Here is a 57,125-nt window from a genome sequence, read left to right as displayed (position 1 = left end):
TTAGAAAGCGAGTATGAGGAAAATGTGAGGTTATCCTTGAGTCGATCTGCTAAACCTCACTGAGCATCACAAGTTCCTCAACTTTTGAGCCTAATTTCAAGGTAGAGCAGCACAGTTTGAGTGGAGTAGTGCTAACTCGCTGGCAGATTTTAGGAATTGTCCAATGCGGAACATGAATCACAACTTTGCCACGGTAGATGGTAAAATAGCCACAACTTCTGGTTTTGTCACAATGAAAAGTAAAATTGGTGCTCAACGCATTGTCGATATGTTAAGTGGAGAACAGCTACCACGAATTTGCTAGACAGTTACAGTTGTATTCTGTTGAGCCATGCTAAGTCTTGTGGGTTTCTTGACTAAGTAGTCCAACTCCTAGGGCTACCAAAATCACGCCTAAAATTTGTCTACCTTGGAGAGCTTCTTGGATAACCACCCAAGCTAAAATTGCTGTTGCAGTGGGATTGCTAATCGCAACAATTGAGGCGATCGCGGCATTGGCTAAATGAATGCCAAAATTATATAAAAGTTGTCCTGTCAGTGTAAGTATAGCTGCAATTAAGCTGACAATCCATAATATTGACCAGACATTAGCAACATCGATATTGACAAGTAACAAACTCAGACTTGAAAACACCAAAATAACTGTGCAACTAATCACAGTAAAAGGAACAGGATGAATTTCCCGAAAGCAAATTTGTGCCATAATGCCTTGAATAGCATAAGCTACGCCTGCACCTAATGCTGCCCCAATACCAATTAAAGTATCGTTGTCGGCTGTCGCTGTCAGACTCGGTGCAACCAGAAAACTGCCAGTGAAGATAATAATTAAAACTACCCAGCGCAACCACGTGGGGCGATCGCCAAAAATTCGCCAAGCGAGTAACACTGTAATTGCTGGATGAATAAAAAATAACACCGTGGCAACACCAGCAGGAATTTTTGCTAGGGCAATAAACAGAAGCGCTAGAGATAAAAATAGAGAAAAACTACTGATGAAAGATTTAATTAGTAGTGGGTGCTTGTAAGAATAGAGTAATTGTTTTAAGTTCGTCCATGTTGTGGCATGAAGCTTTGGTGCTAGCAAAACGATGAGCGGTAACATAAAAACTGCCCGCAATTGTAAAAGTAATAAAGAGTTACCCAGGGTAGGAGCAACAAATCCACCAAAAGGTATGACACCAAAAACAAGGCTGTTAACAAAAACAATCCGCAACAACACATTTTGGGCAGCAAGACAAATGGAACCTAAAAAAACTAGCGTAAAGCCAAGCATTAATAATTAAAAACAAGGTTTAGAACAAGAGCTAAGTTACTGTACTCACCGCGCCCAGTAGATTGCATATTTTTCTAAAATGACAAAGAAGCCGTAAAGGACTATTCCCAAGACAGCCAAGGCTAAAAGTCCAGCAAAGGCGAGGGGAACATCAAAATTGGAACTAGCAACAACAATGAGATAGCCCATCCCACCGTTGGAGGCGACAGATTCAGCAATGACGGAACCGACAAAGGCAAAAGAAGCAGCAATCTTGAGCGAAGCAAATAGGTATGGTAAAGTGTGGGGCCAGCCGACTTTTTGAAAGACTTCTAGCTGCGATGCACCAAGCGATCGCAAGACATCTTTCATTTCTGGTTCTACTGTATCTAGCCCTAAAGCCACATTAACAGCGATCGGGAAGAAGGCTAGTAAAAAAGCAGTTAGAGTAGCAGGAATTTCATTAGCACCAAACCAAACAGCTAATAGAGGAACTAAGGCAACTTTGGGAATTGTGTTAAAACCTACCAAAATTGGATAAAGCGTTAGATAAGCAATTCGCGAGTAACCAATTAAAAATCCCAGGAAGACGCCAGTTGCGATCGCAATCAAAAAACCAGTGGTTGTGGTGACGAGTGTCCGCCATGCATTTGCCAAAATTTGCGGACTGTAATTAAGCGCAGCTTGATAAATACTACTAGGTGAAGGTAGATTGAACTGCGGAATCTGAAAAATACGAACTACCACTTCCCAAACGACAAATAATAAAATAGTCGCTAGAAATGGTAATAAAAAGCTTGCGAATTTTGAGTGAAAGAAATTATTCAATTGAGAACGCTTCATTTTGATACTTATCCTCGACGAATATGCCTGCGGATATCTGAAAATAGGTGATTAAAATCATCTGTTAAACACATTTCTAAAGTTCTTGGTCGAGGTAAATTGATTTTTAGTTGATAGATAATTGAACTAGGACGAGGACTCATGACATACACTGTGTCTGAAAGAAAGACTGCTTCGCGTAAATCGTGAGTAATCAGCATTCCCACACATTGAACTCGCATCCACAAATTTTGCAGCATCACCCACATTTCTTCGCGAGTAAAGGCATCAAGTGCAGCAAAAGGTTCGTCTAATAAGAGAATCTCTGGCTGATGAATTAAAGCACGACACAAAGATGCACGTTGACGCATACCTCCGGAAAGTTGCCAAGGAAGTTGTTGTTGAAAATCTTGTAAACCAACTGTTGTCAAGAGTTCTTGTGCCATACGTTTATATTCTGGCAATCTTTTTTTATACTCTCGCTTATAAGGTTGGACAACTTCTAGGGGAAGTAGAACATTTTTTAAGGTATTACGCCAAGGTAATAAAACAGGGTTTTGAAAGGCAATTCCTACATTTTTGAGGGGTTTAGTAATTTTATTGTTTTGCAGTCTAATTTCTCCAATTGAAGTAGGATTTAAACCGGAAACCATTTTGAGAAGTGACGTTTTACCACATCCACTAGGACCTACAACAGAAACAAACTCACCTTGATTAATTGAGAAGGAGACATCTTCTATAATTCTTCTCGGTTTACCATCAACAACGTACTCTAACCCAACGCGATCAAATTCTAAAAAATTATTAGTTCTAAATGTTGTTGAATCAATTGAAGTTCTTAATCTTTCATTTTGTACCATGATTTAAATTTGATTGACATTAACTAAATTGCTTAGAAAACACTAATAATTGAGCTTATTGCTTTATTTTTGCTAATTTTAATAAGTCTATAAATTGCAATAAGATAGTAACTCTGCCAAAAAATCAAAACTTTTTAATTTAAACTAATTGCAAATCAGTACTCTTCATTAAAGATCTATAAGGATCGCAAGTTTGTATCAGCAAATACAATTACGGCAACGTATTTTATGATTGAGTTTGAAAAAATATGATATTAAGTAGTGAATGGTACTTTCTGTTGACAAAGAGAACATTCTTCTGGAGGAATTGCATCCATATTTTGTAATGAAATTAAAACTTCAGTACGACAGGATAAATCAACATTAAATAGTCCTTTGGTAGCCACTAATCCAACACCTACAGGTTCAGCATTGGCTTGATGCACGATCGCTAGCAATTGTTTTGCAGTACCTCCGGTTGTCGTGATGTCATCGACAACTAAAACACGCGCACTAACAGGAAAAGTAAAACCTTCAATTAAGGTGTATTTACCAGATTTCTCACGGGCGATCGCTACTTCTACTCCTAAATGTTTGGCAACTTCAAACGCCAAAATACTACCAGCTTCGTTAGCACCCAAAACGTAATCAATTTTCTCGTTAGCAAAGCGGTGTGCCAATTCACTAAAAATAATTTCAGCAGCTTGCGGATAGCGTAGCAGTTTAATACAACGAAAAAACCGAGTTGCATGAAGTCCACTAGCAAGTTGAAAGTGACCTTGTTGCAATGCTTCTGTCTTTTCAATGAGTTGGGCGATCGCTTGTTCTGACATTGGTAAAAGGTGAGAATAACAAGACGCTTAGCGACTAAAGTCAAGGATGTTGGGCGGAGGTGTCCTCCGCCCTTTATCATCCGTGCAGCTAAAAAACTAAGTCCACCTCCGTGGACTCATAAAATCAGGTTTGTGTAAACTTAGCACTTGATCCTGCATTGTACCTGCAACAAGTTTGCCAGATTTGAAAACAGCTAACCGTGTTGCTTGATGTAGAATTGCTTCAGGAATTGAGTAAGCATCAAAAACAACTAAATCTGCTAAATTTCCTACATTAATTCCGTAAGGCAACCGTAACATCTTGGCGGCATTATTAGAAATTGTTTGCCATAGTCGTTCTAAGTCTCGATTTGCCATATATCCTGTCAACTGTGCTAGCAAAAATAAAGCTTTAAGTAAATCTGCATCGCCATAACGGATGAAGGGATCGCGCAAGTTATCTGTGCCACAAACAACATTGAGTCCTGCTTCTAGAAGTTCTGCAACTCGTGTTAATTTAATTCGTGTTGGTAGCACGGTAACTGAGATTTCTGCTTGTTTTAATAGTTCAATTGCAACTTGTGCTTGACTATCTGAAACATGAATTAGTGAAGCAATATGTGAAACCGCAACTCGCCCTTGATAGTGATGTTCAATCGTTTTCTGTGCTACGTAGGGAAGTGTAAATGCTTCAGCACTATCCCAGTTATCGAGGTGTAAATCTAAGTCACAGTTATACCGCAATGCTAAATCAAACAACGCATCAACTTGAGCTTCGGGATTCGATGACCATAAACCCTGATTGACGTTACCACCAATAACTTTAATACCATGTTGCAGTGCTTGTTCAACATAAGTTGATGCACCCGACTCTAGGGTTTCTGGAATTGCAAACCATCCTTCTTGAGGAAAAGCAACCAATTGAATATCGATTTGATCGCTAAGCGATCGCTGTACATCTAATAAGCCCTCTACTGCCCTTAATTCTACAAAAGCATCAGCTTCGACATTTGTGCGAATAGCTGTTGTTCCTGCTGCTATACTCCATTGCAAAGCTTGTGTTGCACGTTGTTTGATATCTGCAATGGTAAATTGAGATTTTAAGTGTCGTACTGCTTGAATTGCTGAAGCTAGTCCGCTTTGAGCAAAGACATCTCCTAAAGACTCTGCTGTGAAAGCTTTATCGATGTGCGTGTGTGCATCAACTAGTCCTGGAGTTAGTAGTTTACCATCGAGATGCCAAACGTGTTGTGCATTGAGGCGATCGCCTTCCACAATCTCAACAATTTTACCCTCTGCTACGCCAACACACCATCGCCCCTCACGATCTGGCAAAGTTACATTAGTAAACGCATAATCTAGATCTGCCACGCATATATCCTCAAATTGCCCGCTGTTCTTGTGGTGGTAAGAAACCATCATTAAACACTTCTTCTGCTGTCGGAACTTGAGCCAAACCAAAGCCTTCTGCAACTTGTTCTAGGGTTCTTTGCAATCGTGCTTGATCGACACCACCCAAACCGTTTTGTTCTACTTCAGGGCTAACATAGAGCGAATCTAAGGCAATTTGCAGGCGTTCTCGTTCTTGTGCTTGATCCATCAATCCATCTTCGCTGAGATTCATTACTGCAGCTAAACCTTCATCAGGATTTCTAATCGTATCTTGCAAACCTCGGAGATACGCACTAACAAATCCTCGCACTAATTCTGGATTTTGTTCTAGAAAAGATTCGCGGACAATCAACGCATTACCATAAAGATCTAAACCATGATCGGCATACAAAAAAGTATTGAGGCGATCGGGACCATAACCTAGCTTATTTAAAGGCGGCAAACTCGAAATATTAAAACAGGAAATTGCATCAAATTCTCCTTGAACCAAAAGTGCTTCGCGTAGTCTTGGTTCAACATTGTTCCAAGTGACAGAATCGGGATTAACTCCTGTTACTTGAGCAAACACAGGCCAAAGTCGCCTTGCTGCATCACCCGCAGGGGCTGCTAAGCGCTTACCTTCAAGTTGTTGGGGAGAGGAAATTCCAGCACTATCAACAGCGACAATTGCAAACGGCGAACGGTTGTACTTTATTGCCACAGCAACCAATTTATCGTTTGGGTTCTTTTGGTTGAACTCCATCATGGAGTACATATCACCTTCTCCGATGTCATAGACACCGCTGGCAATTTTGTTAATAGAATCCGCCGATCCATAACCTCGATCAAATCTGACTGCAATCCCCTCTTGGGCAAAATATTCCTTCTCGATTGCTATTGCTAATGGTGCATCAACAGCTTGGAATAGCCAAGATAAGGTAAAGCTAACTTCTTTGAGTTCTTGATTTGCAGTATTTGTGGTGGTTTGGGCTGTGGTTGGCGATCGCGAAATTGTTTGATTAGCACAACTGCTTAGCAATACGGCTGATCCTGCAACTAATGCGAGTGAAACCACTCTTGTCCAAATCTTCGGCATGACTGTTCTGCTCATAAGCATTTTGACTTTAGGACTTGAGATTGTGAAGTGAATCTTGCAACGTAACGGCAGCAGTTATTGATTACAAAGAATTTTTGGTTCAAACTGTAACGAGAAATAATCGATCATATATGATATATAAAACCTGGGTGTTCACAATTTAACTGTAAGCATCGCTACAAACACTGCCGATGAGGAGCAAAGCACCTTGACTGCAAAGCTGCACTTTCCTGCAATGACAGGACTTTCACGTACAACTCAAGCTAGTGTTACAGATTATTTAAGAAAAGCAATTCTTTCTGGCGAGTTGCCAGCGGGGACTCGTCTTGTGCAAGCAGAAATCGCTGAGGCACTTAATGTGAGTGTGACACCAATTCGCGAAGCACTCCGCGAACTGAGTACTCAAGGGTTAGTAAACTTAGATGCCTTTCGTGGTGCTGTCGTTCACACGCCGACGCTTGCAGAATTAGAAGAAATTTTTGAGATTCGTGCTGTGCTATTACCTTTAAGTATTCAAAAAGGAGTTTATGGCATTACCACGCAAGAGATCGAGCAAGCCGAACTATTATTAGTACAAATGGAAGCAGAGGGCGATCGCCCGCGCTGGGTAGAACTGAATCGACAATTTCACAGTTTGTTGTATCAAGCCGATCGCAGTTCGCATTTAAAAAACCTACTGCAACGTTTATCAGATATTGCCTCAATTTATATCAACTTATCTTTTGTAGAAAAACCGCTACAAAAAGAATTATCAGAAAAAGAACACCGCGAACTTTTAGAAGCATATCGTTGCCAAGATGCAGTACGAGCAACACAAGTGACTCTGAATCACATTAATTCAACATTGGAAGCTGCAAGAAGAGTTTTGCAAAAAAGTAACAAGACTTAAGTATCAAGTTTAGGTAGGCAAGATGCCTACTCCGCATCTAAATTTTGAATTTAGTTAACTTACCATTAATCAATTGCTGTAGATGAATTATGGACAATGCCAATTTCCAACAACAATACATGGATGTTGGTGTCTTTCGATTACCAATGTCTGCACCTGAAGATGTTAGCGGATTACAACATCTTTTAGAAACACAGCAGATTCAAGCTGAAGAGATTGTAGCAATCATTGCCCAAACCGAAGGAACCGGATACGCACGCGGTTATGCATCTTTGTGTATGCAACTGTTGCTTTCACAGTACCTCAACATTTCTGTGGAAGATGTCTTTAAACGGATTCCCATGATGATGATTGGGTTATGTGGTGGTTTGATGAGTCCCCATTACACAGTATTTACTCGCAAGACGGTTGCTGCACCATCAACATCTTCTCAAGAAAAACGATTAGCGGTTGGTATTGCCGATACTCGCGTGTTACTACCCGAAGAATATGGCACAATGACGCAAGTTAAGTTAGTTACCCAAGCCGTAGAAGCTGCGATCGCTCAAGCGGGAATTAGTACTTTAGATGACGTTCATTGCGTTGAAATTAAATGTCCAGCGATGACTCCGGTACGGCTGCAAGATGCCCAACGGCGTGGAGTAAATGTTGTTAGTTCTAGTCTCAATCAAGCAAGTTCAATGGCAAAAGGCGCGTGTGCGTTGGGCGTTGGTTTGGCTTTAAAAGAAGTTTCTGAAGAAAAGCTTGGCGATCGCACAATTAACTCTAATCATGCACTATACACAAATCGCGGTTCAGTTTCAGCAGGGGGAGAACAATCGGCGTGTCGCGTTTTAGTGATGGGTAACTCGGAGTTTTCTGTGAGTCGCTATCGCGTAGGGCATGGCGTGATGCAAGATCAGTTAGATACGGCGGGAGTTTACGTAGCATTAAAGTCAGCAGGGTTAGATTGTCATATACCGTTAACGACAGATCAGCAGAATAAGATTGTGCAAGTCTTTGTTAATTGTGGTGCAGATGCTGTCACTGCAATTTGCAATCGCCGTCATACAATGCACAGTGATTTCTTATCAGGTTACGCAGGAATTATGGCAAAAGCTGTTGCGAATGCGATCGTTGCTTCAGTTGTGGGCGATACCATGATTTTGGCTTCGGCGGGAAACGAACACCAAGGGGCGCGAGGGAGTAATTTAGTGGCAACGATTGTTGAAGTGGAGAAGTAAAAATATGTATTTGCGTCAAACACGGGAGTTAACTCATCAGGGTGCGATGGTGGTGTTGCAAGGGGCGATCGCTAAAGCCGAGGAGATGGGTGTACCGCAATGTATTGCCATTGTGGATACAGGAGGAAATTTATTGGCGTTTGTGCGGATGGATGGGGCGAAGATTTTGAGTCAAATTTCTGCAACACAAAAAGCAGTGACAGCGGTTTCCTCACGTGTTCCTACAGGAGGCGTCGCGCAGGATGTTGAACTGAAACTTGCGTTGGCAACTGAAGGAAAACTGACAAATTTAAAAGGTGGAGTACCTATTACAATTGACGATCAAATTGTCGGAGCAATTGGTGTTGGTTCAGGAACAGGACAACAGGATCTTGAAGTGGCTTTAGCTGGTATCGCTGCACTACAAGCAGTTGTATAAAAACATGAAAGTAGAAGTTTATAAAATTCCGCAGAATAGTCCTGATGACTTATCGCAATTGGATGCATTGATTCAAAGCGGCAAGATTGATCCGCATAAGATTGTAGCAATTCTTGGTAAAACTGAAGGTAACGGTTGCGTTAATGATTTTACACGCGGGTTTGCAGTACAAACTCTAAAAACTTACTTGCAAAGCAAGACAAATCTTGAAGCACAACGAATTGTTTATGTGATGTCAGGTGGTACTGAGGGGGTTTTGAGTCCGCATCTCAATATCTTTACGCGAGACGATCGCGAAGAACCGCAACGCTGGGGACTAGTGATTGGAATTAGCCGTACAAGGGACTTTTTACCAACAGAGATTGGGACTCTAGTAATGGTTCAGGAAGTTGCTAAGGGTGTAGAAGCAGCGATCGCAGATGCAGAATTAAATAAATCGGATGTTCATTTTGTGCAAATTAAATGCCCACTGATTTCTTCAACGCAACTGCAAGATAAGTCTCAAGTCAAAGCAAGTAATAGCTATCAATCAATGGCATATTCGCGCGGGGCGTCTGCATTAGGTGTTGCTGTAGCACTAGGAGAAGTTGCCTTTGAACAATTAACTGCTACTGATATTTGTGCCAACTATTCGTTATATTCTAGAGTTGCTTCTACTTCTGCGGGTGTGGAGTTACGCAACTGTGAAATTTTAGTCCTAGGTAACTCGCCTCATTCAACAAGTAACTTTGTCATTGGTCACAGTGTAATGCAACACGCTTTGGATCGCGAGGCAATTTGTCAAGCAGTTAAAAATACTAACCAACCTATCGAACATATTGTCAATATCTTTGCCAAAGCTGAAGCTGATCCTTCTGGATTCATTTTAGGACGCAGGCATACAATGTTAGACGATTCGGATATTAACCATACTCGCATGGCAAGATCTGTCGTTGGTGCTGTTGCAGCTTCTGTAGTCCAAGATCCTATGGTTTATGTTTCCGGTGGTAGCGAACATCAAGGTCCTCCAGGAGGTGGTCCTGTCGCAGCGATCGCCCAAATTATTGAACACAAAAGCTAACAACAAGTTGCAAGTCATATAGCAGAGGTCAGGGGTCAGAGATCAGGGATCAGGGTTAAAAGTTAGTTGAAGCAGCGGAAAGTTGCGTGCGGAGGTTTCCTCCGTTGAGCAAACTTTACAAGACAATCGTTCTGAGTTTCGATAATGTCCTAATTATATTGACCGTTGCTATATTTTAAATAATTGCGTCTGGATCTACACCAAGTCGTCTTAATTCTGCTGCTAAGCGATCGGCGCGTTGCGCTTCTTGCTGTGCCCGTTGTGCCTCTTGCTGTGCTTGTTCTTGTGCTATTTGCACCATCTCCTCATCTGTTGGTAATAGCACTCCTTCTATTGTTGACCATCGCAACCAAACTGCTTCTACTCCTTTAAATTTACCTTGCCAGCGTACGAGTGCTAATCCTAAATGTTGACTAATTAAGCGTCCTTGTTCATCGAGTGGCAATGGCGTATAAATTCCATCGTGTAGTCCAAACCCAGCAAACTCTTTTGAGTCAAATGGATCGTACCAAACATATTCGGGTACGCGCAGTTGATTTTGATAGATCAGTTTCTTTGTAGTTTTGTCTTGTTCGGCAGTACTTTCTGATAATAGTTCAATCACCATGTCAGGTCCTTTGCCTTCTTCCCACACAACCCAACTTTTACGTTCCCGTACTGGTACATCTAAAACCACAAAAACATCAGGTCCGCGATAATCTTGGTTGCGAACTTGGTTAGGGCTGAAGTAAACAAACATATTACCGCCCACATAACCACCACCTTCACGTTGCGTTACCCACGGATAAAGTGAATCGACTAGCAAATCCATTTGCATTTTGTGCCGTTGAGTTTCCATCGGAATGCCATCATCAGAAGGTAAGGAGTCTTGCGCTGGGGAAAATGCTGATTTAGTTTGATACATAGAAATAACCTCCAACAATAAGTTGCTAGTTGTTAGTCACTAGTGACTAGCTACTTTAATCGTAAGTAATTCACTCTTATTTGATAAACCTAGTGGTTTACCAAAGGAACTTTGCCTAGTTGCCCTGCTCGAATTTCGGATAGAGATGCTCTAACCTAATTCGCGCATCTGCACTCGAAAATCTCCAGTTGACTGTGGCTTTTTGGGCATTGCGTTCATCCTGCCAAGCCTTCACTTCTTCAACCAATTCTGCTTGAGTTGCGATACGCCGATTGAGACACTGCCTCGACAACACAGAGAACTCACTTTCAACTTGATTGAGCCAACTGGCATGTTTTGGCGTGTAATGAAATTCCAGTTTCTTCAGGATACGATTGGCTTCTTGTGGCTCAAACGTCTCATACAATGCCGCTGGATGATGGATGTTGAGATTGTCTACAACCAGGCGAATACAATCGGCATCAGGACGGTAAACATCGACCAGCATCTTCATCTGATGGGCAAAGTCAGCTTTGGTGCGCTGTTGGGTGACGACCATCCATCGTTCTGCGGCTAACGGTTCAAAGCAGGCAAACAAGTTGACAACCCCATTGCGTTTGTACTCATAATCGTACCGTTCTGGTTGACCGGGCTGTGCAGGGATGGGAACCCGAACTTCGCCAATCAAAGGACAAGGACGTTCGTCAAAGCAAATCACTGGGCGTTTGGGGTTATACACCTCGCCGTACAAGTCCAGTAAGTCCTCCATCCGCCATACATATTTGGCATCCACTTCAGGAATGCACCACTGCTGTTTCAGCCACGGTTTAACGTCGTTTTTTTCAGGGTCTGGCGCACGGTTTCATCGGAAATTGACTCCACTACTTGCAGTTCAACCAGGCGGTCGGCTAACAACTGCATTGTCCACTCAGCCCGCCCATCCGGTGCATCTGAGCAAGCGGTCGCAATCAGCAGTGCTTCTGCTTTGGCATCGAGCTTACGAGGTTTAGGAGGATGGGGGCGATCATTGAGAGCTTCCTCTAATGTGGCTGAGTGGACAAACTTCTCACGGGTTCGCTCTACCGTTGAAAGATTCACCCCTAAGTTGTCCGCGACTTCTCGGTCGGTTTTACCCTGATGAACCTGCAATAGAATACGGGCACGGGTGAGTTTGCGGGCTGAATGTTTTCCAGTTCTCAAAAGGGTTTCCAACGCTTGAACTTCAGCGTCGCTTAGATCGACAATGTAACGCTTCTGACTCATAACTATTCCCAGTGTTTGAGTCAGCTTATCAGTAATGACAGAACTAGGCAAAGTTGGTTTGGCAGACTACTAGTGTGCTGTTGGCAAAAAAAGTTGCAATTGTGGCAGAAATGGGAATAGAGGTAGTGTTTCAATACTCAATGGTTTAACCCTGTTCTATCTTTTTGCTTGATATATGAGCGTACCTTTGTACGCTTTTCCCTGTTTTTAAGTTAGTTGCATATGTTAGTTACCAAGCAACCTGTTTCGCGGCGCATTTGGTATTCTGTTTTGCTAATAGTCAGTTTATCTTCAGTAGTAAATACTATATATGGTTATTGAATATTTTAATGCAGGCGCAGCGGCTGAGATCTATCGTCGTGCGCGCGATCGCGGTCGTCAATTACCACCAGGGCTTGACTATGTAGATAGTTGGGTAGATCTTAATTACTTTAGATGCTTTCAACTTATGCGTACTGATGATCCCTCCTTGTTTGATATCTGGATTCAAGCTTGGAGCGATCTTGGTCATTTTGAGATTATCCCAGTACGTACTTCAGCTGAAGCTGCACAACATATTGCAGATCAGCTTTACGTATAAGATTTTTCAGATGCGTGACTTGGTGAACTTGTTTAAGTGAACGTGTCGGTTGAGCTACAGATAAACAGATGGCTACAAGTTAAACAAGATTTAACAGCTGATACGCTTGATAAATCTCAAATCAGAGTTCAATTGCATTGTCGTAGGATTATATCGTCAAGGTGGTATTAAACCACATTTATGTAGTTGAGTAGTAAGCTGACTTCGATTATCCGTTGCTGCGTTGCCGCAAGGTTGCTTGGTGGGGCAATGTAGAAACAAAGCTTAATTCTTACAGCAAATAAGCGAAACTGCACTACTCTTGCTTAGCAATGTGAATGAGTAGTCAGGATGAAGATAGTTCAAGAGATTTCTCTGATTAGTGTTGGAAGTTTTGAAGAATCAAGCGATTGGTCTATTATTCGGGCTGAAGTCCGTGAGGCGATTTCCCTTATTGTTCATCCCCCTGGCGCATCCAACTTTACTATCAACCCAGCAAAACATGGTAATGGCGTCAAGCCAATTAAAGAAGCTTGCATGATTGCTTTGAAGGATAGATTTGGATGGAGGCTAGAAACTTCGATTAACTACGCAACTCGATCTCCAGGAAAGGTGGATGCAACAAAAGTTCTTGACAGCTATCTTTTTGCTCTTGAGTGGGAGACGGGAAATATCTCCTCAAGTCATCGAGCAATCAATAAGATGGTTCTTGGATTGTTACGGGGTGTGTTTCTAGGTGCTGTTCTAATACTCCCAAGTAGAAAGCTTTATCCTTATCTAACTGATCGGATTGGCAACTATGAAGAGCTACCATATTTTGATGTTTGGCGGGCAGTTCGGCTCCAAGAGGGGTTTCTTGCAGTTTTTGTGATTGAGCACGATCAAGTAGATAGCAATGTACCAATGATTGCCAAAGGAACCGATGGTCGCGCATTGGTCTAAATTTTGGAAAAAAGCTATGTAGAGTAAGGAATTGGTAGTTGTAATGCAGTTGATTTGCGCTGCTTCAATTTTTTATTTCCCCTTGCTGATTCCCATTGCTCAACGAGTCCGTTAGCTAAACTGGTCAATCGTTGTATTGCTGGCTCTGTATCGCCAATTTCTGAACCAATCCAGTAACGATGTAGTTTTTATGCTGCATAGAATGTAGTGCCAGAACCCCCGAATGGATCAACCACAACTTGACCTGGGTTAGATGCCATAGCGACGATCCGTTCTAGCATGATTGGAGCAAGTTCGTTAGGAACTCGCTTTTTATGTTGATGATGGCGAACGGGTGGAATATCAGTCCACATTTCCTCCGCCAATGTCCATAAGGTTTCATTCGAGTCAGTTTCAGAAGCATCTTCCCAAACATCTTCTGATATATCCCAAACATCCATCAAATTGATACCGTTTTTATTAAGTCTTTTGCGATGTCCACCATAATCACGAATTTCTCCACCACAGTGCCGACAAACTTGAATAGGTGTATAGACTTTATTAAAAACTGCTGGTTCCCCTTTCGTGTAATATATTAGCCCGTAGTGAGCAGGAGACATCTTTTTCCCTCTAGGAAAAGCCTTTGGCATCCTACAAGCAATCCAATGTCGAAACCACATTCCTTTCTGATTGAGGTATGCACCGTACTCTATGCACCATTTGGGTAGGTTGAATACAAACAAACTTCCACCTTCTTTTAGCACTCGAATACTCTGTTCAAGCCACTGCTGCGACCAATCTAAATACTTATCGACCTCCATCTGATCGTTGACACCTTTACCGTATTCTTTTTTGAGGTTAAAGGGTGGATCGGCAAATATGAGATCTACAGACTCACTAGGCAACGCTGTCAGAAGTTTCAGACAATCTCCCTGATAGAGAATGCCATATTCACTTCTGTAAACCTGTTGCAATTCTTGTTGAGTTGCAATATCAGGTGCGATCGCTTCAAACGGGGGCATTGACTTAACCTTTAGTACATAGGTATGACTTGAGCTTACAAACTCTATTAACAATTGTCAATAGAGTGTTGAGAAGTTGTACTCCGTGGTTGATAAGGTTTTCCAGTAGGTTGATTCATATATCTCTTTAACTCAGCGGCTTCTATATAGTAATAACGCCCAAGTTTACAAGCTACAATCTGACCATTCTTAATTAGGTCGTGAACTCGCTGGCGAGTTACATCAAGCAGCTTTGCAGTTTGAGCGACAGAGAGTAATTCAGGGCTATCGTTTGAACTGGAGTTTGTCATACAATGCTGGTGCTTCAGTCATTTAGCCAGGTGTTCGCAGTGCATTCCTAAAGGTAACTTAGCACAACGATTTACAACGCGATCGCTCTCGGTAACATTGATTTTGATAACATCCCATGAACGCCTTTTTGTGGCAAGTTCACTACTTGCGTAATACGAAAATTTACGGCTAAACTACACAACACATAAGCTTCTTCGGCACTCAATTCTACATAGTGTTCGAGAAAATTCATCATTTGTTGCAACGCCATTTCAAAGGCTGCATCTAAAGTTTGTCCAAAACCCATTGTGATGATATCGGTGGGCGTTTCTGCTATAGGAGTTGTTAATTTAAGATCTTTATGTAGTTGAATTTTAATTCTGCCATTCATTGATGTTTCAATCGCAGTCAAATCAACTTCACCATCACCTTGTGCAGAGTGTCCGTCACCAATTGAAAATAATGCACCAGGAACAAAAACAGGTAAAAATATCCGCGATCCTACTTGCAGTTCTTTGTTATCAATATTTCCTCCATAATTGCCAGGTGGAACTGAAGAACGGTTCTCAGGAGTGGCAACACCAAGAATGCCAAAGAAGGGTTTTAATGGAATTTGTATCTTACTATTAGGTGGAAATTCTGCAATTTGTTTTTCTAAATCTAGTGAAATAAAACGTAGCTTGTGTTCAGAAAAATGTTTGTGTAAAGCTCCTTTTTCAGGGTAAATTGCATTAAATCCAATAGGTAAGCGTGGATAAATTTCCTCTATATTAACTTCTATGACATCTCCAGGTACAGCATCTTTGATATAAATTGGTCCTGTGAGTAAATGAGGTCCTGAACTAATTTTTTGTTCTGAAGGAAGATATTGACAAATCTCTAGAAATTCAGGCGTAAGAAATTCTGGTGGTGCTTTGTCGTAAATATAAAATCCGGTATATGTCTCTACATCAATAGTGTCACCTGGATTAATTGTTAAAACAGGTTTCAATTGATGGGAAAAGCCGCCTAGATGTACTGTTTGACAATTGGCTTTAAGAATATGATGCGTCATGCGATCGCAATGTAGACCACAATCAAAGATTTTAACCTGTTGAGTTTAATTCAGTAGTTATTTATGAATTTGTAATATTTTATACAGACAAGTAACAAAATATAACGTGGAAAAGGTAAGTTTTACCAAAAACACACAGACCCTATATAAGTAGGTGGACATAATTAAATCTGACACTTGCTGAGTTCTGTAATCTGTAATGAGTAGTGGAAAGTTACTAAATAGTCTTACCAATTACCAGTTACCAGTTACCAATGACCAATCTTTTAATTACGTTTATTTTCACCCACTTACTTGTAATGCAATGTCAACAGCCGCTAACAAAACAGAGAAAAAACCACAGTAATGTTGTCTAAATTACATATGGCTGGAAGGAACTCAGATAGTATGTGGGCTACTTAAGTATTTTTATACAGGTGTGAGGAATAATGGTGAAAGTTGCAACTGCCTGGAAAGGTAGTTTAATTGCTGCGACAACTTTTTGGTGCTTATTATTTGAAGTTACATTTATACCATTATCAAAAGCGTGGGGATCGCCGACAGATGCGATCGCAACGACAGCTTTAACAACATCAAACTTAGTTGCAACAAATAACAACACAATGTCACAGGTGACATCGGTATCGCAGTTATCCGATGTGCAACCTACCGATTGGGCATTTCAAGCTTTACAATCACTTGTAGAACGCTATGGCTGTATTGCTGGTTATCCTGATAGTACTTATCGAGGTAATCGTGCCTTAACTCGTTATGAATTTGCAGCAGGTTTGAATGCGTGTTTAGATCGCGTTAATGAACTAATTACCGCAGCAACCACGAATCAAGTAACCCAGGAAGATGTCGAGACGCTACAAAGACTAGGGACAGAATTTGCAGCAGAACTTGCAACTTTACGCGGGCGTGTTGATACTTTAGAAGCGCAAGTTGCAGAACTTGAAGCGAATCAATTTTCGACAACGACTAAACTAACTGGTAATGTTTTTGTCAATCTTACTGGTGCTTTTGCTGATGGGACGATTTTAGCGGAAGGAGAGACGGCATTTAGAACTCAGCCAAGAACTGCAACACCACTATTGCGGGAAATTGATGAAGATCCGAATATTACTCTCAGTAATTTAGTTTGGCTGAATTTCAACACATCTTTTACGGGTAGAGACTCATTAGTTGTGCAACTCGGTGCAGGTAATGGTAACTCTCCAGCCAATCAATTTGTCTCAGCAGGTTTATATAATACTTGGGGCGTTCCTTTTACCGATCAAACAACGGCACCTGGAGGTGCAGCAGGCGCAAATGACGTTGTTGTGCGCGAATTGTTTTATAGCTTTCCTGTAACAGACAATCTTCAAGCTGTTGTTGGTTCGCGGATTAACTGGTATCGCTATTTTGATGCTAACCGCTTTACGTTCTTTTTAACAGGTGCAGGTAGTTTTAACTCTAGTGGAAGTACGCTGTTAAACACAATTGATCGTGGTTCGGGCTTAGTACTTTTGTGGGAAATTAACGATCAATTCAAGCTCAATGTTGGCTATTTGGGTGAAAACACAGAATTTCTCCCTAATACAGTTTTTAACTCTTCCAGCAATCCTAGCCAAGGTTTATTTGATCCTACTAATACAATCACCGCTGAACTCACTTTTTCTCCGAGCGATCGCTTTAATGTCAGATTACTCTACAATCGTTCTAATACGAGAGCTGTCGGTGGGCAAATCGGCGGTGCAATCGGCGAACCAATTTATGGCTTTGCTGATGATGGTTTTGATGGTCCTGTTGATAATTCCACAGCAGACGTCTTCAGTGTTAACTTTGATTGGCTAATAGCAGATGGCTTCGGTATTTTTGGGCGCTATGGCTACGGTAGTACCAATTTGTTTCCATTAACTCCAGGTTTACCTAGCGGAGAAGTTAATGCCCAATCACTACAACTCGGCGTTGCATTTCCTGACTTAATCAAGGAAGGCGCACTATTTACAGTATCTTATTTACTTCCCTTCTCAATTCTGGATGGACGTGATTTTCTCGCATCTGGTGGTGGAGATGGTGGAGTACAGTACGAGTTTGAAGCAACTTATTTCTATCCGCTAACAAACAACATTGCGCTTGTTCCAGCATTTTATGTCATTGGCAATCCTAATAATTTCAGCAATAATCCGACAGTTTATATAGGTAACTTACGCGCCCAGTTTAGCTTTTAAGCTACCAAATTTAGGTGTCGAATGACTTCTGCAACAGACCAAGCTTGAGCGATCGCACCTCTGGAAGTATGGGGTGGATCGCCATCAAAAATTTCTGAAATAGAACCAAGACAAGCCTGCGCTTGCAAATGTTCGAGTAAAGGTTGCCAATCGAAGGGAACAGGTTCTGAATGATAACGTTGCCAAGCACGAATATATGCACCAATGAGCCACGTCCACACTGTCCCTTGATGATAAGCGCGATCGCGCTGCTGCACATCTCCTGTACACTGACCAATATATTGCGAATCTTCTGGCGCTAAACTCCGCAATCCGTAAGGCGTGAGCAGTTTTTGTCGGGCGACTTCTAAAACTTGATGTCCTTGATGTGTAGGAAAAGCACAATGTTGGTATGAAAGCGCTAAAACAGCATTAGGACGAATTTGCGAATTTAGGCGATCGTCAGGTTCAATGGTGTCGTATAGATAGCTTTTTGTCGGATTCCAAAACTTCTGCATTGAGTCTTTTACTTGTTGGGCTTGTTGTTGATAACGCCGTGCTTGATTCATTAAACGAGATTTTGCTCCTTCTTTTTGGCTTAAGCGTTCTGCCCAAGTACTCGCCCAACATAACGCAGAGTACCACAAAGCATTAATTTCGACAGGCTTACCGCGACGCGGTGTTACAGGTTGTCCGTGAACTACTGCATCCATCCATGTTAGGGCAACATCAGGTGCATCCCAACTAACAAGTCCATCTGTAGCATCTACTTGGATATTAAACTTTGTCCCAGCCGTAAAGGCTTTGTAAATTTGCTGGAATATAGGATATTCCTCAACCAAAAAATCCCAATCTTGGGTAGCTTCTAAGTAAAGTCCTAAAGTCTCAATCCATAATAATGCAGCATCAATGCTGTTGTAGGAAGGTTCAGCACCTTTATCAGGAAATGTATTAGGAATCAAACCGTTGCGACAATAACGACCAAAAGTTTGCAACAGTCCTTTGGCTAAATCAAAGCGCTGTGTTGTCAGGGCTAATCCTGGTAGCGCAATCAGTGTGTCACGTCCCCAATCATTAAACCAGTGATAACCTGCAATAACTGTGGGTCCTGCAATTGAAGCACGGTGTACGATAAATTGATCGCTAGCGCGGAGTAATTGTCGTTGTCGTTGATGAGATGAAGTGTGTTCAAAATTGAAAACTTGAACAAGCCGATTTTGTTCTGCTTGCACAGCATCGGTAAACTCAACATTTTGCAGTGCAGATAAAGTAGTATTGTGACCTACTCTTGCTTCTAAGGTAATACAACTTCCTGTTTCTAAGGCAATTGTTAAATAACCAGGACTATACAAGTCTTCGCGATCGCCTAATCCTCTATTTGTCTCTTCTGGTAAACGATAGTTCCAATACCAGACAGGATCGTATTGATATTTTCCCTCTGTCCAGCGTAGTTGCCAAGGTGTTCCTATCCATCCAGGGCGTTGCGCTTGCAAAATAATCTGCTGTGGTTCAACAATCTGCGAAAAGTGTAAATTAGGATCAGCTTGCTGTTGATGATGAAAATCGCGATCTGCAATCATGAAACGCAACCGCAAAATTCCTTTCACGTCTCCTGTATAGCAATACTGGATTAAAACGCGACTTGTATTGTCTTGTGCTACATTACTCTGTGCCGCGTGTGGCATAATAATTCGTCTAGCTAGCCGCCAATTGTCTTCTTGCCAAACCCAAGTAGGAACTGGTTCTATGGCAAAGTTCTCTAGCAACTGAAAGCCTTCTGGTTCAATAATGTTGTTGCCCCAATAATTTGTTCCCAAAGCAACAACTTTGTGCGCGACTTCTAAACTTGCCTCAATGTGCGACAGTAGTAACGTCCGCTGACTGGGTGGATCTAATGCTGCAATGAGCCAACCGTGATATGTTCGCGTGCGGGCGTTGGAAACAGTACCACTCGCAAAACTCCCTAGTCCATTCGTCAGCAGCCACTCGCGATTGTCTAAATTCTTCATTTGCTACTCAAAATCGTTATGAGTATGATATATTTGTAACAGTTCGACATAATTAAGATGTGTATGAGTCAGTTTTAGAACAAGACTAGCTCATAGCCATTTATGAAGTAGACGCATCAAGGAGAAATAGTTTAATGCCTCTAAGTTACGCAGCAGATGGATGCCTCAGAGTTGGTCAAACTGCTCCAGATTTTACAGCAACAGCTGTAGTCGATCAGGAATTTAAGACAATCAAACTCTCTGACTATCGGGGCAAGTACGTCATTCTATTTTTCTATCCTCTAGACTTTACCTTTGTTTGTCCAACTGAGATTACAGCATTTAGCGATCGCTTTGACGAGTTCAAAGCAATCAACACCGAAATTTTAGGTGTTTCTGTTGATAGCGAATTTTCTCACTTAGCTTGGATTCAATCTGATCGCAAGTCTGGTGGAGTTGGCGATCTCAATTATCCTCTTGTTTCGGATATCAAGAAAGAAATTAGCGCTGCATACAACGTTCTCGATCCAGAAGCAGGCGTTGCGCTACGTGGCTTGTTCATCATCGACAAAGACGGTGTCATTCAGCACTCGACAATTAACAACTTATCCTTTGGTCGCAACGTAGACGAGGCACTACGCACACTCAAAGCAATTCAGTACGTACAAGATCACCCTGATGAAGTATGTCCTGCTGGTTGGCAACCTGGAGATAGTACTATGACTCCAGATCCTGTCAAGTCAAAAGTTTACTTTGCTTCTGTGTAAATCATAAAGAGTTTTGTGTCACGAATCGTGCAAAACTCGTGAAATGGAAGATAATAACCCAACACATCTTAAGAAGAGTCAAAATAGAAGTGTGTTGGGTTTTTCCATCAATGCAATGTTAATATCAAACAGTTTTAAAATAAGAAATAGCTAAATTTAGCATAGTGTTTCTGATTTCCCTAAGAAAAGAAAAGAGAGAAAAAATATGCTAACCTCAACAAATTTTAGTGGCTTATTAAATGAGCGCTTTTTTCAAAACTTGTTACCTATTCCAGCCGAAGATGCCTTAGTTTTGGGTAAAACGACACCAAACTTTGCGCTACCAGATATTACTAATGGTCGGCTAGTTAAATTATCAGATTATCAAGGACAGCCTGTTTTATTAGCTTTTACGCGAATTTTTACAGAAAATCAATATTGCCCTTTTTGCTATCCGCATATCATCGATTTAAACGAGAAATACGAGCAATTTACAAGTCGTGGGATAGAAGTTCTCATGATTTCGAGTACCGATGAGCGTCAAAGTCAAATTGTTGTCAAAGATTTAGGAATCAAACTACCATTACTCAGCGATCCTAGTTGTCAGGTATTTCGTAACTATAAAGTAGGGCAAGCATTAGGTGCACCTTTACCAGCACAGTTTGTGTTAGATAAACAGGGCAAACTGCAATACAGACATTTGTTCTCTTTCTTCTCGCATAATGCAAGCATTGAAACACTTTTAGCACAGCTCGAGAAGATAAAGCATAACGATTAAAATCGCGGCTTAACAAACTAAGTCCACCTCCGTGGACTAATAATACCAAAGTGTGCTGAAACCTGTCTTCACAGGTTTTGTTTTAGAGCTGCGGTTGAAACCGAATCAGCTATTTAAAGTTTCACCTGCTGAAAGTGACTGCGAGGATTGAAGCTACGGTTATCGCGAATTTTCTCGTAGTACTCGCGTTCAATTGGAGTTAGTTCTTTAGGAGATGCGATCGCAATTTTCACGAGTTGATCGCTGCGCCCACCTTTCGGTAACGTCCACCCTTTGCCGCGTAGTCGTAGAGTTTGACCTGAGCGAATACCTGCAGGTATATTCATTTTGACACTACCGTCTGGTGTTGGTACTTCAATGACAGCACCCAATACTGCTTCATCAGGAGTAATCGGCACTTCACACACCAAATTGTCTCCCTCAAACTGGAAGAAGGAGTGTGGTAAAAGTTCGACTTTCAAATATAAGTCGCCGCGCTGCTGGTTGTAGGGGCTAGTTTTTCCTTTACCACGCACGCGAATTTTGCTCCCAGATTTAGCCCCAGGAGGAATGCGCACTTCAATTGTTTCATTACCTAAGCTAATTCGCTTCTGCACGCCATTAAATGCTTCTGCAAAACTTAACTTAATTGAGGCTTCTGTATCTAGAGAAGCACTCGGAGTTGCGGTGTCAAAGTTGGAAAAATCACCAAAGCCATCAAAGCCACTGAAACCAGTCGATCTTGGGGTAGTGCGATAAGTATAAGTCTGGCTACCAGTACTACTACGACTAGCACCACTGCGCCCAAACCCACCCAAAAGATCGTTTAAAAATTCATCAAAAGAGCCATATTTACCAAAATCGAATTCTTCAAACCCGACGTTGGTACCACCTCCTGATGGCCATCCTTGTCCAGCTTGTTTCCAGTATTGCCCAAAAGAGTCATATTTTCTACGCTTTTCAGCATCAGATAGAACTTCGTAGGCTTCGTTAACTTCTTTAAATTTTGCTTCGGCTTGTTTGTTTCCAGGGTTAACGTCTGGGTGATATTTTCTTGCCAGTCGGCGAAAAGCTTGTTTAATTTCATCATTTGTGGCAGTCTTACTGACTCCCAAAATACTATAGTAATCTTTGAAGTCGGTTGCAGCCATCCACTAATCTCCTTAAAACAAATTGACTTTATTATTTTATGTATGTTTTTTGAAAAACTGACTGGAGCAGCGATCGCAGTCTTATATCAAGAATGAATACCCTTCTTAAATTAGAGTAATTTTGAACTTAATGTGTGTTCTAGAATTGCACCAGCGCTTTAAACAAATTCTCCTCTGCACCTAAAACACCTCTGCTGCCTTGCTTCGCTACACGTAGTAACCCTAGAGCAATACAGTATCACTCCTACACCCTCAGCTTAGCTTTCGATGACGACGAGTGCCAAGGTAGTTACGTTCGGTTGTTTGTCAAAGCCACTGCGTAATAACCGTACTTAAATTCAAAATAACGGTTAAGTTCTTTCTCTAACACCCTGACCTCTGAACCGTAGGTCTGCGCAAGCGTCCTCCGATCCCTGATCCCTACTATAGTGAATCAAGCAATCTAAATCTTCTGTTAGTGTTGGTGGAGCATCTCGCAGTTGACGATGCATTCGCAGCACAACTTCTTCTGGTACAGTGCGCTTACGTCTTTTATTGCGTGCTAAACACAGCCAAATCGGGGTATCAACCCATACGCCAGTAATGTAATTAAAGCCAATAGCACGGGCAAGAGCAATCACTTCGCGTCGCTGGCGACGTTGAGCATTTGTAGCATCATAAATTGCTTCAGAGGCGATTCCTTGAGAAATTTGTAGTACAGCTTGTTGAAACTGAATTTGTACTTGACGCCAAATTATTAACCAAGATCCTTGAATACTTTCACTGCCAAACAACTGTTGACGCAGCACATCAGTAGAAATCAGCCGCCGACGGGGATCTTCCGCCAGCAGCTGACGCGCTAGTGTTGATTTACCACTACCTGGTAATCCAATCAACAAAATCAATCTAGCCATTTTTGAGGAACCTGAGAACAAGACAATTCGAGTAAAAAAGTGATGAATATAGCACTCATCACTAGCCACTAGCCACTAACTACTAAATCACCGTGCCATCAGGAATAACTGCATTTTTCAGAACAACAGTAATCCCACTGCGAATATAAAATCCTTGTTCTTCGCGTTCTGCTTCTTCTACACGGTCTTTGTTGATGATGCGGACATCACAACCGATACGAGCATTTTTATCGACGATCGCTCGTCGAATTGTTGTATTTGCACCAATTCCTAAAGGAATATTGCCATCATTGCAATCTGATTGTCTTTCGGCAAATGGTTGATAATAGTCTGCCCCCATAATGAGCGAGTCTTCGATTGTGCAACCAGCTTCAATTCGTGCGCGTACACCTAAAATTGAATGGTGAATTTGGCAATTTTTTAAAATACAGCCATCCCCTACAATTGATTCGGTGACTTGGCAGTTTAAGAGCTTACTAGGTGGCAAATAACGTGCTCGCGAGTAAATCGGAGCATTTTCATCATAAAAACTAAATGCGGGCTGGGGCTGCTGCGTTAAAGCCAAATTAGCATCATAAAACGCTTCAATAGTTCCAATGTCTTCCCAGTAACCATCAAATAAGTAAGCTTGGACATTGTAATCTTGAGCAGAAGCAGGGATAATTTCTTTGCCAAAATCCGTTTGTTCTTGAGATTCTTTCAAGAGTTTAATGAGAACGTCTTTTTTAAAAACGTAAATCCCCATCGACGCAATATATGGCTTTTGTTGCGCCTGATCTGCTGTCAAGCCCAAAATACTAGTATCAACTTGCATCTGACGCAATGCTTCACCTTTGGGTTTTTCGCTGAAATCTACGACTCGTCCAGAATCATTGATTTTCATTAACCCAAAATCAGAGGCGCGGCGCTCATCCATTGGTACAACCGAAAGCGTAATATCGGCATTGGTATCGCGATGTCTTTCGACGAATAAGCGATAATCCATACGGTAAAGATGATCGCCAGATAGAATGAGGTATTCATCAACATCCCACTCTTCCAATAACCAAATATATTGGCGGACTGCATCGGCTGTCCCTTGGAACCAGTTAGGGTTTTCTGGGGTTTGTTGGGCTGCTAAGACTTCTACAAAACCTTCGGTAAATCCCGAAAAGCTGTATGCACGAGCGATATGACGATTAAGTGATGCTGAGTTAAATTGTGTCAGAACGTAGATTTTAAATATTTCTGAATTAATACAGTTACTGACAGGAATATCAATTAAGCGATACTTCCCTGCCAATGGTACTGCTGGCTTGGCGCGTAGCTTCGTCAGCGGATAAAGCCGCGTACCTGCACCGCCCCCTAAAATAATCGCTAGTACTTTTTTCACGAAAAATCCTCCCAACTGCCATTCGATTCCCAAGTACAGTGTATGACTGTGCGGGACAGCTGGTAAGGGGGAAATCAAGAAAGCTAGGTAAAAGATGCGGAATGATTTTCTGTCAAGCTTACTACGCTACTTTTGGCGAATATTCAAAGTCTCACTAAAAACCCAATCAAGCTAATAATGCCTTGAATCAAATTCTGAGTATCTACGGCTTGTTGAACTTTTTGACGGATGCTCTGCATTTGCTGAAGACATAAATTATTACATAACCCTATATCTTGCAATCCGAGACGCATTCTTGAAACTAAGAACGCTTCATCTAGTTCATTTTTTAGTAGATTGTTGCAATAACAATCAAGAGTTTTGGTTTCTAATTAAGAGGTTTGGTGATTACCTAATTTTTAGGAGCCAACTAAAACAGAGTGAATTGTTGCTGATTCTTGAAATTTTTTCGTTTCGTTATATTCTCTGATTGGAGATGAGTAAATTCCAGAAAATTGTTGATTTGAAACAGTGGGTCTAAACAACAGATTCTGAGCAGGTTGATTAGCAAATCTTACGTATTCCCTAGATTCATTTTGGGTGTTATATGACACAGTTGCATCTCCGTAGACTGCTTCTGCTTGTTTCAGTGATGTCCCTGAGCCAACTCCTTCTGTAGTTCGGACATCGGGATTATCGGTCAACAATAGTTCGATTGAGTCTGAATCAGAAAAGGTTGTTCCGGCAGGATAAAGAATGTAGTATTGCACCTTTCCAAACTTGCTCACTGCGATCGCATCGAAGTCTACTATAAAAGGTGACTCTACCTTAAATTCGGCATCTGAACCTAACACCTGCTTCAGTTGCCCAAAAGTCATACCTAATTTAGCAAGTCCAATACCCGTTGCTGAAATTATCAAGGCTTCAGAGGTCGAAGGAGAAATTTGAGATGTGGTGTGGCTGATACTATGCTGATTCCTTGGCTCAGAAGTTACTGTGGGAGATGAAAAAGGTAGTGTTTCCGTATTTGATGTCATAGGTTGCGGAGTACAGCTCATGAGCGCTATAGAAAAAATAGAGAGAAAAAATTTAGCTTTCATGGTTTGGTACTTCTCGATTAAACTTTTAAAATTAATTAGAATTAATAAAAGATGAAATTATAAATTGCCAAATTGAGTATGCAGCATCGCTTTTCCAAAAAAACTGTATCTTAAAGTACATTAGTTAAGTTATAACGGGTTTACTCAACAATCCCTAACTTTATCTGCATAAATTCTTTACATTCAACCCCAGGTTAGAACCAGAAATCTGCAAGTATTTGTACTCTGTCTATGAAGGACTAGGGAGTATTTATGCTGATTCAAACCCCAGATTGGGTCAAGCACGCTGTTTTTTATCAAATTTTTCCAGATCGTTTTGCTCAAAGCAAGGAACCACACAAGCGATTATTGAAAAACGCCTCGTGGCAAGATTGGCATGAGATGCCGACACTCCAAGGCTACAAAGGTGGCGATTTGTGGGGTGTGACTGAACAGCTAGACTACTTGCAGAATTTGGGGATTACTGCCATTTACTTCACCCCCATCTTTCAATCAGCAAGTAACCATCGCTATCATACGCACGATTATTATCAAGTCGATCCTTTATTAGGAGGAAACAGCGCATTTAAAGAACTGTTAGATGCTTGTCACGATCGCAATATGAAAGTTGTTTTGGATGGAGTCTTTAACCATTCAAGTCGCGGCTTTTTCTTTTTCCACGATGTCTTAGAGAATGGTCAACATTCCCCTTGGGTCGATTGGTTTAAAATCCAAGATTGGCCCTTATATCCTTATGATGAGAATTTTCCAGCAAACTATGGTTGTTGGGCAGGAATTCGGGCGCTACCAGAATTTAATCATGATAACCCAGAAGTGCGCGAGTACATTATGGAAATTGCGGAATATTGGATTAAATTTGGGATCGATGGTTGGCGTTTGGATGTGCCGTTTGAGGTGAAAACTCCTGGTTTTTGGCAAGAGTTTCGCGATCGCGTTAAAGCACTCAACCCTGAAGCTTATATTGTTGGCGAAGTTTGGGGAGATTCGCGTCAGTGGCTCGATGGCACGCAGTTTGATGGCGTGATGAATTACTTATTCGCTGGACCAACGATCGCTTTTGCCGCAGGCGATCGCATTGTTCCTCAACAAGTTAAAGGTCCTTCATACGAAGCTTATCCATCACTATCTGCGCCTGAGTACGCAGAGAAAATGCAGCAACTTTTGCAACTATACCCGTGGGAAATTCAACTGACACAGTTAAATCTACTTGCTAGTCACGATACGGCAAGGTTGATGTCAATTGCTGATGGCGATCTTTCTAGTGTCAAACTAGCAACGCTACTTCTTTTAACTTTTCCTGGTGCGCCTAGTATCTATTACGGCGATGAAGTTGGCTTACCTGGAGGTTTAGATCCTGATTCTCGTCGTGGTTTTCCTCTGGAAGCCCACTGGGAACGCGACATTTTAGAATGCCACCGTCAACTCATTGCACTACGACAAGCTCATCCAGCGTTACGCGTAGGAACATACCGAGTTCTCTATGCAGATGCTGCTGTTTATGTTTTTGCACGAATCTTGGACGATGAAGAAGTTGTTGTTGCTGTTAATACTGGTACTTCATCAGCAAGTGTAGCTGTACCCGCACATGATTTGAAATCTCAACCAAACGAAGTTTTATATGGAGATAGCATTGCTCAATGGCATAGTGCAGGTGAATCGATTCAGATCAAGTTAAGCTTACCTGAGCGCTCTGGGTGTATCCTTGGTGGAGCTTAGCTCAGTATAGATAGAAAAGGGTTTGGCAATGCCAAACCCCAACATCTAGAGATGATTCTTAGGCTTACGAAATAGAATTGCCAGCTTGGGTTAACATTTGACCGAGCTGCTGTGCTTTTGTACCAGCTTCTCCACCAGCACTTGCAGCAGCTTCAGCTGTCTTGCTACCAACTTGCTTTAAAGCTTGCGCAATACCAGAAGCATTACCACTAGATAATTGGCTTTTTAATTCACCCAAAGCGCTAGCAATTTCAGGTGCAGCGTCTTTTAATTGTGCTTCCCAGCTTTCAATGTTAGCCAAAGCAGCTTCAGCAGGGATAGAGGTTAAACCACCCTGTAAAGCTGAAATGGTGGTATCTAGGTCTGCTTGTGCCATGATGTTTACCCAAAGTTGTTTCCTTAATCCATTGTAAAGAAATCTTGTATTTTGTAAAGAGGAATTAAGTTAAGTTAAGTTTAAGTAAATATTTTTAATTTTATTTTCATAACAGATAAATAGTTTAATAGTAAAAATTCTTATTAACTTGCAACTACAACTGCTAGAAGAAGGACTTTTAAAAGTGTCAATTTGATAAAGTGAGCAAATTTCATCTACAATCTGCTCACAAAAGTGTATCTAAATTTGCAATTTCCGGCTGTTTACTAGAACACAATAGCCGCCATCCCAACTCGTATTACTCAGCAGCAACTAAACCTGGTACGAGTACTGCGTCAATGACATGAATCACACCGTTGTCTGCCAAAATATCAGATTGCAAAACGTTAGCATCATTAATTTTAATCTTTCCACCAGAGGATTCGATTCCAACTACAGAGCCTTCAACTGTTTCGGCTTCCTCAATTTGCATTAAATCTTCAGCTCTCACATCTCCAAAGGCAACGTGATAAGTTAATATCCGCTTTAACTTGTGATTTTCTTGCAGTAATGCTTCAAGCGATACCCCTTCTGGTAGCTTGTTAAATGCTTCGTCTGTAGGTGCAAAGACAGTATAAGGACCAGGACTTTTCAAAATATCAACTAAGTCTGTAGCTTTGATCGCTTCTACCAAAGTGTTGAAAGTACCGGCATTAACTGCAGTATCTATAATGTCTGCCATGATTGCAACCGTGATAGTGTTAAAATTCATTAATAAAATGAAAACGTTTGCTTAGCATCTATCAACAGAAAGGTTGTAGTATAAAGTGATGAGACTGTAACTCTAAACGTGCTGATAAACTAGGAGAGATCCCCAGCACAAAATACTATGCTCAAGCGTTCTAAGTTCGAGACGACCCAAACTCAAATTATGCATCGGGCAGAAGAATTAATCGGTGCAGCTTCAAATCGTTACCGGATCACAGTACAAGTAGCTAACCGTGCTAAGCGCCGTCGTTATGAAGATTTCGATAATATAGACGATCCGATGATGAAGCCAGTCATTCGGGCAATTATTGAAATGTCTGATGAGTTAACTCAACCAGAAATTATTGGGGAGTAATGAGTAAGCTGTGAAACGCAAGCGATCGCTAATATTCATCACTGCACTTGGAGTTGTGTGTCTAATCGTTTTAGGTTCAGGACAACACAACGCAAATCAACTTGCATTGCAACAACCAGCGATCGCTCAAAGTGTCCGTATAAGTGATGTTTGGCAACAAGTTTATCAACAGCTACCCGACTTACCACTAGAAAACCAGTACATTAGCCGACAAACTGGAAAAGTCGCTCCAGAAAACACGTTGGTATGGCGCTTAATTAGCTACCATACTTACGTCAAAGGACGTCCGCCAAACTATCGACTCGATTGGAAGTTGACTTTGGCTGATTATCTCGGTGCAAACGAATGGATTCAGGAAGAAAGTTATCCAGGAAACGATACATTGCGACAAAATCCCCTAGCAGGCGATCGCACTGCAATTGAACGCCTCAACCGCGATCAACGAAATGCACTAGTGCAAGCGCTTGTGAATGTTTTTAGTGGCGATTCGGCTACAGCAACTCCTGCAACATCAAGCCCTGAGACACAACAAGAACTACCGCCCCAGCCAGGAGGCGCAAGACTACTAATGCCATAATCAAGTTATATGGAGCGTGTTGTCAAAAGTGGGACTGATTGGCGCGTTGGTTGGAACCCTAGTGCTACACAATATCAAGCTTTAGTTGGTACAGATGACTGGGCAATTGAACTGACATCTGCTGAATTTAATGATTTTTGTCGATTATCACTACAGTTAGCAGAATCAATCGCTCAAATTGCACATGAACTAATGGACGAAGAAAAGATTAGTTGTGAAGCTGAGAGTGATTTACTGTGGATGGAAGTAACAGGCTATCCTCATGCTTACAGTTTACGCTTTATTCTGCATACAGGACGAGGGGTAGAAGGCAGTTGGACACCTCAAGCTGTTCCTAGTTTAATTCAAGCAGTCCAAATGATTCAGGTTTTCTAATTTGGTAACTGGTAACTGGTCATGGGTAATTGAAAAGAATATTATCCACAGTTCCCATTACCAATTACCAATTACCGATTACCCATTACCGATTACCTAAATCTTTTAATTATTGCTCAACTGTGCTAACATTAATATTCTTGACGGGGCGTAGCGCAGCTTGGTAGCGCGCCACTTTGGGGTAGTGGAGGTCGTGGGTTCGAATCCCGCCGCTCCGATTGACTAAAAACCCTTCCTACACAACATATGGTAATGTTCTAGACTTGTTGTTTTTGAGTGTTTCGTGTTTGAATCGAAGCATCAACCACGAAACACTCAACGATGGTTCTGGAACCGATTCATTGTCCAGGCTGTAATGATGCAATTGCAGTCATCAAGCACGGTAAGACACCTGATGGGAAGCGCTACCTTTGCCAAAATCCCAACTGCGATCGCCGCACCTTTGTTCGGGACTATGCTTACCAAGGTTACTTACCTCAAGTCAAGGCACAAATCAGTGATCTGGCAATCAATGGCAGTGGGATTAGGGATACTGCACGAGTCTTGAAAATCAGTCCGACAACTGTGATTGAGGAATTAAAAAAAAGCATCGACACCTCAAAGCAGTGAATGAAGCACGTCTTGCCCAACTCAACCTAAGCCAGAGCGCAATTGAGATTTGCCGGGTGGAACCTGAAGCCGAACTCGATCTCCATGTGGAGTTTTGTGCAATCGAAGCAGCAACAAAGATGGCTTTGGCATGCAATTGACCACAATAGTGGTGTCGTGTTGGCATATGTACTAGCGCCACGTCACGACGAAGCGTTTGTGAAGTTGAAAGCCTTGTTAGAACCGTTTGAAATTACCCATTTTTATAGTGATGGTTGGGGTGCTTATGAACGTCATCTCGATACTGCTATTCACATGATTGGCAAGCGTAATACTCAGAACATTGAACGCAAACATTTAACTCTACGCACTCGAATTAAACGGCTCGCTCGTAAAACGATTTGCTTTTCTAAATCTGAACAGATGCACAATATCGTCATTGGACTGTTCATTAATCGTGAGGAATTTGGTTTAGTGATTTAGAGCCGACCAACAAGTTTAGAACATTACCCCGTCTAAGTGACTCACAAGTAGCAACCGTTTCTCTGATTATAAGAGCTACCAAAGAAGCTGGCTTGATCAAGGCTGACGAATCCGAATCAACCTCTACCCGCTATGCTCGCTATCTCCCTTTTTGGGCATAAAAGTGTTTTAACGCAAACCGATATTGGTCACTCCAAAATCCTCAAGCCCCTGTAAAACCAACAAAAAAGTGTTTTAACGCAAACCGATATTGGTCACTCCAAAATCCTCAAACCCTTATGAAAAGCACAGAAAAGTGTTTTAACGCAAACCGATATTGGTCACTCCAAAATCCTCAAACCCTTATGAAAAGCACAGAAAAGTGTTTTAACACAAATCGAGATGAACGAAGCCGAAAACCGAGCTAAATTATTTGATCCTTCACTTCTTCGCCGCAAGCTGGGCAATCATCGAAGACAGTTGCATTCGTTGCGAGGTCATCGCCCTTGATTGCTTGATTAGCAACGACAAATGCGCCCAATTAGAATTCACCGATTGGTAAAGATTGTAAGCGATCGCTCTGGAAAGATAGTTGGATAAAGTGCGTTCGCCCAGCTACTTGTCAGATTCAACTATTGTTTCTTTGTCTCTTTATTGATTAACATCAAGCGCCAAGCAATCGTAACTGTGAATCTGCGGATTTATTTTTTTACACAGATATAAATATCGTTAGATACTCTGGGGCGCTGCCTGTCTTCGGTTTTTATACTCGAACCATAAAATATTATGGCATCAAATAGGCGATCGCGCAAGCTATTTTTGATGCCCTCCTAGGATGTGGCGGAGTGTAGCAAATCGCGTGGGCAAGAAGAGTACAGAGCCAAAGCTGAGTAAAAGCACGGTAGGGTTAGGTTTTAAGGAGAAATTGTGGGCGGCGGCGGATAAATTGCGCGGTCACATGGACGCAGGGGAGTATAAGCACGTTGCCCTTGGTCTAATTTTCCTCAAGTACATATCGGATGCCTTTGCGGAACAATACGAAAAAATAGCTGCCGATCCCTTAGCCGATCCTGAAGATCGCGACGAATACACGGCTGATAATATTTTTTGGGTTCCTGCTGTGGCGCGTTGGTCGCACTTACAAAATAATGCCAAACAGCCCACTATTGGGAAGTTAATCGACGACGCGATGGTGGAAATCGAAAAGGAGAATCCATCGCTCAAAGGCGTACTACCCAAAGACTATGCCCGTCCTGCACTTGATAAGCAACTATTGGGAGAGTTAATCGATTTAATTGGCACGATTGGGCTAGGAGATAGTGCAAGTCGCACAAAAGATATACTCGGCGGGGTTTACGAATATTTCTTAGGTCAGTTTGCCAGTGCTGAAGGTAAGCGAGGCGGACAGTTTTACACTCCCCGTTGTGTCGTCTCACTGATGACAGAAATGATTGAGCCTTATAAGGGGCGCGTTTACGATCCGTGCTGCGGTTCGGGTGGGATGTTCGTGCAGTCGGAAAAGTTCGTGCAGGCGCATGGCGGACGGATTGGCAACTTGGCGATTTACGGGCAAGAGTCGAACCCGACAACATGGAAGCTATGCAAGATGAATTTGGCGATTCGAGGGATTGATGGCAATCTCGGTTCCCAAAATGCCGATAGTTTCCATAACGACTTGCACAAGGATTTGAAGGCTGATTTTATTATGGCTAATCCCCCATTCAATATGAGTGATTGGGGAGGCGATCGCCTGTTGGAAGACGGGCGCTGGAAATACAATACTCCACCTGTAGGTAATGCGAACTATGCCTGGGTGCAGCACATGATCCACCACTTAGCCCCCAATGGTATTGCGGCTTTTGTGTTGGCGAATGGATCGATGAGTTCTAATTCTTCAGGGGAAGGCGAGATCCGTAAAGCGATCGCTCAAGCGGATTTAGTTGATTGCATGGTGGCGTTGCCAGGGAATTTATTTTACAACACAGCAATTCCTGCTTGCCTTTGGTTTTTGGCACGGAATAAGAGAAACAGTAAATATCGCGATCGCAAAGGAGAAACGCTGTTTGTTGATGCGCGAAAAATGGGGGTACTGCTTGACCGAGTACATCGGGAATTGACAGAGGAAGACATCGCCAAGATTGCCCAAACTTACAACGCTTGGCGGGGAGATAAGGGCGCGGGTGAGTACGCAGATATTCCTGGTTTTTGTAAGAGTGCAAAGCTTGATGAAATTGCCGCTCACGGTTATGTGCTTACTCCAGGGCGATATGTGGGAGCGGAGGAAGTCGAAGATGACGGCGAGGTATTTGAGGAGAAGGTGCGGCTGCTGGCGGCGAAGTTGGAGGAGCAGTTTCAGGAGTCAGCACGTTTGGAGCAGAAGATTCGAGAGAATCTATGGGGGTTAGGGCATGGGTTTTAGCTGGGAAGAAAAGCCTATAGGCGAGATTGCAGATGTGGTTGGTGGTGGAACACCAGATACAAGTAATCCTGAATTTTGGGAAGGGAATATTCCTTGGATCACTCCCAAAGATTTATCGGCACATCAAGAAAAGTACATTTCACGGGGCGAGCGCAACATCACATCGGCTGGTTTGCAACGTTCTTCGGCAAGACTATTACCTATAAATACGGTACTGCTTTCTAGTCGCGCACCTATTGGATATGTTGCGATTGCCAAAAATCCTGTCACCACTAATCAAGGTTTCAAAAGCTTAGTTTTCAAAGAAGGGTATGTACCAGAGTTTTATTATTACTTCCTAAAAGCAAATGTAGACCTTTTAGAACGTCATGCTAATGGCAGTACGTTCAAAGAAATTTCTGGCTCAATAGTTAAGAACATTAAAGTTCCAGTTCCCCCTCTCCCAGAACAAAAAGCGATCGCTCATATCCTCGGTACTCTTGACGACAAAATCGAGCTAAACCAGCAGATGAACCGGAATTTAGAGGCGATCGCCCAGGCAATCTTCAAATCCTGGTTTACAGACTTCGATCCTGTTCGCGCCAAGATGGAGGGACGACAGCCAGTAAATATGGATGCTGCGACTGCTGCCCTTTTCCCTGATTCGTTTGAAGATTCACCACTAGGGGAAATTCCGAAGGGGTGGAGGATGGGCGAATTTGGAGAAATTGCTCATATTGTCATGGGGCAGTCTCCACCTGGCGAAACATATAACGAACTAGGGGATGGGCTACCCTTTTATCAAGGTGTTCGTGATTTTGGTTTCAGGTTCCCAACTCGTCGCGTTTATTGTAATGCGCCCAAACGCTATGCAGAAAAAGCTGATGTTCTTTTCAGCGTTCGCGCTCCGGTGGGCAACTTAAACATTGCAGTTGAACGCTGTACCATAGGACGTGGGCTGGCTGCTCTTCGTCTTAAAGCTAATCATGGTAGTTTTTTGTACTACTTTCTTAAGGCTACGCAGTCGCAGTGGGAGAAGTTTGAGGCGGAAGGGACTGTTTTTGGTTCTGTTTGCAAAGATGACATTTACTGTTTCAAACTGATTGTTCCAGTTGCCGGAATTATTGAAAAGTTTAATTATTTAGCCCATTCCATTGATGCTCAGATTGAGTCAAACGAACAAGAATCTTTAACTCTCGCCGATATCCGCGATACCCTCCTACCCAAACTAATGTCAGGCGAAATTCGGGTGAAGGAAGCAGAAAATATTCTGGAGGATGTCGCCTAATGCCTCTTACAAACAAGCCGCTTCTAGGACGACTCGAAAAAGTCGATCCTCGCACTTACTGGGAACGGGAAGATATAGATTTTACGCCTTGGCTAGCTTTGACAGAAAACATCCAGATTTTAGGCGACACGATCGCCATTGAACTAGAAGTAGAAGCCCAAGAAAAAGGAGTTGGACTCTTTCGGGCTGACATTCTGTGCAAAGACACAGCTACCGACCATTGGGTATTAATAGAAAACCAACTTGAGCGTACCGACCATATCCATTTAGGACAACTGCTTACTTATGCTGCTGGCTTGAATGCGGTAACGATTGTTTGGGTTGCCAAGCGATTCACTGAAGAACACCGTGCTGCACTCGATTGGTTGAATGAAATCACTGATGAGGAATTTAACTTCTTTGGGTTGGAAATAGAACTTTGGCAAATTGGCGACTCCGCGATCGCTCCTAAGTTCAACATAGTTTGTCAGCCAAACGATTGGAGTAAGCGCATCACAGGCGTAACTAAAATTCTCCAAACATCTAATCCTAGTAAAACTAGACAACTTCAGTATGAATATTGGGCAGCATTCCAAGATTTTGCTTTGACTCACGCTACCTTAATTAAGCCAACAAGACCCCTATACCAACACTGGATGAATATAGCACTAGGGCGGAGTGGCTTTGGTTTATGTGCAGTTGCCATAGTTGCCTCTGCTGTAGATTCTGAAACTCAATCCTACGCCAACAATGAGATTCGGGCTGAAGTTGTCATTTCAAGAGAAGCTAAAGCCTTCTTTGCTTTATTAGAGTCGCAGAAAACCGAAATTGAAGCGGAATTTGGCGAACCTTTGACTTGGTACAACAACCTGGAAGTCAAAAGCTGTCGAGTTTACTTACGCCGTGCAGCCAATTTGAATGCAAAAGACAAATGGGCAGAACAACATCAATGGCTGGTAGAGAAGTTAGATCGGCTCTACAAAGTCTTTTCTCATCGCGTTAAGCAACTGAGCCTTGATAGTGCGATCGCTACAACTATTCCTAGCGAACCGCTCTAGCTGTGACGAGTTTTGCCAACATTAACTTCGATCTTAAATTTATCAATTAATTTGAAATTAACAAAACCATGAGAAGTAATCAATTAAACAGCACTAGAACAATTACAGAAATTAGCGGTAATCCAGGTCAAGTTTGGGGAAATGTTGCGATTCCAGCTAGCGGCAAGACAACTATGAAAATTGTTGGCGATGTACTGCAATCTAATGCTACATCTGCCTACCAGTTAGAGAAAAAAGTAATTTACACTCGCATTCAAAATATCGACTCAGGAGAACTGGTTGAAGGTCGAATGTGGTGGTTACTAACTCTAGGAATATTCACCTTAATCTACATAATTGGCATTGCTTTCATAGTTGCCTTTTTTGTCTACAAACGAAATTGGATTGTTGTTCATACTAATTGTTCAAACCTAATTCTGTTTTATAAAAAGACCGAAAACGCTCAGGACTTTTGTAAAAACGTTCTAGCAATATCGCGACAACTAAATGCGCCCATGCAGCCCCAACAAAACATGGGTAATAGTTCGCAGCCTTCACCTTCAGCAGTCCCATAAGTGAAACCGCACACAAAATACTGGAGATAGTTAGATGAGCGGTGTAACCGAATCGATTGTTGAAGCTGCGACCCTGGAATGGTTTGAAGGATTAGATTACACTACTCTTTCTGCTCTAGATATTGCTCCCAATGAACCAAACGCCGAGCGACAAACCTTCGCAGATGTAATATTAGTAGATCGCCTCAGTTCAGCCCTAGCACAAATCAACCCTACCATTCCCGTCGATGCCTTAGAAGAAGCGCTCCGCAAAGTTGTAAGTGTAGGTTTAGATTCACCCAGCTTGTTTGAAAATAACCGCCGCTTCCATAAATTACTGATCGATGGCGTGCCTGTAGAATACTACGCCGACAACCGGATCGTACACGACCAGGTGAAGTTAATCGACTTTGATAGCAGCGACAACAACGATTGGTTAGCAGCTAACCAATTTACTGTCATCGAAGACAGAAAAAATCGCCGCCCTGATGTTGTGGTTTTTATCAACGGCTTACCCTTGGCAGTTATTGAACTAAAAAACCCAGCAGAAGAAAACGCCACAATCAAGGGAGCATTTAACCAACTGCAAACTTACAAACAAGATATCCCCTGTCTGTTTCCCTACAATGAAGTTTTAGTTATCTCCGACGGACTCACCGCTAGAGTTGGCACGTTAACTGCTGACTGGGAACGATTTATGCCTTGGCGGACGATCGCCGGAAATGAAATCGCTACCAACAATACTCCAGAACTGGAAGTTTTAATCAAAGGTATCTTTGCCAAATCACGATTTTTGGACTTGCTGCGACACTTCATCGTATTTGAAGTAGACGGCGATCGCATTATCAAAAAAATGGCTGGGTATCACCAATTCCACGCCGTCAATACTGCGATCGCTCGTACTGTAGAAGCAGCTTCACCCCAAGGCGATCGGCGCGTTGGTGTAGTCTGGCACACTCAAGGCAGTGGCAAGAGTTTAACAATGGCATTCTACGCCGGAAAGATGATCCAACATCCGGCAATGGCAAATCCTACTCTAGTAATTCTGACCGATCGCAACGACTTAGACGATCAGCTATTTAGTACCTTTGCTGCTTGCGCCGATTTATTGCGTCAAAACCCAGTCCAAGCCGAAAACCGAGAACATTTGCAAGAACTGCTGAGTGTCGCATCAGGAGGTGTTGTATTTGCAACAATTCAGAAATTCAGTACCGAAAACGAAAAGTATCCCCAACTAAGCGATCGCCGCAACATCGTTTTTATTGCTGATGAAGCCCACCGTTCGCAGTACGGGTTAAAAGCTAAAGTAGTCGTTAAACCTACCAAGCAGAAAGGAAAAGTTTACCCCCTAAAACCTCAAACTTCTTTGTTGGCGGCTGAAGCATCCAATCCTTATCAACTTTATAGCGATTCCCTACCAGAATCAGCAGGCGATCGCGCTTACACCTCCTACGGTTTTGCCAAATATCTCCGCGATGCCTTGCCGAATGCCTCATTTATTGGTTTTACTGGTACTCCCGTCGAATCTACAGATAAAAACACTCTTGCCGTCTTTGGCGACTACATCGACATCTACGACATCCAACGCGCTGTAGAAGATGGGGCAACCGTCCGCATTTTCTACGAAGGACGACTCGCCAAACTGGAACTCCAAGAATCAGAGAAACCCACAATCGATACTCAATTTGAAGAAATCACTGAAGGCGAGGAGCTAACAGCAAAAGAGAAATTAAAAAGCAGGTGGGCGCGATTAGAAGCTTTGGTGGGAGCAGAAAAACGCCTTACCCTAGTTGCCAAAGACCTTGTAGAGCATTTCGAGCGCCGCCAAGAGATTATGGACGGTAAGGCAATGATTGTCTGCATGAGCCGCCGGATTTGCGTAGACTTGTACAATGCGATCGTTAAGTTACGCCCCGATTGGCAGCACGCCGACGACGATAAAGGGGCAATTAAAGTCGTGATGACTGGCTCTGCTGCGGATGGCGCACAGTGGCAGCAGCATATCCGCAATAAGCCCAAACGCAAAGAACTTGCCAAACGATTTAAAGATCCCAACGATCCATTTAAGCTAGTCATCGTGCGGGATATGTGGCTGACAGGTTTTGATGCCCCTTGCTTGCATACGATGTATGTAGACAAGCCAATGCAGGGACACGGATTGATGCAAGCGATCGCTAGAGTGAACCGCGTCTTTAAAGATAAACCTGGTGGTTTAGTCGTCGATTATTTAGGTATTGCCGACCAACTCAAGCAAGCATTAGCAGCATACACCGAAGGCGATCGCGGACAGACAGGCATTCCTCAAGAAGCGGCGATCGCCATCATGCAGGAGAAGTACGAAATCGTCACGGATCTATTTCACGGTTTCGATTATTCTCTATTCTTCAATGGCACTCCCACAGAGCGTTTGTCTGTCATGCCCGCAGCACTAAATCACATCCTAGAGCGATCGGATGGGCAGCAGCGATTTATTAAAGCCGTTACCGATCTAGCGAAAGCCTTTGCCTTAGTAGTTCCCCATGAATCAGCCCTAGAGATTCGCGACGAGGTGGGATTTTTTCAAGCACTCAAAGCAGCATTTGCAAAACATACTGTTGTAGGCGGTAAGAGTCAGGAGGATATAGATACTGCAATTCGACAGATTGTATCTAAAGCTGTCGTCTCCGATGAAGTGGTAGACATTTTCGCCTCTGCTGGACTGAAAAACCCCGATATCTCTATCCTCTCAGATGAGTTTCTAGAAGAAGTACGCGGCATTCCTCACCGCAACCTTGCCCTAGAGCTACTGAAAAAACTCCTCAACGATGAAATCAAAACTCGCTCGCGCAAAAACTTAGTCCAATCTCGTTCCTTTTCTCAAATGCTGGAGCAAACCATTCGGCAATATCAAAATCGCTCAATTGAAGCAGCCCAAGTAATCTCAGAACTGATCGACCTTGCTAAAGAGATCCGCGCTGCCCAAAAACGCGGTGAAGATTTGGGATTAACAGAAGACGAACTAGCCTTCTACGATGCCCTAGAGGTTAGTGATAGCGCCGTACAGTTACTAGGGGATGACACGCTACAGGCGATCGCCCGCGAATTAGTCCAAACTATCCGTCGCAACGTCTCTATCGATTGGACGGTCAAAGAGAGCGTCCGCGCCAAGCTGAGGACTTCAGTAAAACGACTTTTGCGTAAATACGACTATCCCCCAGACAAGCAAGAAAAGGCAACAATTACAGTGCTGCAACAGGCGGAATTGCTGTGCAAAGACTGGGCTGCATAAAGGGGGCGATCGCCGATGCCAACCGTCAAGGAACAACAGTTTGGGATTTACCTGGGCGACTTGCAGCGGAGTCTGCTAGGGAGTACCAACGTTTGTTTGAGGAGATTTTGGGGCTGCTGCCATGAGTACCAAAGTGCGCCTATTACTGGATGAGGCACTGACAGATGTTGATGAATGATTGCAGGTTACTCGTAGTGATAGCGAGCTTGAAGAAAATTTATTCGGTCGTGGGTGACTGTATATACAACTCTATGCTCTAAGTCAATGCGGCGCGACCAGGTATCAGCGTCCAGGTACTTAAGTGGTTCTGGCTTCCCAATTCCAGTAAAGGGGTCAAGCAATATAGCCTGAACTAGGTCTAGTACCTTGTACGCCTTTTGAACGTCGTGTTTGTACCACCAGCCGAGGTCTTCCCTAAATTCTTCCTCAAATACTGGGACGCGAACAGTAGTTTTCTGTACCTCTGTTTGAGAGATTTTAGGTGGCTTATTGCTCTTCTTCTTGCTTGACAATCCCCAACTCCTGGCACAATTGGTCAACAGACATTGGCTCTGTTGTACGAGCTTTGGCACGTTCTAAAGCACTTAATAGCCGAGCAGCATTCTTGGGCGAACGTAGCAGATAAGCTGTCTCAAGAAGGCTGGAAAGTTCTTCTTCTGCTATCAGTGCAACATTCCCGCGATCGCGACGCTTAATGACGATTACTTCTTTATCATCAACAACCTGGTCGAGCAGGCTAGCAAGATTGTTGCGAGCTTCTGTGTATGTAGTCTCCGAACTCAGCATAGTAATTATGTACAGCTTTTATGTACATAATTATAGCAATGTCTATTCAACAATAAATTTATTGCTGAGTTTTATCGGACAATGGAATTTGTTAGTCAACAATTTGCCGCATAGCTCCTACTCTTTCTACTCCAGTAATCGATTTTCAGAAATCTTGGAAAAACTTGAATATGTAGAGTTTACTGAAGAAGCAATCGGAAAAATGTTCGTAGGCTGGTATGCGATGGCTGCCTACCTCTATCAAGCCAGAAGCTTGCTCAAAACTAAATCTAGTTGCACTCATTTGAAGAATGGCAACTAGCTCTAGCGCGCGAAGCTTTGGGGTGAGGAAGCGTTAATTACCCTGCTCCGGCTTGTTATTTGCATTTAACCTAGAATCGAAGTTTTTTGGTTGATTCTATGTCTGTTAAGGCGTGTATTTATATTGGCGATCTATATGGTTGCAGCAACGAGCCTTTTGTCTATACCTTTACCCCAAGCACAGCGATCGCGGTTGATGATGAAGTTGCTAGTCTAACTGTAACTGCTCCTGCGGAGGGCGAAGTTTACATCCGCAAAGGTGCTTGGTTGCACTTTGGAGCTAACTATATCGTAGTTGCTAAAGATACTGTAATTACGTCTGTTGCTACAGGCGTAGATATTGAGCCAGCAACAAGTGCGATCGCGGTTTCTGACACTGCTGATACTTGGGGTTTGCAAAGGGTTCTAGCTAGCTATATTCATTCAGATGAATCAAAATTTACTGTAACTACCTCTGATTTGGAGAGTCGGGGGCTTGGCGCAATTATTCACCCAGCATCTCAAAGTAATCAGTCAATTTACACGTTAATTGTGCAGAACAGTCGTCATACCTTTGGACGCGCTCAAGTTGGTTCGCTTTCTTATCGAGACAAGAGCGCCAAGTTTGAAGTATTTTTTCAAGCTCCTTTTGGTAATGCTATTTTGTTTACTGCTCAATCTACATATCGACAAGCACAACTTAATAAGCTTCGTCAGCTAGCTGGATTGCCTGTATTGGTTGCCCAGTAGTAGGGGTTTGAGTAGCAACGGAGAATAAAACAACGTTAAGCCTGAAACTGTCTCATAGCAGGGGCTTTACTAAGTAAACAATTATTAATCGTACAGGCGATCTAAAAATTTCAAGTGCGCTCTCGAAGGCTGAAACCCCACTGCTTGCGTTAACTTAGCTAAAAGTCCTTAGCGTGGTTTTTGTCACACTTGCTACTCAAACGCCTAGTAATTGATTCGGCGCGAGCGCTTCGTTCACGATGGGTTGTCTTGGGGGTATGGCAGTCGGCGGCGGGCGATGGCGATCGCTTCAGTGAGTTTTGCTTGCAGTAATTCTTTGGGCGGTAATACCGTCAGGTACTCGGCGACATGGATGCCGCTAGAATCTAGCTCTAGCAATTCAATCATCTCTTGCTTTTTACCTGCACATAAAATAATTCCCAGTGGCGGCTGTTCATCGCTTTCTTGCTCGTATTTGGCAAGCCAACGCAGGTAAAGCTCCATTTGACCTTTATATTCAGCCTGGAAGCCGCCTAATTTGAGGTCAATCGCTACGAGGCGTTTGAGTTTACGGTTATAAAACAATAAGTCGATATAAAAGTCGTCGTTGTCGATTTGCAGGCGTTTTTGACGCGCGACAAAGGTAAAACCCGCACCGAGTTCTAGCATGAATTGCTCGATTTCCCGCAAGATGGCATCTTCGAGGTCTTTTTCGAGATAGCGATCTCTTAAATCCAGAAAATCCAAGATGTCGGGTAGGAGGGCATACGTCGCCGCATCCCTCCCCCCAAAGAACCGGACTTGACAGTTCATCCATCATCCGGCTCAAGCCTTCGCCCATGCACGTGTCTGTGATTATGGCAGGATTTGTGAATTAGCTCTAAATTGAGCAATCCCTCTCCACCTCCATCTTTAACAGGCTGTTTGTGGTGCGTTTGCAGCACTTCGCCATTAAACAGATGTTCACTGCACACTTCGCATTTCCACCGCTGACTCTGAGCAATGTAATAAAGCTTTGAGCCTGGTGCTAGCAGTACCCTTCCCATCCCAGTTTGGCGTTTTCGCCAGTAATCCGAGAGAGTGGGGTCATCCGGGGAGAACGTGCCTTTAACCCGGATGTGGCGAGTAATCGGAGTGTCATAGACTTGGGTGAGGGCAAAGGTATGCTCCTTCCCGTCCCGCTCCTGAGCTGTCGTTGCAAAGATCCAGCTTTGACCATTAATAGTCTTGAAGTACTTCTTTGCAATCTATCGTTTGCCTTTGTTGCGGTGTCGTCTACATGCCCATTTCCAGAGTGCTTTCCAGATTTGGTATTCCACATAGCTGAACACCCGCTTGCTAGCCACGTATCGGTAGTAGTTGCACCACCCTTTAAGTTTTGGATTTAGGTATCGAATAACATCCACTTGTTTGATGTCTTTGTGACGTTTCAGCCACGTTCTGATGTCGTTGAGGAACGCTAAAACCTTGTCCTTTTGGGGGCGGATAATGCAGTGTCCGTTGAACTGGCGAATCGTAAAGCCCAGAAAATCAAACCCCTTGCTCACTTGAACAATTTGGGTTTTCTCTTCATTGAGTTCGAGTCCTCTGTCTTTCAACCATTCTCGAATGGTCGGAAGAATGGCGCTGATGTCTTCCTGCGTTTCAGCCGTGACGACAAAGTCGTCTGCATAGCGGATATAGCCGTACCGCTGGAGCTTGTGCTTAAATGTCCCTTTTCGTTTAGCGTTAGGTGAGAGTACCCCCGCTTTTACCTTGTGGTAATTGGACAGCATTGCTCCTAGACCGTCTAATGCAATATTCGCCAGTAAGGGCGAGATTACTCCACCTTGCGGCACACCGCTAGGAGTTTCGTGGAAGGTGTTGGACTCGACATACCCTGCTTTCAGCCATTGCTTGATTAAGGCTCTACCTGGAATTTCTCCAATGGCATTGAGGACATAATCATGACTGATGTGGTCGAACGCGCCTTTGATATCCGCATCGAGTACCCATAAGTCATGCCCTTTCCGCAGCCGACTATGGCACTGGGTAATGGCATCATGGACACTTCTGCCGGGTCGAAAGCCAAAGCTGTTTGTCTCAAAGCGAGCCTCCCAGCTTGGTTCTAGGGCATTCTTCACAACTGCCTGTAACACTCGGTCTTGGACTGTGGGGATTCCCAAGGGACGCTGTTTCCCGTTAGCTTTGGGAATATACACCCGTCGGGCAGGTTTAGCTACCCAAGGTGTATACGCCTGCATCTGTTGCCACAGCCACTCCCGTTCCTCGGTGCTACGAAACGTCAGACCGTCAATGCCTGCCGTCCGTTTGCCGGGGTTGATTTGGGTGACTCGTTTAATCGACAGTAGCAAGTTGGCTTGACTGCGAAGCATCAGCTTCATCAGGCTTCTCACCTGATTCCACCGCTGCTGTTGGGTCGCACGATATATTCTTTGTCTCAGGTTCCTGACCCGTTTCTGAGCGAGTTGCCAATTAATAGTTGCCCATCTCAGTTGAGGTTCCTTCGCTCCGATGTCATTGCTGACGCTATCTTTCACGTTGGTTCGGTTCCGTTACATTGGGTTTACCGTGGAAGACTCGCTGGAAGTTTGCCCGCTTTCGCAGTAGGGCAAAGCTTGAACCCCTATCCTGAGCATTACCCCAAGCATTCGCTTTCTCCAGCATCCTTTACCCGCTAGATAATTCCGCTTTCCTTGCGGTTAGCCTACTCCAGCTATCGACCGTCGTTGGAGAATCTATCGGGCTTACCGTGTTCCGTCCGTTCGAGATGCGACCCAGCAAGGTTCCACCTACTACTCCGGTGGGGCTTGTGTCCTTCGTTATCAGTCCCATACAACCTGATAACCGCCCACGTACCTTTTGGTTAGAGTGTCTCAGCCTGATTTCACTCTCTACAAGTATTACGAAGCTTACAGTGATTCGCTTGCGCTAACCTGTCCGGGTCTTCCTCTTGCAGTCTCTACAGAAGGAGGCTTTCTGTAGTGTCCGCTTTCGTGCCTTGCATTCCAGTGGGGTCATTGCTTACTACCACCGTAGGCGGAGTCGGAGACTCTGTTACGTGAGGACAGAGAGAAGGAGTCTCTGGAGAGGTTGCCCTCTCACTCGAAACGGGCGACTTTCACGTCGCACATAGGGGTCTTTGAGCAAAAAATCGGGTGATACCTGTTGAGTTTGGCGCAGCCAGTCCAAATCGTGGCGGATGGTTTCTTCGGGTTTACGTGATAGGGCGGTGCGCTCGAATAGCATGGAGTTGATACGTTCTTGTAGTTGGCGGACGCTCCATTGTTCGAGTTGGGCGATTTCAATGTAAAACTCTCGTTTTAGGGGGTCGTCTATACCTGTTAAAATTCGCAGGTGCGACCAACTCAATTTGGAACACAGTGTGTTCACAATCTCAATGTCAGGAAAAGTCGCGGCAAAGTGGAGGCAATGACGCAGTTGTCTTGCACCCCAGCCCTTGCCATAGGTTTGAGTTAACTGTGTGGATAAAGAAATAATGATTTGTTTGCCATATTCGGCGCGTTGACCGTGTAGGACTTCGGTTTGGATGCGTTTGCCGACTTGCCAATACACTAGGGTGATTTCTGCATTGATAGCAACGGCGGCGCGTTGTTTTGCAGCATCAATAAGTTGATGGATTTCTTGAAATAGTCGAGCGCTTGGTTGGGTTAGATCGCCAGTCATGCTACCAAATGAACTGTGTCTTTTGTAAGTAACTCCAAGGCTAGAATCATTGTCATTACCTACATTTAATCAAATGCGATCTTACACTATCCATCAAATGTTCTGATTTGAAGCTGAGTCGGCGTTTTTTCTCAAAAAGTTGGAGTTAGAGGCGAGTGCAAAGGGCGCAGTTTTTGGCTCAAACAGGTGGAATTTCTGACTCCAAACCAAGATTCGGCACTTGATTTGGTTACTTTGCCCCTAGCGTGTGCTTCCGTCTCACTACCCCATCTATGCGCGATCGCCAACTCTTCATGCAAGTCTTTATCGTCTCTAAACCCTATTTGTTATGCCTACTGCCAGCATAGAGAAGCCACTACCTCAAACTACCATCTCTTATAGATAAGGCTTGGCACAGTCAAGCGCGAGAATATGTCTAACCTAGAGCGTGATTCCCTTGTTTCTAAAATTGAACAGTTAGAACGGCAGCAACAAGTTCTAGCTAAATACATCAATACAACGAAGCACCAATTAGATCGGTTAAGCTCACAATTCAACAATAGACCTGAACTAGAACAGCTAGCCGCGCTCAAGGTTACTTTAGCCCAGCTACATCAGCAACTTGATAACTCTTTAGCTCCATCCTTAGTACCAGTGGAAGTGGTTGACGGCTCGAAACAGGAGAGCCAGCAACAATCAACACAAGTACAATTGAGTCAATATCAGCTAGTGTTTGACAGAGCGGGTAGCCGAGCCGTACTGCTGGAAGCACTAGAGCAAGCCCAAGAGCGGCTAATTATTGTTTGCCCTTGGCTCAACCGCAATAGCATTGACGCTGATTTGATACAGAGGTTTAGGGATTGCCTCGACCGTAGCTGTCGGATTGAAATTGGTTGGGGACATTTGAGCGATCGCAGTCGCATAGGTATCGGCTGGCGGTACAATGCCCTTCCAGACTTAAGACAGATGGAACAGGATTATCCTGGCTTGTTCCGCCTCAAGCTGTTAGGAACTCATGAAAAGTTCTTAGTATGCGATTCTGCCTTTGCTATGTTGGGCAGTCATAATCTGCTGACATCGAGCGCCTCTAATGCTGAACGGGAAGTCGGAATCTGCACGACAGATATTCACATTATCCAGGGCTTAATTAATCGCTTTGATGGTGCAAAGGTGTATTCTGCACAGGCTATGGATGAAAGTATTACAGCAAGTTTGGTGGCTCTTGCAGATGTGGAAGCTCCACTAGACGCGCAAGATATAGGCAAGCAGCCTGATACTATTTTGGTGAATCCTGATGGTCGGGAAACTGATAGAGATACTGATGATTCAGATGAAGATAGTCAGGAAACATTAGTCAATACTGAAGAATTTTTGAGGCGATATAACAATAAAGAACGGGATTTTGCTGGGATTAACTTGAGTGGAGCCAATCTCAATTGTGCTGACCTTAATCGGGCGAAGTTAAATAAAGCAAATCTTAAGGGAGCAAATCTTAGTAAAGCGAACTTAACTAATGCAGAATTAGCAGCAGCAAACCTAGACAATGCCAACATTTCTCAGTCAAATCTCTACCAAACCAATTTAAGCAGGGCAAAGCTAAGAAGAACTAACTTAAGCGGAGCCAAGTTGCATAATGGGACAAACCTAAGTGGAGCTAACCTGAGTGGAGCAAATCTCAGCCGAGCTAGTCTGTCATCATACACAAACCTGAGTGGAGCTAACCTGACTGCGACTAACTTAAGTGGGGCAGATTTAAGAGCAGCAAGACTAATGAACATGGATCTAAGTCATGCTAATCTCAGTCATGCCAATTTGTTAGGGGCAAATCTTGAAGGAGCAAATCTCCAGAATGTCAAGCTGCAAGAAGCGCTCTACAACACAAACACTGTCTTCCCAGATGGTTTTGACCCGATTAAAGCTGGTGCTTATTTGATTACTCATAACGTGTCGCTGCCAAATAAGAACCTAGCTGGTAGTAATCTAATGAGTGCAGAATTAAGTGGAGCCAACTTAAGTAGAGCCAACCTAGTTGGGACTAATTTAAATGGTGCTGCCTTAATCCAAGCAAACCTGAATGGAGCGAATTTAAGTCAATCCAACTTGGATTATACAAACCTTAGTGCGGCAGATTTAAGAGGTGTGAACCTTATGCACACTTCCTTAAAGGGAACAAACCTAGCTGCCGCCGACCTCAGTGGAAGTGATTTGAGGAAGGCAGTGTTTAGTGAAAAGACAAGACTTAGCGGTACAAATCTAAGTGGAGTAAATTTAGCTGGGCAGGACCTTCAGAAATTAAATATGAGTGGAGTCAACTTGACTGGCGCTAATCTCTGCGGGACTTGGCTATGTTTTTCTAATTTTAGTGGCGCAAACTTAACTTCAGCAGACCTTCGCGGAGCGGATCTAGGTGGTACCAATCTAGAAGAAGCCAACTTGAAGGGAGCTAACCTCACTGGAGCCGCACTGGATGGAGCAAAACTAAGCGGCGCTATTATGCCTGATGGCACTGTTCACGATTAGGGCTGTATTGAGCCGAGATGATTGCATGATGCACAACCAAGAGTTACCTTGGCTGATTTAGCCCTCTATCTCTTTCGCTTGCTAGCTTCCTCTACTTTGGAGCAAAGCTAGCGAGGCTGTCATACAGGGCAATTTAAATAATATTGCAGCTAGAAGTGGTTGAGGGGAAACGAGTCGCTTTTCAACCAAATTTGGCAAAATTCTATTAAATTTTGTTCTCAGCCATTCTAAGAAATCCGCCCAAGTGTCTGATTTAGTAGGGACTACCCAGAAGCGGCAATATTTAACCAAGGCGCAAGCGCTAATTTTTGCTGATTGAAATGCCTACACAGTAAACGTTTTGAGCTAGATTGCCCCTGATAGCAGCTTCGTTAGTTTTGCCCCAACTCGGAATTTCTGCCCTCCTAGAATCCTTGCCAAGCAAAGATTATGAGATTTGGGCTAGGGCTAGTTCTGCGCTCGCACTTGACTTAGTGGGTGTGGAGAAAGTCGAAGTTTGATGCCATCTCTACGTCTAGCAAACGATTATTCATTCAATATTCCCAATCTGTGAACCTTATTACATCTCATCCTTTAGCTATCGGTCTAGGGAAGTAGCTGGAAGCCCATCCCCACATGGGTGAAGTGAGCATCTTCAGTAAGAATTGTTGTAATATCTAATTCTCGCATTATGACCATTGAGGTTAGGTCGGTGAAAGAGATCAGAGGCTTGTCGAGAAATCTAGAACGGAGTTTCTCAGTTTGACTAAAGCGTTCTTCGTTGATCCAGACTAGATGAAAGTTGCTGGTTGAAAAAGCTGCTGTCAGCTTCTTCATAGATTGCTCTGCACGAGGTGCAGGAAGCCGCCGAAAGAAGAATGTAAACGTCTCATCTAGGACGTAATCAGTGGTGTAAATCTGTCCGCTTTGGGCGATCGCTTGCTGATAAGTCTGAGTAGCTTGTTGGTGATAGCGATCGCCTTTGTCATGGAGAGTAAGCCAGCCGTTACTGCTTAAGGAATCCATCTAACTATTTCCTCTTGCAATGGGTATTCATGCTAGTTCTTTGGCAAAAATTCTTGAACAGTGAGAATCTCAATGCTCCTCCAGGGGTTTAGCACTAGCAAGTCATCATCTCCGGTCACAATACACTCTGCTTAACCACTGAGTGCTAATTCCAAATATTTGTTATCTTTTGGATCTCGGCATTCATTAATCTGCTCAGTCACGTCAATAAACTGTATAGTTTGGGACAAGTCGATCAGGAATTGGTTTCGTTCTTCTGGCGTGGTGTACCGATTAAATTTGGGTCGAGCAAGTACCTGTTCTAGCTCCAGCCAAATGGACTCCGACACCAACAAGTCTCCTAAATCTTGAATTTTTCTGAGTGCGCGGTCTGGTTTGCTCCCTGGTAGTAACACCGCGCTGATGATGACATTGACATCGCACACAAACCGTCTTTCATTCGTCGTCATTCAAAATTGACTCCAAAATTTCTGGCGTTAAACCCCTTTGAGCGGCTCGTGTGCCAATTTCATCCATTGTCTGTCTGAGTTTGGCAATGGCTTCTTGCTTGCTTGTCATGGAAGGCTTTAGCAAAACTGCGATTCGAGCTTCAATTTGTTCCCGTTCTTCTTCAGTGGCATTGCGGTATGCCTCTGCTACCTCAGAGGGAACTTTGATCGTAATTTCTTCTCTAGTAATCATGATCTATTCGCCTCTATAATTTCTCTTCTTTCATCATGTTACTTTCTCGGCTTATAGTTCCCTCCGAATCGAATCTTTGTGTGTCACTCACTCAGCCACTAGTTACATATTGGTAAACTACCCGCCGCTAAACCCTGCGGGTTCTAGCAGGGGCTTTATCCCAGATTTCGCCACCAACTGGCAACAACGATAGTTGTCGCAACCAATCTGACAAGCAATCCCCGGAATTTCGGGCGTATTTACTGACACCCCAAGAGCAGCAATATTCAAAGCCGCATTCAAATCCGAATCTATATGTTCCAAGCCACACCGCTTACAACTAAACTTTTTCCCGTTCCTCACACCAATGGCGTGACAGCCAGAGCAAGTTTTACTTGTGTAAGCAGGAGGGACTAGAACTATAGGTACTCCAGCGATAGAAGCTTTGTATTGGGTGTACAACCGAAGACTGTAGAAAGCCCAATTGTTAGTCCTTCTACGTTCTGTTTTGTTTCTCGGCTTTTCATTCAAACTTTCTCGAATGTTTGTCAAGTCCTCAAAAGCCAACGCAGCACCCAAGTTTTTAGCGTCACTAACCAGTTCTTTACTAATGTTATGGTTGACCCAACTTTGAAACCGACGTTCTCTGCCAGAGAGCCTTCGCAAAAGTCGCCTAGACGACTGCGTGCGTTTGCGTTGAACGTTGGTACGAACCTTACTGTATCTATCCCTAACTTTTTGCAGTTGACTACCATTCCAAGCTTTCTTGGTGCTGGTAGTAGCAATGTCGCGACGACCAAGGTCAACTCCAATTACCCTTGGAGTTTTACCCGTTGGCTCAGTCGGCAAGTCAACAGCAATGTTGATGTAGTATTCCCCCTGTTTAGTTTTATTCAATGTTGCAGATGTTGGTTGCTGTCCCCGCAGCAGTGCCAATTGGTAATTACCAATCAGCAACTTGAAAGAACGACGACCACACATCAAGGTCACGCCCACAGTCTGCTGTTCTTCGTCATAAAGAAACGTCCTGCTATCCAAGCTTATGGATGTAGGGCGAAACTTGTGGATCTGTTTAACTGCTTTGGCGTTACCCAGAACCCGACGAATAGCTTGGCAGACATGGTTAGCCTTAAGACCAGTTTCTTCCCTAACTTTTTTGTAAACCTTATGGTGCAGCTTAGTCGCATTCCAACATTTTTCAGCCTTAGCAACGAGCAGTATCTGATTGCAAGCGTCAGCAAACCCTTCCAGAGTACGGTCAATCTCACCGCGTAACTCTGGAGGGACTTGAAGCTTGCATTTCACGGATATTGTTTGCATTTAAGGCTGATTATTTCTCATCAGCTTTATCGTATCACAGAGTTAGGTAATTTTAGGTACTCGATGTACCTAAAATTACCCCTCCATTCCTCCCGCCACCAACCGTTCCGGTATGGTGGGGGTCTCCTGGAGAAGTCAAGATGAACAATTAGATCGAGATATAGTATCGTTTGCCCATCTTTTCTCTACGTTCAATCAGTTGGTGATAGCGATCGCCTTTGTCATGGAGAGTAAGCCAGCCCCAAGTATCAACAAAAAGTCTAACCGCCATAGAGTTGATCGTCTAAGTCGGTAGCAAGGGAACCGCGAGCCACTGCGCCGATGAATTCTGCAAGGGGATCGATGATTTGATCGGGTTCGGTATGAAAATTCACTTCTCAAACTAATCTAAGTAGTAGCCGTAGGCGCTTAAGCAGTGCGGGGTCGTTTTTGAGCGTGACTTTCCACTGAGATAGGCTTTTTGCTACGAGTAGGTTTAGATTGTGTCTGGGGCTTTGCCCAGTTACTGCGACGTTGCTTAGAGCGTTTACGATTCGGTTGCTCTACCTCAGACTTTGCTACGGAGCTTGGCTCGTATCCTAGAATAACGTCTTTGGCAAGGGTCTGATTGAGCAATTGTTCGATGTCTTTCAAAAGTGGATATTCATCTTTGCAAACCAGAGAAACTGCTCGTCCTTCCTTGCCAGCGCGACCTGTACGACCAATGCGATGCACGTAGTCTTCTGGTACATTGGGCAGTTCAAAGTTTACTACATGAGGGAGCTGATCGATATCTAGTCCCCGTGATGCTACGTCAGTGGCGACTAATACCCGCACCTTGCCCTGCTTAAAATTGCTTAGAGCTTTCATGCGGGCTGCTTGACTTTTGTTGCCATGAATCGCGGCTGTTTTTAGCCCGTCTTTAGCAAGCTGCTCTGCTAGACGATTAGCACCATGTTTCGTGCGAGTGAAAACCAGCACTTGCTTCCAGTTGTGGAAACTAATCATGTAAGCAAGTAGTTCTCGCTTGCGATCGCGATCGACAAGATGAACGACCTGCTGCACTTGCTCAGAAGCGGTATTGCGGGGGGCAACTTGGATTAGGGTAGGAGACTTTAGCAGGGTGTGAGCAAGCTGCTGAATTGTTTTAGAGAAGGTGGCAGAAAACATCAGCGTTTGCCGAGATGAGGGCAGCTTCGCCAGAATTTTGCGGATGTCATGGATAAAGCCCATATCTAACATCCGATCGCATTCATCTAACACGAGTATTTCTATTCGGGAAAGATCGAGGGTCTTTTGCTCCAAGTGGTCGAGCAAACGACCAGGAGTAGCGATTAAAATATCAACTCCCCGACGCAGCGTTTGAATTTGCGGTCCAATTGCAATGCCACCATAGATTACTGCCGAGCGCAGAGACAGATATTTACCATAGGTTCTGACGCTATCGCTGACCTGGGCTGCTAGTTCGCGGGTGGGGGTGAGGATGAGGGCACGGGGGGCGCGATGTTCCTTACCAGGATGACCGATGTTGAGGCGTTGTAGTAGAGGCAGCGTAAAACCAGCGGTTTTCCCCGTTCCAGTTTGAGCGCTGGCGAAGACATCTTGCCCCTGCAAAATGGCGGGAATTGCTTGCTGTTGAATGGGGGTTGGCTCGGTGTAGTTCTGCTCGACGACAGCACGAAGTAAGTCGCTCGAAAGACCGAGGTTGCGAAATGTCATTAATTTAGTTGCTCCTAGTAATGCCCCCACCCAAATCAAATACCTGGGACCAGTCTAAGAGCAAGAAATGTGTAGTTTAGTTGGACGGCTCGAACAAGCAAGTCCAATGTGCCAGTAACAGACTGAGATGTACTAGCAGACATTTATATTAACACAAATTGTTATAAAGTACCTGGTAAAGGTCAGCGATCGCCACGCTTATCATCCTCACTCAATTCATCGATATTCTTAGCTTAGAGTTCTCCCCGAAAGGCTCTTTGGTGCAGGGAGTTGAAGAGAGCATTTGCAGTGTTAGCTGATTCTTCAAGCTTCTCTTGTTCTTGCCTAACTTGGTTTACAATTTTGTCATAAAGAATCTGTTGTTCAAGTGGAGGTAGGCGAACTTTTAATTTCTTAATAATTCCGAGATTAAGACCAGCCATTATTGCCCCACGATTTTGCAAAGCAATTTGATTTAGAACTGAAGGATCTCTGTGAATTGCGTTTGATATATATTCAGGAAGAGCCTTTGAACGATCTAGCGTAATAGTGGCAAGGTGCTTGGTTGTGATAGCCGGAGGAATGTCTTGAGGAACTACAGCAGAACGTCCAGTTGTTCCCATAATAGTGATAATGACATCACCTGGTTTAACAGTGTATTGCTGTAATTCCTTGTATTTCTCAGGAGTAATAAAACGGCGCTCACTCCATGCAAAGCGATTTTGAACCGCATTATCTATTCCTAAAACTGCAATGCCCTCTTTAACAAACTCTGAATGTCGTAACGTACTTCCAAAAGGACCCATGCCCACTTAGTCAATTCGTTTGTTGTTGTCCTCAAATTTACTGTTGTCGCTTGATTGCAAATATCTGGAAACCCTTGCTGAAGCTGAAAAAGAGCAATCCTAATACTAAGCCAATAGCTAATAGAGGCACAAAAATTGCTAAGCCTGATAATGCAAACGCACCAATTGACTCGATTGTGGTGATAATACTGTTACCTAGTCCTACAGTTAATGCAGTTGAAGATAACCGTGTAAAGCTTGTTAATGCTTGAATAACTCCTGCTGAACCACCGCCTGCAAGAATTGCCATTGTCCATTTAAGTAAAGGATCGGTATCTGGAAACAAAGCCGCAGCAATCCAAGTACCAAATGCGATCGCAGTAGGAGTTGCAACTGTATCTAATAAATTATCCACCCAAGGAATGTAATAAGCGGCAATCTCAATTATTGTTGCTATGCCAAAGGCATAAAGTGCCGGATACGTTCCCATCCACTCAAAGCCTGATGATAGCGGTAGATGTCCATAAATTGCCGCAACACTCATCACAAGTGGTGGCACAAAAATCCGAAAACCACAAGCCGCACTCAAAGCGATGCCAATAACTATACTTTCTAAGGTATCCATAGCTAAATTAAATATTGCGCCCTTCTAGACTTATTTTAGTCAGTACGAACTAAACATATGGCTCAAGTTATTATTGTTGGGGCTGGTCCTGCGGGTGCAACACTAGCACTACTATTAGTAAAACGCGGTATCCGTGTCACGTTAATTGAAGCATCACGAAACTTTCGCCGTACTTTTCGGGGTGAAGGCTTAATGCCAAGTGGTTTGGATGCATTAGAACAAATGGAGTTGTTGCCAATTTTAGAACGCATCCCGCATCAGCCTTTAGATGCTTGGGAGGTGATTATCAATAAGCGATCGCTTTTTCGCGTGGATGAACCTCTTGAACCTGGTGGTAAACCTTGCACGTTGGTTTCTCAGCCTGCTTTTTTAGAAGCATTAATCGACGCAGCGAGTCATTACTCTGAGTTTGAGTTTATCCAAGGTACTGCAGTACAAGATTTATTGTGGGATCAGCGAGTTGTCGGTGTCAAGCTGAGTGATGGACGTAATCTGAATGCAGATTTAGTCATTGGTACAGATGGGCGTAATTCTATAGTACGGCAACGCGCCCAGTTAGCTTTAGAGCAACAATCTCACAGTTTTGATATCCTCTGGTTTAAATTAGCCGATAGTCCGCAATTTAGGTCAGAAAACATTTTTTACTCAATTGTTTACGATCGCTATGCCTTTGGATTATTTCGTAGTTCTGAAGGAAATTTACACTTAGGTTGGACACTTCCTAAAAATTTCCCGCAAGATTGGCAGCAAGTTGATAATTGGGCTGAAATATTTGCAGATGCATCGCCATCGTGGTTAGCAGAACATTTTCGCACTTTTGCAGATACAATTGAGCGACCTGTTTTATTATCTGTTGTTGTAGGGCAATGTCCGCGTTGGTATCAACCAGGCGTACTTTTATTAGGCGATGCTGCACATCCGATGTCGCCTATCCGTGCTCAAGGTATTAATATGGCATTGCGAGATGCGATCGCGGCGACAAATTATTTAGTTCCTTGCTTGTCTCAAAGTGCAACTGCAGACATTGATACAGTATTACCGCAAATTCAGTCTCAACGAGAACCTGAGATTATTAAAGCACAGCGACTACAAAGCCAAGAAGCGGCACAGGCTGAACTTTTGGAAAAAAGTGCAATTCTTCGTTGGGGTGCAAGTGTTTTAGCACCTCTGATTCGCACCCCTGTAAAATTATCTTGGCTGCATCGACAGCGCGAGTTACGACAAGGAGTAATCCCACTCAGACTTATAGTATAAACAAAGTACCCTATCGTGGAATTACTGCCAAAAGCTTTATTTGAGTGTACAAAGTTACATGCTTGGATAGCCTCAAAAGGGGTTGTAGGTTATCTGTGATTCATACTACAAGCAGTCTATTCTTCAATTGCTTAACTCTTTCTGCAGAACAATGTATTCAAGTCATATGTATTGTTTATATAGAGAAAATCACTGCTTTTGTTGCGATCTAGAGTAGAAGCAAAATTTGGAGGAAACACTTTGTTGCACGATCAAGATTTACCTACACACATTGAAGGAGACACTCTATCGATATCTCCACCATTACTTGCTAACCAGGAACCACCAGAAATTGCCCGCCAAATTGCAGCGTTACCATCACAGTTGCAAAGTCAAACCTTTTACTTACTACCCAGAAGCCAAGCGATCGCAGTTTATCAACTTTTGGATAGTAATTTACAGCAACAACTGCAAGCAGATTTTCAAAACCAAAACGACAACAACCTTGTCAACAACCTTTCGCTGGAAGAAAAAAAACAGTTATTTCAGTTTTTATATACACCAACCACTAATGAAATTGAAGATTCAGAAGAAGACAGTAATTACTTCCCTAGCAATCCCTTTTCTGTGACTCGCAGAAGAATCGGCTGGTTGTTTGTTCTTCTGATCACAAATACAATCACTGCGGCTGTGATTGAGAGTCAAGAAGATGTTTTACAAAAAGTCGTTGTTTTAGCTATCTTTATTCCTCTACTTCTTGCTAGCGGCGGTAATGTTAGTATTCAAGCTGCAACGGTAGTTGTGCGCGGGCTAAACTCTGATGTTCCCACCCAAAAGCGGTTACTTCCTGTATTGGGTAGAGAGGCGATCGCTGGAATCTTGCTTGGGGCTATGATGGGACTAATTGTTGTCGGAGAAGCTTTACTATTACAAAACAACTCTACTGTAGCAATAGTGGTAGGAGTAAGCCTATTTACTATTTCTATTATTGGCACAGTCTCTGGTGCTGTTTTACCATTTCTGTTTCAATTTCTTGGTTTCGATCCTGCTTTGATGTCAGCACCTCTAAGCGCCACAATTGTTGATGTTTTGGGTATTTTAATTTACCTTTATACTGCCAGATTTTTCTTACAAGTTTAGTAGAAATATTAATTTCTATGCAGTTACTTTGATTAAATTTTCTATTAAGATCTTACTGCCAATAGCAATCAAAATTCCTCCACCAACAATTTCAATTTTGTTCTGGAAAAAGTTACCAAACTTATTGCCGATAAAAACACCAAAAAATGTTAACCAAAAGGTAATAAATCCGATTGCAGTAATAATAGTAAAGATTGAATCTTTGAGTAATGCAAAACCTAAACCGACTGCTAAAGCATCAATGCTGGTACCAATAGCTAATGCTAATAAGGTAGAATTACATAAGGGGTTGAAATCTTTTTCTTCACCTTCTTGACACGATTCATAGATCATTTTGATGCCAAGTAAACAAAGAATACTAAAAGCTACCCAATGACTAATAGCTGCTAGGAGAGTTCTTAAACTAATTCCTGCTACCCATCCAACTAAGGGCATGATAGCTTGAAAACCGCCAAAGAATATAGCAATCTTCAAAGCTTTACTAACTTTGACGTACTTAATTTTTAAACCACTAGCAACTGAAACTGCGAAGGCATCTGCTGCTAATCCCAATGCTAAAATCAGAGTAGCCGTTGGTTGCATTAACTTTATAAATTCAATTTATTCTTCTATTGTTTTACCTGATTTTTCAACAAAATTCTATAGGTTTCTTTCATATTCAGTTCATGGTTAATTCATACTTTTCTCATAATTAGAATTTGAGTACTAAATAAAGTTCATTATTTAAGTTTACTTATTAAATGTATAAGCAAAAAAAATGTATTTATGCTATTGAGACTAAAATTTAGTACTGTAAGAGGTTGTTCATATCGTAAATCATCTCCTCGCTCCCTTAAACTATGACAAAATCCTTACTAGTAATTACATCAGCCTGCACACCAGTCAGAATAGTGAGTAGCTCATTGCTCTTATTTAACTGAATCGCGGATGTACCGTTGTCGTTTAGAGTAACCATTCCATGACTACCCTGCGTGAAACTCTTGATGGCTAAGGCATTACCATCTGGGTCACTATCATTGATCAATACAGGCACATTCACGGCTGTATTTTGTTGGGTGGTTGCTGTAAC

56 protein-coding genes, 1 tRNA gene and 5 pseudogenes (1 of these 62 cut by a window edge) are annotated in these 57,125 nt (G+C 43.0%); 28 read left to right on the top strand and 34 right to left on the bottom strand.

Features of this window, described 5'->3' with window-relative positions; translation table 11 throughout:
- Positions 1–163 precede the first annotated feature (163 nt).
- On the top strand, positions 164–304 hold the full coding sequence (locus tag CSQ79_RS27955) for a hypothetical protein (protein ID WP_289501243.1): 141 nt from the start codon (positions 164–166) through the stop codon (positions 302–304).
- A gap of 30 nt (positions 305–334) precedes the next feature.
- Here CSQ79_RS27955 and CSQ79_RS17000 read toward each other — a convergent pair whose 3' ends face one another.
- The 6 genes from CSQ79_RS17000 to CSQ79_RS16975 all read right to left on the bottom strand — a co-directional run bounded on the left by CSQ79_RS17000 (position 335) and on the right by CSQ79_RS16975 (position 6,192).
- Positions 335–1,273 carry a DMT family transporter gene (locus CSQ79_RS17000; protein ID WP_099702350.1) on the bottom strand — a complete coding sequence of 313 codons (939 nt, stop codon included), beginning with the start codon at positions 1,271–1,273 and terminating at the stop codon, positions 335–337.
- 45 nt (positions 1,274–1,318) lie between these two features.
- The gene (locus CSQ79_RS16995; RefSeq protein WP_099702349.1) at positions 1,319–2,095 is read right to left on the bottom strand and encodes an ABC transporter permease; all 777 of its coding nucleotides are present in this window, start codon (positions 2,093–2,095) and stop codon (positions 1,319–1,321) included.
- An 8-nt stretch (positions 2,096–2,103) separates the two neighbouring features.
- On the bottom strand, positions 2,104–2,934 hold the full coding sequence (locus CSQ79_RS16990) for an ABC transporter ATP-binding protein (RefSeq protein WP_289501242.1): 831 nt from the start codon (positions 2,932–2,934) through the stop codon (positions 2,104–2,106).
- Between the two features lie 254 nt (positions 2,935–3,188).
- Positions 3,189–3,746: an orotate phosphoribosyltransferase gene (locus CSQ79_RS16985; RefSeq protein WP_099702348.1), complete on the bottom strand. Its 558-nt coding sequence runs from the start codon at positions 3,744–3,746 to the stop codon at positions 3,189–3,191.
- 96 nt (positions 3,747–3,842) lie between these two features.
- Positions 3,843–5,096 (bottom strand): amidohydrolase family protein, encoded by a 1,254-nt coding sequence (locus CSQ79_RS16980; protein WP_289501241.1) that lies wholly within the window; start codon positions 5,094–5,096, stop codon positions 3,843–3,845.
- Between the two features lie 10 nt (positions 5,097–5,106).
- Positions 5,107–6,192, bottom strand: coding sequence for an ABC transporter substrate-binding protein (locus tag CSQ79_RS16975; protein ID WP_099702346.1), 1,086 nt, complete (start codon positions 6,190–6,192; stop codon positions 5,107–5,109).
- Between the two features lie 208 nt (positions 6,193–6,400).
- Between CSQ79_RS16975 and CSQ79_RS16970 the strand changes: the two genes are divergently transcribed.
- The 4 genes from CSQ79_RS16970 to atzD all read left to right on the top strand — a co-directional run bounded on the left by CSQ79_RS16970 (position 6,401) and on the right by atzD (position 9,782).
- Positions 6,401–7,081 (top strand): GntR family transcriptional regulator, encoded by a 681-nt coding sequence (locus CSQ79_RS16970; RefSeq protein WP_099702345.1) that lies wholly within the window; start codon positions 6,401–6,403, stop codon positions 7,079–7,081.
- A gap of 89 nt (positions 7,082–7,170) precedes the next feature.
- Positions 7,171–8,304 (top strand): ring-opening amidohydrolase, encoded by a 1,134-nt coding sequence (locus tag CSQ79_RS16965; RefSeq protein WP_289501240.1) that lies wholly within the window; start codon positions 7,171–7,173, stop codon positions 8,302–8,304.
- Between the two features lie 4 nt (positions 8,305–8,308).
- Positions 8,309–8,722: a GlcG/HbpS family heme-binding protein gene (locus tag CSQ79_RS16960; protein WP_099702344.1), complete on the top strand. Its 414-nt coding sequence runs from the start codon at positions 8,309–8,311 to the stop codon at positions 8,720–8,722.
- Positions 8,723–8,726: 4 nt separating this feature from the next.
- Entirely contained in the window at positions 8,727–9,782 is a 1,056-nt protein-coding gene (gene atzD / locus CSQ79_RS16955) for a cyanuric acid amidohydrolase (protein WP_099702343.1), read from the top strand.
- Between the two features lie 175 nt (positions 9,783–9,957).
- Here the strand turns inward: atzD and CSQ79_RS16950 are convergent, their stop codons facing one another.
- Complete coding sequence (locus tag CSQ79_RS16950) at positions 9,958–10,686, bottom strand: Uma2 family endonuclease (RefSeq protein WP_099702342.1); 729 nt, start codon at positions 10,684–10,686, stop codon at positions 9,958–9,960.
- A 115-nt stretch (positions 10,687–10,801) separates the two neighbouring features.
- Positions 10,802–11,928 (bottom strand): IS630 family transposase gene (locus tag CSQ79_RS16945; protein WP_099702341.1). Its coding sequence is split into 2 segments (ribosomal slippage): positions 10,802–11,508 and positions 11,508–11,928, totalling 1,128 coding nucleotides; the frame shifts between segments, so codons are not numbered across the junction.
- Between the two features lie 310 nt (positions 11,929–12,238).
- Here CSQ79_RS16945 and CSQ79_RS16940 point away from each other — a divergent pair.
- Positions 12,239–12,508 (top strand): DUF3303 domain-containing protein, encoded by a 270-nt coding sequence (locus CSQ79_RS16940; RefSeq protein ID WP_289501239.1) that lies wholly within the window; start codon positions 12,239–12,241, stop codon positions 12,506–12,508.
- Between the two features lie 330 nt (positions 12,509–12,838).
- Positions 12,839–13,429 carry a PDDEXK family nuclease gene (locus CSQ79_RS16935; protein ID WP_099702339.1) on the top strand — a complete coding sequence of 197 codons (591 nt, stop codon included), beginning with the start codon at positions 12,839–12,841 and terminating at the stop codon, positions 13,427–13,429.
- A gap of 14 nt (positions 13,430–13,443) precedes the next feature.
- Here CSQ79_RS16935 and CSQ79_RS16930 read toward each other — a convergent pair.
- From CSQ79_RS16930 to CSQ79_RS16920, 3 genes and pseudogenes are all read right to left on the bottom strand, one after another.
- Positions 13,444–14,430: pseudogene (locus tag CSQ79_RS16930) on the bottom strand (DNA-methyltransferase).
- A 47-nt stretch (positions 14,431–14,477) separates the two neighbouring features.
- Positions 14,478–14,720, bottom strand: a complete 243-nt coding sequence (locus CSQ79_RS16925) for a helix-turn-helix domain-containing protein (protein WP_099702338.1) — start codon at positions 14,718–14,720, stop codon at positions 14,478–14,480.
- A 71-nt stretch (positions 14,721–14,791) separates the two neighbouring features.
- The gene (locus tag CSQ79_RS16920) at positions 14,792–15,754 is read right to left on the bottom strand and encodes an acetamidase/formamidase family protein (protein WP_099702337.1); all 963 of its coding nucleotides are present in this window, start codon (positions 15,752–15,754) and stop codon (positions 14,792–14,794) included.
- 428 nt (positions 15,755–16,182) lie between these two features.
- Between CSQ79_RS16920 and CSQ79_RS16915 the strand changes: the two genes are divergently transcribed.
- Complete coding sequence (locus tag CSQ79_RS16915; protein ID WP_099702336.1) at positions 16,183–17,946, top strand: iron uptake porin; 1,764 nt, start codon at positions 16,183–16,185, stop codon at positions 17,944–17,946.
- On the opposite strand, the gene CSQ79_RS16910 is transcribed toward CSQ79_RS16915, so the two are convergent.
- Positions 17,943–19,934: an amylo-alpha-1,6-glucosidase gene (locus CSQ79_RS16910; RefSeq protein WP_099702335.1), complete on the bottom strand. Its 1,992-nt coding sequence runs from the start codon at positions 19,932–19,934 to the stop codon at positions 17,943–17,945. The two genes, CSQ79_RS16915 and CSQ79_RS16910, sit on opposite strands and share 4 nt — an antisense overlap.
- Before the next feature lie 134 nt (positions 19,935–20,068).
- Here CSQ79_RS16910 and CSQ79_RS16905 point away from each other — a divergent pair, with 134 nt between their 5' ends.
- Both CSQ79_RS16905 and CSQ79_RS16900 read left to right on the top strand, forming a co-directional pair.
- Positions 20,069–20,680, top strand: coding sequence for a peroxiredoxin (locus tag CSQ79_RS16905; RefSeq protein ID WP_099702334.1), 612 nt, complete (start codon positions 20,069–20,071; stop codon positions 20,678–20,680).
- Positions 20,681–20,885: 205 nt separating this feature from the next.
- A complete protein-coding gene (locus CSQ79_RS16900; RefSeq protein ID WP_099702333.1) occupies positions 20,886–21,437 on the top strand; it encodes a peroxiredoxin family protein in 552 nt (183 codons plus the stop codon).
- Positions 21,438–21,550: 113 nt separating this feature from the next.
- On the opposite strand, the gene CSQ79_RS16895 is transcribed toward CSQ79_RS16900, so the two are convergent.
- The 4 genes from CSQ79_RS16895 to CSQ79_RS16880 all read right to left on the bottom strand — a co-directional run bounded on the left by CSQ79_RS16895 (position 21,551) and on the right by CSQ79_RS16880 (position 25,848).
- On the bottom strand, positions 21,551–22,567 hold the full coding sequence (locus CSQ79_RS16895) for a DnaJ C-terminal domain-containing protein (RefSeq protein WP_099702332.1): 1,017 nt from the start codon (positions 22,565–22,567) through the stop codon (positions 21,551–21,553).
- A 350-nt stretch (positions 22,568–22,917) separates the two neighbouring features.
- Positions 22,918–23,460: an AAA family ATPase gene (locus tag CSQ79_RS16890; protein WP_099702331.1), complete on the bottom strand. Its 543-nt coding sequence runs from the start codon at positions 23,458–23,460 to the stop codon at positions 22,918–22,920.
- A gap of 82 nt (positions 23,461–23,542) precedes the next feature.
- Entirely contained in the window at positions 23,543–24,832 is a 1,290-nt protein-coding gene (locus tag CSQ79_RS16885) for a glucose-1-phosphate adenylyltransferase (protein ID WP_099702330.1), read from the bottom strand.
- Positions 24,833–25,230: 398 nt separating this feature from the next.
- Positions 25,231–25,848: a hypothetical protein gene (locus CSQ79_RS16880; RefSeq protein WP_289501237.1), complete on the bottom strand. Its 618-nt coding sequence runs from the start codon at positions 25,846–25,848 to the stop codon at positions 25,231–25,233.
- Between the two features lie 315 nt (positions 25,849–26,163).
- Between CSQ79_RS16880 and CSQ79_RS16875 the strand changes: the two genes are divergently transcribed.
- Positions 26,164–27,627: a glycoside hydrolase family 13 protein gene (locus CSQ79_RS16875; protein ID WP_099702328.1), complete on the top strand. Its 1,464-nt coding sequence runs from the start codon at positions 26,164–26,166 to the stop codon at positions 27,625–27,627.
- Positions 27,628–27,691: 64 nt separating this feature from the next.
- On the opposite strand, the gene CSQ79_RS16870 is transcribed toward CSQ79_RS16875, so the two are convergent.
- Together CSQ79_RS16870 and CSQ79_RS16865 are read right to left on the bottom strand one after the other, a co-directional pair.
- Entirely contained in the window at positions 27,692–28,003 is a 312-nt protein-coding gene (locus CSQ79_RS16870; protein WP_099702327.1) for a hypothetical protein, read from the bottom strand.
- 298 nt (positions 28,004–28,301) lie between these two features.
- Positions 28,302–28,724, bottom strand: a complete 423-nt coding sequence (locus CSQ79_RS16865) for a fasciclin domain-containing protein (RefSeq protein ID WP_099702433.1) — start codon at positions 28,722–28,724, stop codon at positions 28,302–28,304.
- Between the two features lie 147 nt (positions 28,725–28,871).
- Between CSQ79_RS16865 and CSQ79_RS16860 the strand changes: the two genes are divergently transcribed.
- The 12 genes and pseudogenes from CSQ79_RS16860 to CSQ79_RS27940 all read left to right on the top strand — a co-directional run bounded on the left by CSQ79_RS16860 (position 28,872) and on the right by CSQ79_RS27940 (position 39,756).
- Entirely contained in the window at positions 28,872–29,105 is a 234-nt protein-coding gene (locus CSQ79_RS16860) for a DNA-directed RNA polymerase subunit omega (protein WP_099702326.1), read from the top strand.
- Between the two features lie 10 nt (positions 29,106–29,115).
- Positions 29,116–29,682 carry a hypothetical protein gene (locus tag CSQ79_RS16855; RefSeq protein ID WP_099702325.1) on the top strand — a complete coding sequence of 189 codons (567 nt, stop codon included), beginning with the start codon at positions 29,116–29,118 and terminating at the stop codon, positions 29,680–29,682.
- 9 nt (positions 29,683–29,691) lie between these two features.
- A complete protein-coding gene (locus CSQ79_RS16850) occupies positions 29,692–30,057 on the top strand; it encodes a DUF1818 family protein (protein ID WP_099702324.1) in 366 nt (121 codons plus the stop codon).
- A gap of 144 nt (positions 30,058–30,201) precedes the next feature.
- Positions 30,202–30,275 (top strand) — tRNA-Pro (locus tag CSQ79_RS16845).
- A 103-nt stretch (positions 30,276–30,378) separates the two neighbouring features.
- Positions 30,379–31,128: pseudogene (locus tag CSQ79_RS28940) on the top strand (IS1 family transposase).
- 47 nt (positions 31,129–31,175) lie between these two features.
- Positions 31,176–31,289 (top strand): annotated as a pseudogene (locus tag CSQ79_RS28935) (ATP-binding protein); the annotation flags it as partial.
- 653 nt (positions 31,290–31,942) lie between these two features.
- A complete protein-coding gene (locus CSQ79_RS16830) occupies positions 31,943–33,526 on the top strand; it encodes a class I SAM-dependent DNA methyltransferase (protein WP_099702323.1) in 1,584 nt (527 codons plus the stop codon).
- Positions 33,516–34,793, top strand: coding sequence for a restriction endonuclease subunit S (locus tag CSQ79_RS16825; RefSeq protein ID WP_099702322.1), 1,278 nt, complete (start codon positions 33,516–33,518; stop codon positions 34,791–34,793). The genes CSQ79_RS16830 and CSQ79_RS16825 overlap by 11 nt, the downstream gene beginning before the upstream one ends.
- On the top strand, positions 34,793–35,830 hold the full coding sequence (locus CSQ79_RS16820) for a DUF4268 domain-containing protein (protein WP_099702321.1): 1,038 nt from the start codon (positions 34,793–34,795) through the stop codon (positions 35,828–35,830). Before CSQ79_RS16825 ends, CSQ79_RS16820 begins: the two co-directional genes overlap by 1 nt.
- Before the next feature lie 68 nt (positions 35,831–35,898).
- Positions 35,899–36,384 (top strand): hypothetical protein, encoded by a 486-nt coding sequence (locus CSQ79_RS16815; RefSeq protein WP_099702320.1) that lies wholly within the window; start codon positions 35,899–35,901, stop codon positions 36,382–36,384.
- 34 nt (positions 36,385–36,418) lie between these two features.
- Positions 36,419–39,631 (top strand): type I restriction endonuclease subunit R, encoded by a 3,213-nt coding sequence (locus CSQ79_RS16810; protein WP_099702319.1) that lies wholly within the window; start codon positions 36,419–36,421, stop codon positions 39,629–39,631.
- Positions 39,610–39,756 carry a hypothetical protein gene (locus CSQ79_RS27940; protein ID WP_289501233.1) on the top strand — a complete coding sequence of 49 codons (147 nt, stop codon included), beginning with the start codon at positions 39,610–39,612 and terminating at the stop codon, positions 39,754–39,756. The genes CSQ79_RS16810 and CSQ79_RS27940 overlap by 22 nt, the downstream gene beginning before the upstream one ends.
- Before the next feature lie 60 nt (positions 39,757–39,816).
- On the opposite strand, the gene CSQ79_RS16805 is transcribed toward CSQ79_RS27940, so the two are convergent.
- Complete coding sequence (locus CSQ79_RS16805) at positions 39,817–40,143, bottom strand: Txe/YoeB family addiction module toxin (protein WP_502693936.1); 327 nt, start codon at positions 40,141–40,143, stop codon at positions 39,817–39,819.
- Positions 40,118–40,417 (bottom strand): type II toxin-antitoxin system Phd/YefM family antitoxin, encoded by a 300-nt coding sequence (locus CSQ79_RS16800; RefSeq protein WP_099702318.1) that lies wholly within the window; start codon positions 40,415–40,417, stop codon positions 40,118–40,120. The genes CSQ79_RS16805 and CSQ79_RS16800 overlap by 26 nt, the downstream gene beginning before the upstream one ends.
- 399 nt (positions 40,418–40,816) lie before the next feature.
- On the opposite strand from CSQ79_RS16800, the gene CSQ79_RS16790 reads away from it, so the two are divergent.
- Positions 40,817–41,446 carry a hypothetical protein gene (locus CSQ79_RS16790; protein WP_099702316.1) on the top strand — a complete coding sequence of 210 codons (630 nt, stop codon included), beginning with the start codon at positions 40,817–40,819 and terminating at the stop codon, positions 41,444–41,446.
- 234 nt (positions 41,447–41,680) lie between these two features.
- Here CSQ79_RS16790 and CSQ79_RS16785 read toward each other — a convergent pair.
- From CSQ79_RS16785 to ltrA, 3 genes and pseudogenes are all read right to left on the bottom strand, one after another.
- Positions 41,681–42,181: pseudogene (locus CSQ79_RS16785) on the bottom strand (PDDEXK nuclease domain-containing protein); the annotation flags it as partial.
- A 53-nt stretch (positions 42,182–42,234) separates the two neighbouring features.
- Complete coding sequence (locus CSQ79_RS27935; RefSeq protein WP_289501231.1) at positions 42,235–42,471, bottom strand: HNH endonuclease signature motif containing protein; 237 nt, start codon at positions 42,469–42,471, stop codon at positions 42,235–42,237.
- 201 nt (positions 42,472–42,672) lie between these two features.
- Complete coding sequence (gene ltrA, locus CSQ79_RS16780; protein ID WP_502693938.1) at positions 42,673–43,857, bottom strand: group II intron reverse transcriptase/maturase; 1,185 nt, start codon at positions 43,855–43,857, stop codon at positions 42,673–42,675.
- Between ltrA and CSQ79_RS27930 the strand changes: the two genes are divergently transcribed.
- Positions 43,786–44,106: a hypothetical protein gene (locus CSQ79_RS27930; protein WP_289501261.1), complete on the top strand. Its 321-nt coding sequence runs from the start codon at positions 43,786–43,788 to the stop codon at positions 44,104–44,106. The genes ltrA and CSQ79_RS27930 overlap by 72 nt on opposite strands.
- A 376-nt stretch (positions 44,107–44,482) precedes the next feature.
- Here the strand turns inward: CSQ79_RS27930 and CSQ79_RS16775 are convergent, their stop codons facing one another.
- Entirely contained in the window at positions 44,483–45,112 is a 630-nt protein-coding gene (locus CSQ79_RS16775) for a DUF1016 N-terminal domain-containing protein (protein WP_099702315.1), read from the bottom strand.
- A gap of 411 nt (positions 45,113–45,523) precedes the next feature.
- Here CSQ79_RS16775 and CSQ79_RS27925 point away from each other — a divergent pair, with 411 nt between their 5' ends.
- Positions 45,524–47,611, top strand: coding sequence for a pentapeptide repeat-containing protein (locus CSQ79_RS27925; RefSeq protein ID WP_289501230.1), 2,088 nt, complete (start codon positions 45,524–45,526; stop codon positions 47,609–47,611).
- A gap of 585 nt (positions 47,612–48,196) precedes the next feature.
- Here the strand turns inward: CSQ79_RS27925 and CSQ79_RS16765 are convergent.
- The 8 genes and pseudogenes from CSQ79_RS16765 to CSQ79_RS16735 all read right to left on the bottom strand — a co-directional run bounded on the left by CSQ79_RS16765 (position 48,197) and on the right by CSQ79_RS16735 (position 53,683).
- Entirely contained in the window at positions 48,197–48,616 is a 420-nt protein-coding gene (locus tag CSQ79_RS16765; protein ID WP_099702314.1) for a type II toxin-antitoxin system VapC family toxin, read from the bottom strand.
- 32 nt (positions 48,617–48,648) lie between these two features.
- Positions 48,649–49,065, bottom strand: a pseudogene (locus CSQ79_RS16760) (putative toxin-antitoxin system toxin component, PIN family).
- Positions 49,052–49,297, bottom strand: a complete 246-nt coding sequence (locus CSQ79_RS16755) for a hypothetical protein (RefSeq protein ID WP_099702313.1) — start codon at positions 49,295–49,297, stop codon at positions 49,052–49,054. The pseudogene CSQ79_RS16760 and the gene CSQ79_RS16755 overlap by 14 nt, the downstream one beginning before the upstream one ends.
- Positions 49,298–49,414: 117 nt before the next feature.
- Complete coding sequence (locus CSQ79_RS16750) at positions 49,415–50,596, bottom strand: RNA-guided endonuclease InsQ/TnpB family protein (RefSeq protein WP_099702312.1); 1,182 nt, start codon at positions 50,594–50,596, stop codon at positions 49,415–49,417.
- A 148-nt stretch (positions 50,597–50,744) separates the two neighbouring features.
- Positions 50,745–50,867, bottom strand: coding sequence for a hypothetical protein (locus CSQ79_RS27920; protein ID WP_289501228.1), 123 nt, complete (start codon positions 50,865–50,867; stop codon positions 50,745–50,747).
- A 137-nt stretch (positions 50,868–51,004) separates the two neighbouring features.
- A complete protein-coding gene (locus CSQ79_RS16745; protein ID WP_099702311.1) occupies positions 51,005–52,294 on the bottom strand; it encodes a DEAD/DEAH box helicase in 1,290 nt (429 codons plus the stop codon).
- Between the two features lie 233 nt (positions 52,295–52,527).
- A complete protein-coding gene (locus CSQ79_RS16740; protein WP_099702310.1) occupies positions 52,528–53,079 on the bottom strand; it encodes a restriction endonuclease subunit S in 552 nt (183 codons plus the stop codon).
- 37 nt (positions 53,080–53,116) lie between these two features.
- Positions 53,117–53,683, bottom strand: coding sequence for a DUF4126 domain-containing protein (locus CSQ79_RS16735; protein WP_099702309.1), 567 nt, complete (start codon positions 53,681–53,683; stop codon positions 53,117–53,119).
- 57 nt (positions 53,684–53,740) lie between these two features.
- Between CSQ79_RS16735 and CSQ79_RS16730 the strand changes: the two genes are divergently transcribed.
- Together CSQ79_RS16730 and CSQ79_RS16725 are read left to right on the top strand one after the other, a co-directional pair.
- The gene (locus CSQ79_RS16730) at positions 53,741–54,937 is read left to right on the top strand and encodes an FAD-dependent oxidoreductase (protein ID WP_099702308.1); all 1,197 of its coding nucleotides are present in this window, start codon (positions 53,741–53,743) and stop codon (positions 54,935–54,937) included.
- Between the two features lie 240 nt (positions 54,938–55,177).
- Positions 55,178–56,056, top strand: a complete 879-nt coding sequence (locus tag CSQ79_RS16725) for a magnesium transporter (RefSeq protein WP_289501227.1) — start codon at positions 55,178–55,180, stop codon at positions 56,054–56,056.
- Positions 56,057–56,071: 15 nt separating this feature from the next.
- On the opposite strand, the gene CSQ79_RS16720 is transcribed toward CSQ79_RS16725, so the two are convergent.
- A complete protein-coding gene (locus CSQ79_RS16720) occupies positions 56,072–56,638 on the bottom strand; it encodes a manganese efflux pump MntP (protein WP_099702306.1) in 567 nt (188 codons plus the stop codon).
- 250 nt (positions 56,639–56,888) lie between these two features.
- Positions 56,889–57,125, bottom strand: the 3' portion of a protein-coding gene (locus CSQ79_RS16715) for an Ig-like domain-containing protein (RefSeq protein ID WP_143755468.1). The gene runs 168 nt beyond the window's last position; only the last 237 of its 405 coding nucleotides appear in the window; the start codon falls outside the window, past its right edge — the gene reads right to left on this strand; the stop codon is at positions 56,889–56,891.

Source organism: Gloeocapsopsis sp. IPPAS B-1203 (assembly GCF_002749975.1).
Taxonomy (GTDB): Bacteria; Cyanobacteriota; Cyanobacteriia; order Cyanobacteriales; family Chroococcidiopsidaceae; genus Gloeocapsopsis.
This window is presented reverse-complemented; position numbering and strand designations above follow the sequence as displayed.

Excerpts from the sequence above, each read along its gene's own strand:
- CSQ79_RS27955 (WP_289501243.1), top strand. The coding sequence starts at position 164 with ATGCGGAACATGAATCACAACTTTGCCACGGTAGATGGTAAAATAGCC.
- CSQ79_RS17000 (WP_099702350.1), bottom strand. The coding sequence starts at position 1,273 with ATGCTTGGCTTTACGCTAGTTTTTTTAGGTTCCATTTGTCTTGCTGCC.
- CSQ79_RS16995 (WP_099702349.1), bottom strand. The coding sequence starts at position 2,095 with ATGAAGCGTTCTCAATTGAATAATTTCTTTCACTCAAAATTCGCAAGC.
- CSQ79_RS16990 (WP_289501242.1), bottom strand. The coding sequence starts at position 2,934 with ATGGTACAAAATGAAAGATTAAGAACTTCAATTGATTCAACAACATTT.
- CSQ79_RS16985 (WP_099702348.1), bottom strand. The coding sequence starts at position 3,746 with ATGTCAGAACAAGCGATCGCCCAACTCATTGAAAAGACAGAAGCATTG.
- CSQ79_RS16975 (WP_099702346.1), bottom strand. The coding sequence starts at position 6,192 with ATGCCGAAGATTTGGACAAGAGTGGTTTCACTCGCATTAGTTGCAGGA.
- CSQ79_RS16965 (WP_289501240.1), top strand. The coding sequence starts at position 7,171 with ATGGACAATGCCAATTTCCAACAACAATACATGGATGTTGGTGTCTTT.
- CSQ79_RS16960 (WP_099702344.1), top strand. The coding sequence starts at position 8,309 with ATGTATTTGCGTCAAACACGGGAGTTAACTCATCAGGGTGCGATGGTG.
- atzD (WP_099702343.1), top strand. The coding sequence starts at position 8,727 with ATGAAAGTAGAAGTTTATAAAATTCCGCAGAATAGTCCTGATGACTTA.
- CSQ79_RS16950 (WP_099702342.1), bottom strand. The coding sequence starts at position 10,686 with ATGTATCAAACTAAATCAGCATTTTCCCCAGCGCAAGACTCCTTACCT.
- CSQ79_RS16940 (WP_289501239.1), top strand. The coding sequence starts at position 12,239 with ATGGTTATTGAATATTTTAATGCAGGCGCAGCGGCTGAGATCTATCGT.
- CSQ79_RS16935 (WP_099702339.1), top strand. The coding sequence starts at position 12,839 with ATGAAGATAGTTCAAGAGATTTCTCTGATTAGTGTTGGAAGTTTTGAA.
- CSQ79_RS16925 (WP_099702338.1), bottom strand. The coding sequence starts at position 14,720 with ATGACAAACTCCAGTTCAAACGATAGCCCTGAATTACTCTCTGTCGCT.
- CSQ79_RS16920 (WP_099702337.1), bottom strand. The coding sequence starts at position 15,754 with ATGACGCATCATATTCTTAAAGCCAATTGTCAAACAGTACATCTAGGC.
- CSQ79_RS16915 (WP_099702336.1), top strand. The coding sequence starts at position 16,183 with ATGGTGAAAGTTGCAACTGCCTGGAAAGGTAGTTTAATTGCTGCGACA.
- CSQ79_RS16910 (WP_099702335.1), bottom strand. The coding sequence starts at position 19,934 with ATGAAGAATTTAGACAATCGCGAGTGGCTGCTGACGAATGGACTAGGG.
- CSQ79_RS16905 (WP_099702334.1), top strand. The coding sequence starts at position 20,069 with ATGCCTCTAAGTTACGCAGCAGATGGATGCCTCAGAGTTGGTCAAACT.
- CSQ79_RS16900 (WP_099702333.1), top strand. The coding sequence starts at position 20,886 with ATGCTAACCTCAACAAATTTTAGTGGCTTATTAAATGAGCGCTTTTTT.
- CSQ79_RS16895 (WP_099702332.1), bottom strand. The coding sequence starts at position 22,567 with ATGGCTGCAACCGACTTCAAAGATTACTATAGTATTTTGGGAGTCAGT.
- CSQ79_RS16890 (WP_099702331.1), bottom strand. The coding sequence starts at position 23,460 with ATGGCTAGATTGATTTTGTTGATTGGATTACCAGGTAGTGGTAAATCA.
- CSQ79_RS16880 (WP_289501237.1), bottom strand. The coding sequence starts at position 25,848 with ATGACATCAAATACGGAAACACTACCTTTTTCATCTCCCACAGTAACT.
- CSQ79_RS16875 (WP_099702328.1), top strand. The coding sequence starts at position 26,164 with ATGCTGATTCAAACCCCAGATTGGGTCAAGCACGCTGTTTTTTATCAA.
- CSQ79_RS16870 (WP_099702327.1), bottom strand. The coding sequence starts at position 28,003 with ATGGCACAAGCAGACCTAGATACCACCATTTCAGCTTTACAGGGTGGT.
- CSQ79_RS16865 (WP_099702433.1), bottom strand. The coding sequence starts at position 28,724 with ATGGCAGACATTATAGATACTGCAGTTAATGCCGGTACTTTCAACACT.
- CSQ79_RS16860 (WP_099702326.1), top strand. The coding sequence starts at position 28,872 with ATGCTCAAGCGTTCTAAGTTCGAGACGACCCAAACTCAAATTATGCAT.
- CSQ79_RS16850 (WP_099702324.1), top strand. The coding sequence starts at position 29,692 with ATGGAGCGTGTTGTCAAAAGTGGGACTGATTGGCGCGTTGGTTGGAAC.
- CSQ79_RS16830 (WP_099702323.1), top strand. The coding sequence starts at position 31,943 with ATGTGGCGGAGTGTAGCAAATCGCGTGGGCAAGAAGAGTACAGAGCCA.
- CSQ79_RS16825 (WP_099702322.1), top strand. The coding sequence starts at position 33,516 with ATGGGTTTTAGCTGGGAAGAAAAGCCTATAGGCGAGATTGCAGATGTG.
- CSQ79_RS16820 (WP_099702321.1), top strand. The coding sequence starts at position 34,793 with ATGCCTCTTACAAACAAGCCGCTTCTAGGACGACTCGAAAAAGTCGAT.
- CSQ79_RS16815 (WP_099702320.1), top strand. The coding sequence starts at position 35,899 with ATGAGAAGTAATCAATTAAACAGCACTAGAACAATTACAGAAATTAGC.
- CSQ79_RS16810 (WP_099702319.1), top strand. The coding sequence starts at position 36,419 with ATGAGCGGTGTAACCGAATCGATTGTTGAAGCTGCGACCCTGGAATGG.
- CSQ79_RS16800 (WP_099702318.1), bottom strand. The coding sequence starts at position 40,417 with ATGCTGAGTTCGGAGACTACATACACAGAAGCTCGCAACAATCTTGCT.
- CSQ79_RS16790 (WP_099702316.1), top strand. The coding sequence starts at position 40,817 with ATGTCTGTTAAGGCGTGTATTTATATTGGCGATCTATATGGTTGCAGC.
- CSQ79_RS27935 (WP_289501231.1), bottom strand. The coding sequence starts at position 42,471 with ATGGGAAGGGTACTGCTAGCACCAGGCTCAAAGCTTTATTACATTGCT.
- CSQ79_RS16775 (WP_099702315.1), bottom strand. The coding sequence starts at position 45,112 with ATGACTGGCGATCTAACCCAACCAAGCGCTCGACTATTTCAAGAAATC.
- CSQ79_RS27925 (WP_289501230.1), top strand. The coding sequence starts at position 45,524 with ATGTCTAACCTAGAGCGTGATTCCCTTGTTTCTAAAATTGAACAGTTA.
- CSQ79_RS16765 (WP_099702314.1), bottom strand. The coding sequence starts at position 48,616 with ATGGATTCCTTAAGCAGTAACGGCTGGCTTACTCTCCATGACAAAGGC.
- CSQ79_RS16755 (WP_099702313.1), bottom strand. The coding sequence starts at position 49,297 with ATGATTACTAGAGAAGAAATTACGATCAAAGTTCCCTCTGAGGTAGCA.
- CSQ79_RS16750 (WP_099702312.1), bottom strand. The coding sequence starts at position 50,596 with ATGCAAACAATATCCGTGAAATGCAAGCTTCAAGTCCCTCCAGAGTTA.
- CSQ79_RS27920 (WP_289501228.1), bottom strand. The coding sequence starts at position 50,867 with ATGGCGGTTAGACTTTTTGTTGATACTTGGGGCTGGCTTACTCTCCAT.
- CSQ79_RS16745 (WP_099702311.1), bottom strand. The coding sequence starts at position 52,294 with ATGACATTTCGCAACCTCGGTCTTTCGAGCGACTTACTTCGTGCTGTC.
- CSQ79_RS16740 (WP_099702310.1), bottom strand. The coding sequence starts at position 53,079 with ATGGGTCCTTTTGGAAGTACGTTACGACATTCAGAGTTTGTTAAAGAG.
- CSQ79_RS16735 (WP_099702309.1), bottom strand. The coding sequence starts at position 53,683 with ATGGATACCTTAGAAAGTATAGTTATTGGCATCGCTTTGAGTGCGGCT.
- CSQ79_RS16730 (WP_099702308.1), top strand. The coding sequence starts at position 53,741 with ATGGCTCAAGTTATTATTGTTGGGGCTGGTCCTGCGGGTGCAACACTA.
- CSQ79_RS16720 (WP_099702306.1), bottom strand. The coding sequence starts at position 56,638 with ATGCAACCAACGGCTACTCTGATTTTAGCATTGGGATTAGCAGCAGAT.